The sequence below is a fragment of the Nonlabens sp. genome (assembly GCF_965657255.1).
Classification (GTDB): Bacteria; Bacteroidota; Bacteroidia; order Flavobacteriales; family Flavobacteriaceae; genus Nonlabens.
This window is the reverse complement of the sequence record NZ_CBFHNM010000007.1, coordinates 97,046-154,716: the sequence shown is the minus strand read 5'-3', so window position 1 is coordinate 154,716 and position 57,671 is coordinate 97,046. Positions and strand designations below refer to the sequence as shown.

The window sequence follows — 57,671 nt, the reverse complement described above, 5'->3', positions numbered from 1 at the left end:
ATGGTGATACTCAAGAAGATATCGATTGGTTAGTAAATAAAATAATAGGAATAAGAATCTTCTCTGATCAGGATGGTAAGATGAGTCTTAGTATTCAAGATATTAAAGGTGAACTTTTAGTTATTTCACAATTTACGTTGTTTGCTAGCACAAAAAAAGGTAATCGTCCTAGTTATATCGATGCTGCTAGACCAGAGGTAGCTGTTCCTTTATATGAAGCTTTTTTGGATGCGCTTTCGCGAAAGCGGAATAAAGAAATTAAATCTGGAGTATTTGGAGCAGATATGAAAGTTCAATTAATAAATGATGGTCCTGTGACTATTGTTATGGATAGTAAAAATAGAAACTAAATGAGCCTAAAAAAATCACAAGAGCAAGTAGACGAGTGGATCAAAAACCATGGAGTTCGTTACTTTAATGAGCTCACTAATATGGCACAGCTTACAGAAGAAGTTGGTGAGGTGGCACGTATTATTGCGAGACGCTATGGAGAACAAAGTGAGAAAGAAAGTGATAAGAGCAAGGATCTAGGAGAAGAGCTTGCAGATGTTATGTTTGTAGTGCTATGTCTTGCAAATCAAACAGGAACAGACCTAGAAGCGGCGTTTAATAAAAAATTAAAAATTAAGACAGAGCGTGATCACGACAGGCATCATAATAACGAGAAACTAAAATAACTTAATATTTTAATAAAGATTTATAGCTTTAATAGAAGCAGCTGCTGTATCTTAAAGGTTATTGATGTTGAAAGAAGAACTAATTAAGTTATTCATTAAAAAATCTCGAATCATAGCTCCATGAAAAATATCCTTCTTATACTTTTATTTACCGTGACAAGCGGCCTTTGCCAAGAAATAGATCTAGAGTATGGAAAAGTCAGTCTCACTGACTTTAAAGTAAAGTCAAAAGATACTAGTAAAGTTCATGATGCTCTCTTAATATTAAATAATGTATCGGTCAGCTTTGTTTCTGGTTTTCAATATGTTTCAATTCATCAAAGAATTAGAATTGAGTCGATTGACGGATTAGAATATGCAAACCAACAAATTGATCTTTTAAAATATGCAGAAGATGGCGAAGAGATAGTAGCTTTGAAAGGAGCTACGTACAATCTAGACGATGAAAAAATTACAACTTCAGTTTTAAATGATAAAGAGTTACTGTTACAAAATTTAGGCAGTAATACAAGTTTTTTTAGCTTACCAGATGTAAACGTAGACTCTGTAATAGAGATTTTTTACGTAATTAAATCTCCATTTATTAAAATTGAAGATATCGCTTTGCAATATGAGATACCGATTATCCATCTAGACATATTGTTGCAACTCCCAACTTATCAATCTTATTATATAGAAACAAATCCTTTAGCTCATTTCCAAATTGACTTTAATAAAAAAAGTGTTGATAAGGGACTAGACGTTTTGAATATTAACAAAGAGAGTAGTAAGTATCTAGTTCGAGATACACAGTTTCAAAGAATAAAATCAAGTGGTAAACCTATAATTTTTTCTATGAAAGATATTCCTGCTTTCTCACTAGAACCATTCTCTGGAGAGTTAAATAAGTATCAGGCAAAATTAATATTCAGTCTTGCAGATGGATTTGATACGAACTATCAAACACGGATTGAATCTTTTAAATCTTCATGGAAAGAAGTTGCTGGATATTTAAGCGGTACGGATGATTTTGGAGATGAATTGCGGTCTTCAAGATTTTTTAGAAAAGAATTAGAAAATGCATTAGAAGGCGCTACAGATGATGAAAACAAAATCTCTAAGACCTTACATTTTTTAAAGTCAAAAGTCAAGTGGAATGACGAGTATGGCATTTTTACGGATCAAGGAGTTAAAAATGCTTACAGAAATGGAAACGGTAATGCAGCAGAAATTAATTTGTTGCTAACCAGTATGCTTAATCAATCTGGTATTGAAGCATTTCCAGTAATTGTCAGTGCCACAGATAACGATACTCCTTTATTTCCAACAATTGATGGGTTTGATTTTGTTATAGTTCAAGCTAGGATTAATAAGGCTACTTTTCTTTTAGATGCTACAGAAGATTATTTTAATTTGAATAGGATACCTCAAAGAGCTGCTAATAGAAAGGGAATGCTCATTAAAAAACGTGGTGACTTTCAATGGATAGATCTCACTTCAAATAAAATACAAAAGGAGACTACTTTACTAAAAATGACATTGGAAGATAGTTTTGTAGTGAAAGGTCAGGGAAATAAAAAGCTAGAAGATTATTTATTATTAGATCCTAAAATGGTTCAAGTAAATTCTAGTGAAAATGCTATTAAAGATTTCCTTACAAATAACACGTTTGGTCTGGAAGTAAGTAATGTGGAAGTAGATGGATTAGAGAATTTATCTCAAAATATCACATTCAAGTATGAGCTAGATTATATAAACGCCTTTGATAAGATAGATGATAAAATATCTTTCCAACCTTTAATGAATGAAGTGCACTTCAAGGATATAGTAGACCTAGAGATTAGGACAACTCCTTTAGAATTGTCACAACCTGTTGAAAAAACTGTCATTGTAAATATTGAAGTTCCTGATGGTTATGTACCGGTACATCTACCAGAGAGTATGAAAGTTGTTTATGGAGAAGGAATAGGTTCTTATTTCTATAGAATAGGTTTTAATAATAATATTGTTTCAACTGTAGCAACATATACCATGAATACCTCGATCATATTGCCAGAAAATTATGAAACCTTTCGTCAATTTTTTAAAGCTGTTTTAGAGAAAGATGCAGAGAAGGTAATTTTAGAAAAAGAATAGATGTTTCATTAAGTAAATGGGACACAAAGATTTATTAAGTAAATCGATATTTAATTTAGGCAGTCTATTAAAAAATATCAGATGACATTATGCTCTGAAAATTAACAAACATGGATTTAAGATTAACACAAGTTATACACCCTAAAAGTGATATTTCATTGACCATAACAGGTTCTAAAAGTGAGAGCAATCGTTGGCTTATTCTTCAGGCACTATATGGTCAATTAAGTATTGAAAACTTATCAGATAGTGATGATAGTGATCACCTTAAGGAGGTTCTTCAGAGCACAGCTTCTACTCTGGACATAGGTCATGCAGGAACTGCCATGCGTTTTGGAACCGCATTTTTTGCGATTCAAGAAGGAAAAGAGATTATACTTACTGGTAGTGATAGAATGAAGCAACGTCCTATAGGTATTCTAGTAGAAGGGCTCAACAAGTTAGGTGCAGATATCAGTTATCTAGAAAAAGAAGGGTTTCCACCATTAAAAATTAAAGGGAAGAAGTTAAAAGGTGGTAAGCTTTCTATTAACGGAAGCGTTTCTAGTCAGTTTCTTACGGCATTATTGCTTATTGCCCCTAGTTTTGAAAATGGCCTTGAGCTTTACATCACGGATCAACTCACTTCTAGACCTTACCTCGAAATGACTTTAGGTATTTTACAAGAAATGGGTGTTCAGGTCACTTTTGAATCTGTAACAGCTACTTTACAAAACACATATGCTATTAATGAACTAGTTAAGATTGAATCATTACCAGAAACCATTATTAATACTGCAACAGTGGAAAGTGACTGGAGTAGCGCGGGATATTGGTACAGTTGGGTGGCTCTTCAGGAATCTGGTTATAAGATGTCTTTGTCGCTATTTAAGGAAAAGTCTCTTCAAGGTGATAGCGAGTTAGTTCAAATCTACAAACCCTTAGGAGTAAAAACGACATTTCATGAGCAAGGAATTACCATATCTAAAATAGATCAACAGCTACCAGATATAGTAATGCTAGATGTAACAAATGAGCCAGATCAGGCACAAACCATTTTTGCCACATGCCTTGGGTTAGGTATCAATGCCCATTTAACAGGTTTACATACACTTAAAATTAAAGAGACAGATCGTATTGAAGCTATGAAAATAGTGGGTTCTCGCTTTCGCGAAAGCGAGATCACAACAACAGACCATTCTATACACCTTCATTTTGCATCTCAAAGTGATTTTAATAAAGAAGTCATGGTAGATACGTACCAAGATCATAGAATGGCGATGGCTTTTGCGCCGCTAGCGATGAAAACAAATGTGATTATCAAAGACGCGATGGTTGTTACAAAAAGCTATAAAAACTTTTACAAAGACATGAATAAGGTAAATGTAACGATTACAGAAATTTAACTGTAAAATTACTTGACAAGGCCTATACTCAAATTGTATATTTGCAACTTATAATAAAAATTAATTAATGAAGTTATCACAATTCGGTTACGACCTACCAGAAGATCGCATCGCAAAACATCCTGCAGAAAATAGAGATGAGTCTAAATTGATGGTTTTACATAGGAAGACCGGTGAGATTGAACATAAGATGTTCAAAGATGTGATTGATTACTTTAGCGAAGATGATATTTTCGTTTTTAACGATACTAAGGTTTTTCCTGCCAGGTTATATGGTAATAAAGAAAAAACTGGTGCGAGAATCGAGGTTTTTCTTCTTAGAGAATTAAATCCAGATACTAAATTGTGGGATGTTCTTGTTGATCCTGCAAGAAAAATTAGAATTGGTAATAAATTATACTTTGGTGATGATGAAAGTCTAGTTGCTGAGGTAATAGATAATACTACATCTAGAGGACGTACATTACGTTTTCTTTATGACGGTAGTTATGAAGAGTTCAGACAGGCGTTAAAAGATTTAGGAGAAACACCTTTACCTAAAGAATTAAATAGAGAAGTAGAGCCAGAAGATGAAGAACGATACCAGACTATATTTGCTTCTAAAGAAGGCGCTGTAGCAGCTCCAGTTGCGGGACTTCACTTTTCTAGACATCTCTTGAAGAGGTTAGAAATTAAAGGTGTAAAGATGACTTCTGTTACTATGCACATAGGTTTGGGTACTTTTTCGCCAGTTGAAGTAGAAGATCTATCAAAGCACAAAATGGACAGTGAGCAGGCATTTATAACTAAGGAAACTTGTGATGTTGTAAATGAGGCTATAGATAATAAAAGAAAAGTTTGCGCAGTAGGAACTACTACTATGCGTACTTTAGAAAGTGCTGTTAGCAGTAATGGGCGTTTAAATACATTTGACGAGTGGACTAACAAATTTATTTTTCCACCATATGATTTTACGATAGCTAATTGTATGATTACTAATTTTCACCATCCTAAATCAACACTAATGATGCAGGCTGCTGCTTTTGCTGGATATGATTTTCTAAAAAAAGCTTATGAAATCGCTCTCAAGGAAGATTATAAATTTAGCACCTATGGAGATGCCATGTTGATCATTGATTAAAAAAAAACTCTTAAAAAGCCTCAAGATTTACTTGAGGCTTTTTTTTTGACTATTTTAATCATAGTAGATGGCAGTTTAAAAATAATCAATTATAAATATTAAGAATTTTAATATTAACTTTTTATTATGAGTTGCTTATATTGCTAAAAAATTTTATTAGAATGAAAAAAACAGCCTTTTTATTAGTCATTTTCATTGTGCAAACCGTAAGTGCTCAAACACAGGTTACTGGCCCAAATCCATTATCTTGGAAGCTTTCTAACTCTTACGATGCTAAGATTGAAAAATTTTCAAATGTCCCTTTTGATCAATTAGCAAAGGAGGACGCTATCAACGACCTGGATAAAAGTATTCCATGGAGATTTGGTTATGACTTCCCTGTGAATATAGATCCAGATACTCATGGACAAAAAATCGTTTTAGATAATGGAGATCAATTATGGAGAGTTAGAATACAATCGCCAGGCGCTCGAACTATAAATATTTTCTTTGATTGGTTTGATTTACGACCAGGAGCTTGGATGCGAGTTTCAGCTTATGATCAAAGTGATTTATCCAAAGTTTTTACCTACGAACAAAACAACATAAACAAGGCTATTGGTATCTGGCCCATAGAAGCTGATGATGTTTGGGTCGAGTTTTTTGAGCCTAAGGAAATAATAGGTCAGAGTAGATTAGAAATAGGGAATGTAGTTCATGGATATCGAACTACAGAAGATTATAAAGAAGCAAAAGCTCTTAATGATTCTGGAGACTGCAATCAAGATGTAAATTGTGATATAACTCCTCCAGGAGCAGACCCATTTAGCATAAACGACGTTAAAGAAGATGTGAAGAAAAGTGCCGCAATGTTGGTAACAGGTAATACAGGATTTTGTTCTGGTGCATTAGTTAACAATACAGCAAACGATGGTGCGCCTTTATTTATGACAGCAAATCATTGTATGGGTGGAAGTGTTGCTGGTTGGGCGTTTAGATTCAATTGGAGAAGTACTGTAGCTCAATGCTCCACTACACAAGGAAGTATTTCAGGTTCATTTGATCAAACAGCAAGTGGTGCGCAATTATTAATGAATAGTAGTGAAAGCGATATGGGACTTGTAAGGATTACCGATACAGGATTCTTTAACTCTAATCCTGATGTGGTTTGGGCTGGTTGGAATAGATCTAAAGTAACTACTCCAGCTATAACTTTCGGTGTTCATCATCCTAGTGGTGATATACAAAAGGTTTGCAGAGATGATCAAGGTGGTGTTCGTAACACAAGATCATTTAATGGAAACCCTAGTACAGAAATGTGGTTGATCTCTGATTGGGACTTAGGGGTTACAGAGCCTGGTTCTTCTGGTTCTCCATTGTTCAATGAAAATGGTGAGATAATAGGAGTTCTTTCTGGTGGTGCAGCGGCCTGTGTTGGAACCAATGATAACAATCGTATTGATTATTATGGAAGAGTAGGAGTAGGATGGGATTTTGGAACTACAGACAGCACTAGATTAAGTAATTGGTTAGATCCTTCTAATACTGGACAGGAGACTTTAGGACAATTTCCTCCATTACAGGTTTTTGCAAACGACGCAAGTGTAGTAATAGAAAATGTGCCTGAAGAAGTATGTGAAGATAGCTTTGTTCCTACAGTGATCATAACAAATAGAGGTTCTTCTCCTATAACTAGTATAGACATAGTTTACTCTTATTCGAGAACAGGTCCATTTACGGTAATTGATTATGTTGGTAATATCCCTCAAGGATTAAGTGATACGGTAAATTTGCCTTCTAATCCGGTGACAGGAAGTGGTACCTTAACGGTACGATTAGAAAATCCAAATGGTGTTCCAGATCAAAATGGAATTGATAATTTAATTTCAGTTAATTTTCAACCTAATAATTCTCCGTCATTTGTTGCAAATAGTACCGTTTCATTCAATATATTAACTGATAATTTTCCAAATGAAACATCTTGGTCGGTAACAGATAGTTCAGGAGCGATTGTAGCTTCTGGAGCAAGAGGTTCACTACCTGCAACTGCAACTTCCTATAGTAGACCGTTTAATATCATACAAGGAGAATGTTATGAGTTTACTATAAATGATTCTGAAAATGATGGGATATGTTGTGGATTTGGTCAAGGTAATTATAATCTAACCACAGATACAGGATCGCAAATTATATCTTCTACTGGTAATTTTGGTGCCTCTCAAACCACAGCATTTAGAATCACAAGTACTGCGGGAATAGATGAAGAAATTAAGGATTTTATAAATATTTATCCTAACCCATCATCTGGAATTTTTAATGTACAATCAGAGATAAATGATGTTACTTATTCTATTTACGATCTAGCAGGGAAATTAATCGAATCTGGCAAATTTGATTCTAGAACCACTCAAATAGATATAAGTTCTGTTTCTAAAGGGCTTTACTTTTTGAATTTATCAAATGGTGATTTTGAAGTGGTTAAAAAGCTATTGAAAAAATAATAATTAAGAATAATACCTAACGCGTTGCAAGATCTTGTAATTTTGCAACGCGTTTTTATATACTATTTTGAAAGAAAAGAAGAAAGATATTAGAGCCCTAACAAAAGAACAATTAAGGGATTTTTTTGTGGAAAGTGGAGAAAAGGCCTTCAGAGGGAACCAGATATATGAATGGTTATGGAAGAAAGGTGCGCATTCATTTGATGCAATGACTAACCTGTCAAAGGAAACTCGTTCCTTTCTTGAAAATCATTTTACCATAAATCACATTTCGGTAGATGATATGCAAAGAAGTCAAGATGGAACTATTAAAAACGCTGTGAAATTACATGATGGGTTAACGGTAGAATCAGTTTTAATACCTACCAACACTAGAACAACTGCATGTGTGTCTTCTCAAGTAGGTTGTAGCTTAAATTGTGAGTTTTGTGCAACTGCTAGACTAAAGCGTATGAGGAACCTTCAGCCTGATGAAATTTATGATCAAGTTGTTGCTATAGATCAACAAAGTAAGTTGTATCACAATATACCTTTATCAAATATTGTTTTCATGGGAATGGGAGAGCCACTAATGAATTATAATAATGTTCTCAAATCTATTGAAAAAATTACAAGTGAAGATGGTTTAGGAATGTCACCTAAACGTATCACACTTTCTACAAGTGGAGTTCCTAAGATGATGAAGAAACTTGCTGATGATGGTCCTAAATTTAACCTCGCTTTATCATTACATAGCGCGATAGATGAAAAGCGTACTAAAATAATGCCTTTTAACGAGCAATTTCCATTGTCAGATATAAAGGAAGCTTTGAAATATTGGTACAAAAAGACTGGTACTAGAGTAACCTATGAATATGTAGTCTGGAAAGGAATTAATGATACACAGGAAGACGTACATGAGTTAATTAAGTTTTGTAAAGTAATTCCTTGTAAGGTTAATATAATTGAATATAATTCCATTGATGACAATCGTTTTGAACAGGCCAGTCCTGAAGCTATTGAGATGTATCAATACCAATTGGAGCGCAATCACATTGTTGTCAACGTAAGAAGAAGTAGAGGTAAAGATATAGATGCTGCTTGTGGACAGCTGGCAAACAAGCATTAAAAACAGTCTTATATGAATAGCTAAAGAAACACTGCAAATAGTTCCTTATTTTCTGTTTTACAATCATATTTTATATTAACTAATTGATAATCAGTTTTTTGATAAAAAAAATTGTAAACTCTGTTTTTAAACTTTAATAGTCCTCATAAGTTAAACATTTAACGTTTTAACAAATTTTTTTAGATACCTGTACTAATTTTGTTATTTTTACTATTAAATTTTTTTACAATGAAAAAAACTATACTTTTTTTAAGTGCTTTTGCACTTACCATTTCTGTTTCTGGTCAAGTACTAGAATCAGAAAATTTTAACGCACTTACTGTTGGAGATGTCGGTACCGTATTTGATGCATCTGCTCCAGGACAAGGTAATTTTCTGACTTTTGCTAACAACGGAACAGCTACAGCAAACGCGAGCACAAATGCTGGTAATTCTAATTTTCAAATAGCTTCTGCAGGACCAGGTAACAATGTGTTTAATCTTACTTCACCTAATGCTGTTGGTGGCGTTAGATTTATGTGGAAAGATGGTGGTCTAGGTACTCAATGGTCTTCTAGAACAGCTGGAAATGATGTCATAGAGATAGAGTATACATTTGACACAGGCGCAGCAACAACTAGTAGAGGTAACCTAGGTGTGCGTCTATATAGTGCAGCTGGAAATGCGATTATTGGATTTGGGTATAATACAGATACTAGAGTTTTAAGCGGTCTTGCATATTTAAATAACGGAGGAACACCAGGTACCTTCAATATAAACCTTGCCACTGGTGGATTGGTCTTAAACCAAAATACTTCGTACAGAATAGGTTGCTCTTATAACACAACAACTGGAGAGGTTTTGTGGAAAACAGATCCTGCAGTTGGAAGTAGTGGTCTAGGAGCGGCTTTTTGGATTCCAAATCAAACGCCAGATGAGTTAGATTTCGTAGCTTTTGCTAATGCAGCTAACCCTAGCGCAACTCCTCCAACGGTTGATAATACAAGTGCAGCTACAATCAGTTTTGAAGGCTATTCAGTAGAAGCAGTAGTTACTAGTGACCTACTTACCACTGGAGAGGAATCCTTAAATGACGTAACTGTAAACGTTTATCCTAATCCAGCAACAGATGTTTTAAATATCACAAGTAGTGCACAACAATTTACTTCTGTGAATATTGTAGATCTTAACGGTAGATTAGTAAAATCTTTTGAGGTTGAGTCTAATGTTGTAAACGCAAATATTCAAGACCTAAAATCTGGATTATATATAGTTAATATTTCAAATAACGAAACAACTATTTCTAGAAAGTTTATTAAAGAGTAATTTTAAGGACTTGATAAGATATTGAAAAGGCCATCTCAAACGAGATGGCCTTTTTTTTAACTCTAAATCTTAAGTTATAGCTTATAGTTTAAAATACTACTATGAGTATATTTGCATTAGATGAAAATAGCTGAGCAAATAAAGGAGCCTATCGCTCATGAAATGGAACTTTTTGAAAAGAAGTTTCATCTTTCTATGGCCTCTCGTATCGCATTACTTAATCGTATTACTCATTTTATTGTAAACCGTAAGGGTAAACAGATGCGTCCTATGTTTGTGTTTCTAGTAGCAAAAATGGTAGGCAATGGACTGGTGAATGAACGTACTTACCGTGGTGCATCTGTCATAGAACTTATTCATACCGCTACTCTTGTACATGATGATGTGGTAGATGATAGTTTAAAAAGAAGAGGTTTCTTTTCTGTAAATGCCTTATGGAAAAATAAAATAGCTGTTCTAGTAGGTGATTATTTACTGTCTAAAGGTTTACTTCTTAGTATAGATAATAAGGACTTTGATTTGTTACAAATCATTAGTGTTGCAGTACGTGAAATGAGTGAAGGAGAGTTGCTTCAAATTGAAAAAGCAAGACGTCTCGATATTACAGAAGATGTTTATTACGACATCATACGCAAGAAAACAGCTACTTTAATCGCTGCCTGCTGTAGTTTAGGGGCATGCTCTGTAGATCCAGAAGGTAAAGATGTAGAGAAAATGCGCAAATTTGGTGAACTTATAGGCGTTGCTTTTCAAATTAAGGATGACCTTTTTGATTATGGTAACCAGCGCATAGGTAAGCCTACCGGTATAGACATTAAGGAACAAAAAATGACTTTACCACTTATTCATAGCTTGAATACGGCGACTCCTAAGGATAAAAAGTGGTTGATTAATTCGGTCAAAAAACACAACCGCGATAAAAAACGAGTTAGAGAGGTTATTGATTATGTAAAAAATAATGGTGGTTTGGATTATGCGATAAAAGCTATGTACCAATACAAACATGAAGCCTTAGAAATCTTGAATACCTATCCAGAATCTGAGTATAAAGATTCTTTATTAATGATGGTTGATTATGTGATTGATCGTAAAAAGTAAAGCTCTTCTAATTTACTTCAAATGATCGACTCATTTTGTGATAGTTACGCTTTCGCGAAAGCGGATTTATTATCAAACATCTTATCATAACCTACTGCTCTAATAATCAATAAAAAACTACCTTTGCAAACGCAAAAAATGCCATCATGAGTATAGTAGCAATTGTAGGAAGACCTAATGTAGGGAAGTCCACTCTTTTTAATCGTATGATTCAAAGAAGAGAGGCGATCACTGATTCTGTAAGTGGAGTAACTAGAGACAGACATTATGGAAAAAGTGACTGGAATGGAAGAGATTTCTCTCTTATCGATACCGGTGGTTATGTAATAGGAAGTGATGATGTTTTTGAAACAGAAATAGATCATCAAGTAGAACTGGCTATTGATGAGGCAGACGCTATTCTATTTATGGTAAATGCAGAAGAAGGAATTACTCCTATGGATGAGGATGTTGCAAAATTATTGCGCAAGGTTACCAAGCCTGTTTTTCTAGTGGTAAATAAGGTTGATAATAACCAGCGCGAGCAGGATGCCTATGAATTTTATAATCTAGGTTTAGGTGAGTATTATTCTATTTCTAGTATGAATGGTAGCGGTACGGGAGATTTATTAGATGATGTAGTAAAGGTATTGCCAGAAACGGTAGAAGAAGAAAAGGATGATTTACCTCGATTTGCAGTAGTAGGAAGACCTAATGCAGGTAAGAGTTCTTTCATTAATGCTTTAATAGGAGAAGAAAGATATATTGTTACCGATATTGCAGGAACCACTCGCGATTCTATTGATACTAAGTACAATCGTTTTGGATTTGAATTTAACCTGGTAGATACAGCTGGGATTAGAAGAAAGAAAAAAGTACGTGAAGATTTAGAGTTTTATAGTGTCATGCGCAGCGTAAGAGCTATCGAACATGCAGATGTTTGTATCTTGATGTTAGACGCGACTAGAGGTTTTGACGGTCAGGTTCAAAATATATTTTGGCTTGCAGAACGTAATCGCAAAGGAATAGTGGTTTTAGTTAATAAATGGGACCTTGTGGATAAGGAAACCAATACTGCTAAAGAATTTGAGGCACAGATTAGAAAAGAAATGGAGCCATTTACTGATGTGCCTATTGTATTTATTTCTGTATTAAATAAACAACGTATTCACAAAGCCATTGAAACGGCGGTAGAGGTTTATAATAATCGTTCTAAAAAGATAAAAACCAGTCAATTGAATGAAGTATTACTTCCATTAATTGAAAAATATCCACCACCATCTTTGAAAGGTAAGTTTGTTAAGATTAAATTTATTACTCAGTTACCTACACCTCAACCACAGTTTGCTTTTTTCTGCAATTTACCGCAATACGTGAGAGATGCTTACAAAAGATATTTAGAGAACCAGTTGAGAAAGCACTTTGATTTTCATGGTGTCCCGATTAGTGTTTACATGAGAAAAAAATAATATTTAATCTAATTTTTTTTAAAGCATCCTTTTTAGGATGCTTTTTGTTTAGAAGCATTTTATATAGGCAACCGTTAACTTAAATTATCTTAATATAATTGTGGTAATAAAATTTTCCCGATAACATTGCGTTTATCTTAGGTTAATTAAAGCCAACTGATTAAAACCAGCCTCTATGCGTTTATTTCTCGCTACTATTTTTATAATGGCATTTTCCTGTACGTTACAAGCCCAGCAGTTTAGTATCAAAGGAATCGTACAAGACTCCATCACAAATGAGAAACTCTTAAGTGCTACTATTTATATGGAAAGCGTTAAAGATTCTACTCTTATAGCATATTCTATCACTGATGCAGAAGGTATTTTTAATCTAACAGGAAATACAGGCTATGAAAAAGTCTCCTTCATCGCTTCTTTTCAGGGGTATAAAAACTATACTAAAACTTTTAACCTGAATAATGGAAGAGATATTGATTTAGGTGTCATAAGCCTAAGTAGTGATATAGAATCTCTTAATAGTATAGTGGTTAAAGCTCGTAAAGCACCTATAACTGTTAAAAAAGACACCCTTGAATTTAATGCAAAATCGTTTAATACTAAAGCAGATGCAACTTTAGAAGATGTCATGAAAGAATTGCCTGGTGTTAAGGTGGATAAAGATGGGAAGATTACAGTAAATGGAAAGGAAGTTTCAAAAATTTTAGTGAATGGCAAAGAGTTCTTTGGCGATGATCCACAAATAGCGTTGAAAAACTTACCCAAGGAAATTATTGATAAAATTCAAGTTACAGAATCAAAGACTGATGCCCAAAAAGCTACTGGAGAGGCTGGTGATGCAAACGCGAGTGAAATAAATATTACCATAGATGAAGATAAAAATAAGGGATGGTTCTCTAGACTAACTGCTGGTGCAGGTACTGATGATCGTTATTCTACTAGTGGAATTGTAAATTACTTTAATAACGATTTTAAATTAAGTGTTTTAGGCAGCAGCAACAACATTAATAGTCCAGGATTTTCTTTTGACGAAATTTATGACGCGATGGGAAGTAGCGCTTATTCTATTTCTAGAAGTAGTAATGGAAGTTTTGGAATCAATGGACAAAATTTTGGAGGTAGCGGCGGTATTACTTCTAGCGATAGTGCTGGATTAAATATGTCTAATGATTGGGGTAATACTGTAAGTGCATCATTAAATTATTTTTATGGTGGTAACGATACAGAGTCTGCTTCTGATAGTCGCAGAGAAACCTTCCTTCCCGATAGAACATTTGTCACTGAAAGCTCTAATCGAGGCAATAGAAATGGTGACAGCCACAGAATAAGTGGACGCATAGAAGTAAAGCCAGATACACTAACATCCTTTAATGTTAGACCTAATATAAATCTGTCTAGTAACTTCAGTAACAACACCAGTGCTTCCACTTCAAGCAATGATAGTGGAGATATTATCAATGACGTGAGTACTTCTTCCGTTTCAGATTCAGATAATCAATCCCTAGCTGCAAATTTTTATTTTTCTAGAAGAACTCAAGAAAAAGGAACTTATTTTGGATTCTATGGAAATGTAAATAGAAATAAAAATGATTCTCAAAGTGACTTTAATAGTACACGTATCACTTTTGATGATATAGGAAACCCAGAAACTCCGGTAATTCAGGATCAACTGATTAATAACAACACAGAAAGAAACAGCCTTTCTTTTACTCCTTATCTTAATAAAAAGTTGACAGACGCATTAGGCTTATCAGTTAATTATAATGTAGAGTCTGGTAATGAAGAAAATACGAGAAGTATATTTGATCGTGATGGGTCTGGAAACTTAGTATTTAATAATACGCTTAGTAATGATTATGAAGTAAAAAACACACAACAAAGACCTAGCCTAGGTTTGCGATATAATAAAGGTGATTTAAGGCTTGATGTGAGTGCAGGGATTATACATCAAACCTTAGAAAGTGAAGATGTGTTGCTTAATACAAGTTTTGATAAAGAATTTACGGATCCTTATTTAAGAGCTTATATCAACTATAAGTTCGGAAAATTTGGTAGAATGTATATCAACTATAGCAATAGTATTAATATACCTAGTGTACGACAATTGCAGCCTGTGGAAGATAGAACAAATCCTCAAAACATAATTATAGGAAATCCTGATCTGGATGCTAGTCAAAGGCACAATGTTTACTTTAATCTTAGTAAGTACGATTGGGAACAAGGATCTGGATTTTATTCTGGTGGTGGTTTTACATATACAGATAATAGTGTTGCGGCAATCACGACTACAGACGATGATTTGATAAGAACAACTACATACACAAATATCGATGGAGAGTACAATGGTTATCTATACACCAGTTATTCAAAAACATGGAAGAAGGATGATCGATCTATAGGATTTGATTTTGGGATAGATGGAAATATTTCTTTGAACAAAGGTTTTACAAATGAAGTAGCTTTTCAGTCAGAAAGCTACAGTTTTACACCAGAGCTTACTTTTGAATATTCTTTACAAGATTACATTGATGTAGAATTAGAATATGCGATTAGTGCAAATAGAACACAATTTGATATTGAAAGTATAACAGATCAAGAATTTGTTAATCATAGAGCAGCGATTGATATAACAACATCATGGCCAGAGCATGTTATTTTAGGAATAAGAGGTGAGTACAACAAATTCGGTAATATAACTGGTGATTTTGATGACGATTCTTTTGTGTTAATAGGTAGTTTAGGATATAAATTCCTTAAAGATAAAGCTACAGTAAAACTTAAGGCTTATGATATTTTAAATCAAATTATTGATACCAGACGTTCTATTACACAAGATTTTGTCGCAGACACGAGTAGCCTGGTATTACAACAATACTTTATGCTTAGTTTTACCTACAAATTATCAAAATTTGGCGGAAAAGATCCTAATGATAATGATAACGGTTTTTAATTTATTTAATTAGAAAGTCATCTTTATTAAGTCCGCTTTCGCGAAAGCGGAACTATAAAACATCTCATCTATACTTCAACTAGAACTGCCTTATATTAAACTTTTTCAACGATAAGGTTATACTTCCCTTTCTATAGTAAATAGTTCCTAGATATATCACCCTAAGAGCTGATGTGATTAAAATGTGATTAATTTCAATGTTCTTTGAAAAAAGTCAAAAAGCTGATCATGAAATATATAGGGTTTTTCAATGCTGGTGATAGTACATCTATCTATTTTTAATGAGGATAAAGAATACGTTAAAGATTTTGATAATAGTATTTTAATTAGTGAAGGATGGATGGTCGATGGACAGAAAAATGTTTACTGGAAGTTTTACATCGATGGCAGTGTTTATTCACAAGGTCATTTTAAAAATGATAAAAAAGACGGATACTGGTATTTCTATGATGCAGATCAATTAAAAAGTGAGGGCTATTTCAAGAATAATCTGAAACAAAGTTGGTGTACTTTTCATAACTACAACTCTTATAGAATGGTGAAAAGACAATATGAAAATGATAAAATTTCTGGATATGTTTTGTATTATAAGCGTTCCAGTCTTTCTAAAGTGACAGAGTATAAGGCAAATAGTAAAGTGGGTGAATGGACTAGTTATGGGAGATTTAAAACGGCACATCCAGGTTTTTCATTAAATAATATAAGGTAATAATGTACTCGATTCATGTAAACATGCCAGCGATAATTCTTAAATTGCTCCACTTTTCAAAATCTCTATTCTGATTCATATTCCCACCATAAGAGTTATCATTCCTGCCTATAATGAGGCAGATTCAATACCGCTAGTCATAAGAGATATTCCTTCTTTAGTAAAAGAAATAATTGTGTGTAGTAATAACTCTACAGATGCAACTGTAAGAAATGCTAGAAACGCAGGTGCAACCGTTGTAGAAGAATCTATTCCAGGATATGGAAATGCCTGTCTTAAAGCAATGCGGTACGTGGCAAGTTTAAATGATTCTACAGATATTATCGTATTCCTAGATGGTGATTATAGCGATTATCCAGAACAACTTACAGAATTAGTGTCACCTATAATTAAAGATGATTTTGATTTTGTTGTAGGAGCAAGAGTAAAAAAGCTTAGAGAGTCAGGCTCTATGACTGTACCACAGGTTTTCGGCAACTGGTTAGCTACGTCTTTAATGAGACTTTTTTTTAATTCTCGATTCACAGATTTAGGTCCTTTTAGAGCAATTAAATACGACAAACTTTTAGAGTTAGAAATGATGGATCGTACATATGGCTGGACAGTAGAAATGCAACTTAAAGTCCTTAAAAAAGGATATAAATACAAGGAAATTCCTATGAAATATAGGAATAGAATTGGTGTTTCAAAAGTCTCAGGTACAATTAAAGGTGCTATCTTTGCAGGTGTTAAAATTTTAACATGGATATTCAAATACGGTTTTAAGAAATGACTTTAGTGTGGATTTGCATAGTGGTTTACTCCATATCGCTTATATTAATATTGTTCTATGCATTTGCGCAGCTCAATCTATTATTCAATTACATTAAGGCCCAAAAAGCTGTAGATGACTCTCCATTATTAGATCTTGACAATTTAAATGAAGTTCCTTATGTGACTATTCAACTGCCTGTTTTTAATGAGGCTTATGTGATGGATAGATTACTAGATAATATTATCCTGTTAGATTATCCTAGAGAAAAATTAGAAATTCAAGTGCTAGACGATTCTACAGACGAAACTGTAGAAACTACCGCTGCTCATGTAAAAAGACTTGCAGCAAAAGGACTAGATATTTTACATATCACAAGAACTGATCGCAGTGGATACAAGGCTGGTGCTTTAAAAGAAGGTCTGAAAATTGCCAAAGGCGATTTGATAGCCATCTTTGATGCTGATTTTTTACCACATGCTGACTGGTTGTATAAAACCATACCTTACTTCAAAGATCCTGAAATAGGAGTAGTGCAAACCAGATGGGCACATCTTAATCGTGATCATTCTATTCTGACTCAAATACAAGCGTTTGCTTTAGATGCACATTTTACGTTAGAACAAGTAGGTCGCAATTCTAAAGGACATTTTATTAATTTTAATGGTACTGCAGGAGTATGGCGTAAAGAAACTATATACGACGCAGGAAACTGGGAAGGTGATACCTTAACAGAAGATCTAGATTTAAGTTACAGAGCTCAATTAAAAAACTGGAAGTTTAAATACTTAGAGCACGTTACCACACCGGCAGAGCTTCCTATAATTATTAGTGCGGCACGTTCACAACAATTTAGATGGAATAAAGGTGGAGCAGAGAATTTTAGAAAAATGTTCAAAAGAGTTATATCGTCTGATATGTCTTTTAAGTCAAAACTTCATGGAGTTTTACATTTATTAAATAGTACCATGTTCCTTAATGTTTTAGTAGTAGGTGTTCTTAGTATTCCTATGTTATATATTAAAAACACGTACGCTCATTTGCATGATTATTTTTATGTCATGAGCTTCTTTGTGGTTAGTTCTATTATATTTTTTCTCTGTTATTGGTACATGTATAAAAAAACTTATGGCAGTGGTTTTAAGAACTTTATATCTTACATAGGCATGTTTTTCACATTTTTTTCTATAGCCATGGGATTTTCTTTTCATAACTCGATTGCAGTCTTAGAAGGTCATGCAGGAAAACGAAGTGAATTTGTTAGAACTCCTAAGTTTAATCTGAAGGCAGTAGGTGGCAACTGGAAAGCAAATAAATATTTACTCAAGAAAATAAGTCCGCATGTAATTATTGAAGGAATCTTGATGCTTTACTTTGCATTTGGTATGTACAGTGCTTTTATTGTAGGTGATCAAGGTGGTGATTTTGGACTTTTCCCTTTTCACTTAATGTTATTTATAGGTTTTGGATTTGTCTTTTTGCGTAGTATTACAGAAAAGCAATAATGAAAAATAAGCTAGGTAATATTTTAGGTATTATCAGTTTAATAAGCATTGTATTATATGCTGTTTTTTTCTCGCTTCCGCGGAAGCAATTTTCAGAAACACTTCTCGTTTACAGTTTACTTTTCTTAGGCCTTTACTTTTTTTATAAATTTACCGTAAGTGCTTTTCAACAGAATTTTAGATTCTTTCCTTACAAATGGAGCACGCGATTTTTTGAATCGGATTCCTTGCTTTTTATTTTTATTGCAGGTCTATCTTTTAGATTGACACTCTTAACTTACACTCCTAATCTTTCCCAGGATTTTTTCCGGTTTATCTGGGATGGCCATCAACTATTAAATGGATTTAATCCTTACTTATATTTACCTGATAATGTGATTAAAAATGATTTTTCACATATACCTAATGCAACTTTGTTACATGCAAATATGGGTGCGCTTTCCAGTAGTAACTATACTAATTATCCACCTTTTAATCAATTACTCTTTGCTATAGCAGCCTTTTTAGGTGGTAAAAGTATCACAGCGACTATCATATGGATGCGTATTCTTGTAATTGCGGCAGAGATAGGAATTTTTATCTACGGAATTAAATTACTCCAACTTTTAGGCAAACCACCATATTTGATATTACTTTATTTTTTAAATCCGTTTGTGATTATAGAGCTTACTGGTAATTTACATTTTGAAGGTGTTATGGCCTTTTTAATGTTATTGTCTGTTTACTTCTTACTAAAATCAAATTACATCAAAGGAGCTTTGTTTTTAGGATATGGTATTTTACTAAAGTTATTGCCAGTTATTGCGTTACCTCTTTTGATAAGAAGGCTGTGGTGTAGAAAAGCAATAGTATTTTATCTAGTAGTAAGTGTGGTTGTAATTTCAGGATTCTTACCTTTTTTTAGTGTAGAATTGATGGATAAGTATTCAAATTCTGTCGGACTTTGGTTTGGTAATTTTGAATTTAATGCGAGTGTTTATTATATCGTAAGAGCCATAGGTTACGAAATTACTGGATATAACATTATAGAAACCGCTGGTAAAGTATTACCTATAATTACATTTTTAATCATTATCAGTATTTCTCTTTTCCGCAAGAATGAATTGCCAGAGGTGCTGTTAACTAGTATTTTATTTTCATATTTTGTGTACTTAATACTTTCCACAACTGTACATCCTTGGTATCTTACTATTCCATTATTATTTTCTGTATTTACTAAATACCGTTTCATGTTGGTATGGAGTTGTACCGTTTTCTTAAGTTATTATACGTACTCAAATTCAGCATTTCAAGAGAATCCATGGTTAATAGGCGTTGAGTATTTAATAGTTTTAGGATACTTGCTTTTTGAAGTTTTCAAAAAGAACAATTCGAGAGTATTATACGAGTGAAAACGTCAAAAGAATCAAAATACTATCATTAAGACTTTCGTTTTGGTAATAATTATTAGATTCTATTCTTTATAAAGGTTGATTATCTTTGAAAAATTAAACAACAATGAAACAAATCATCATATTTATATTGGTATAGATTTCTAGACTTTGTAGCTTGCGATTTTTACAAATATGGGCGATGATTTCAAGCGCCTAATTATGAATATGAAACGACTCATGAAGTTGATCTCAACTATCATGATCAGTCTATAGTCTGGGATTATGAAGAAGCCATTCAAGATGTAAACAGCTTTGTGAAACAACAATGGACTACAAATGATATCGATGTGCGTATGCCAGAGGAGAATGATTTAGAAACCAATCAAGCGGTAAATATTTATTCAAAAAAGCTAGCTAAAATCAATTATTTAGAAAAGAAGTTGATTCAGTCTGCTCAAATGAAAAAGGAAGGAGCTACTAATGATCAAATAAAAGCCAAGGAAAACAATACTACGATTCCTGACCAAAAGGATTCATTACAAACCGTGCCGGCACTGCTAGAATTGTATAAAAATCAAATTAGCATAAGTAAAAATATAGGTTCAAAAAGTGCATTGATATATGAAATTCGCAAGGTTATGCTATTCCTTTAGATGGTGTTTTTGCTCAAATTACAAGCACAGCACTTGCTGACTTTGAATCAAAAAACAATCTTTATCCTGATGGTAAAATAGATATTCTCTCTTTTAATGCTTTGATGAGGCGATAAAAATATCGTTGTAAAATTAGTAGCATCCTTGATTATATCTTAAGATATAATTTTTCACATCATCTTTTTTAAACCTACGTTGATCTCTTATTTCTTTTACTAATTCTAGGCAGTCTGGCATTAATTTATGTGCTTCTTTTTGTAAAAATCGAGCTTGAGACTTAGTGGATTTTAGAAGGGTGCCCTCTAAGGTTACATACAAATATCTAGAACTGGAAAAAGTATACTTATCTGACGCTGTTCCTGATCCGCCTATAAAGGGATTAGGATTTGGTGTAAACTCTTTTTTAGTAGCTTTAAATTGGTATCCATAGTACGATAAATCACCTTTGATAATTTCGTGTGCAAAGTACCATTTATCCTTACCCTTACTTTTTAAATTGATAGGTACAATTATAAAACGCTCCTCTTGATGAACATATTCCCCATCTTCCTTGAACTCTTCACTAATAAGTAAATCAACAATTATATAGTCGATTTCTTCTGGCATAATGATTTTTTTTGGTAAATCGCTTGCAACTTCAAGCGCTATGGGTCGATTTGCTCCGTTGGGAATTTTTGCTAGTCCATAGACTTCTTCTCCAGTTATTAACCCTATTGCAATTTGAGTCTCATAGATCTGAGAATAGCTATTCATAGCGATAATCATAAACAAGAATAGACAAATATTTTTCATGTAGATATGGTCAATTTATAAATGCTAAATTACAAATTTCACTTTCTTTTTACCTCATATAAATCAGTTCTACGATCTTTTAAATTTTTTACAGCTCCATGATTATGAAGTTCCTTTAAAAGGTCCAAATTCACATCTGCAACAAGGATCATTTCTGTATTTGCTGTGGCTTCTGCTTTGATACCATTAGATGGAAAAGCAAAATCACATGGTGTAAAAACCGCACTTTGTGCATAAGAAATATCCATGTTTTCTACTGCGGGCAAATTACCAACACTACCAGCTATTGCCACGTAACATTCGTTTTCTACGGCACGTGCTTGACAGCATAGTTTTACTCGTGCAAATGCATTTTGAGTATCTGTTAAAAATGGAACAAAAAGCATTTGCATACCATCTTTTGCCATAATGCGACTCAATTCTGGGAACTCGCTGTCGTAACAAATTAAGATTCCTATTTTGCCACAATCGGTATCAAAAGTTTGTATGTTTTTACCACCTTGCAATCCCCATACTTTTTGCTCGTCTGGTGTTACGTGAATTTTTTCGTATCGCTCTATAGTTCCATCACGGCGACATAAATTCCCTATGTTATACAATTGTCCATCAATTATTTCAGGCATAGAACCTGTGATAATGTTAATGTTGTATTTGATGGAAAGTTCAGAAAATCGCTCTCTGATCATTACTGTGTATTTTGCTAATTCACGTATAGCCTGACTCACGCTAGAATCGTTATAAGCTGCCATAAGTGGAGCGTTAAAATACTCAGGGAATAAAGCAAAATCTGCTCTATAAGCCGCGAGACTATCAACAAAGTATTCTACTTGTTGCATCAGTTCTTCAAAACCAGCATATGGACGCATTTGCCATTGTACTATGCCTAATCGTACCGTACTTTTAAGCGCAACGGTCTCAGTAATTGGTTTTGTATAATAAATATTATCCCATTCTAATAAAACAGCAAACTCCATGGATGCAGCATCACCATCTAGATAATTTTTAAGAACTCTAGAAACGTGAAAATCATTTGACAACTGAAAATTGAGAACAGAATCTGTAATTTCTTTATTACGCACTTTTTCAATATACTCCTTAGGCGTCATTTCACTCGCGTGATTATGGTAATTAGGAATTCTACCACCAAATGCGATTCCTCTCAAATTCAAATTCTCACACAATTCCTTACGATAATCATATAAACGGCGGCCCAATCGCATACCGCGGTATTGAGGTTTAATAAAGACTTCAATCCCATAAAGTACGTCGCCATCATCATCATGAGTAGTGAATTTATAGTTACCAGTTACTTGCTCATAAGTATATTGACCGCTGAAATCTTCATACTTCACAACAATTGTTAAAGCACAAGCAACTATTTCCTCATTTACTTTAAGCACAACTTGTCCTTCTGGAAATTTGTCTATTAACGTTTTTATCTGATCCTTTTTCCAGTAAGAATCTGGTAAATTAGAATAAGAGTCGATCATGGCATGTTTCAATTCTTCATAATCTTTAAGTTGTAAAAACTCAAGATTCAAATTGTCAATTTTATTCATATTCATATCGCTCATAATACGGTTACTTTTTTATTAATATAAACAGATACATTCTTGAACCTGTTTTAATATTGTTAATTTACAAAATAGAAAAACCTGTAAACCGCTATTTGTCCAGCAACTTACAGGTTTGTTTTGTGTTCCGCTTTCGCGAAAGCGGAATCATTCCCTCTTTCTTCCTATCTAACCACAGTTTTCATTATAAAGCTCCACAATTTCTTTTAGATCAGATTTTTTTAATTCTTTTGCTTCTACTTTAGTCACTACACTTGGACAACTTTTGAAATATTCAGCAGCTCTTTTTTTGAATGCTTTAGAAAGGCTTACCTGATTAATTAAGGTTGCTTGTTCATTATTTTTCTGAACGTAAAATTCATTATGACTCATCCAGAAGTTATGATACATAGGTATGTTAGTACCTGCTTGTGACATAGGGCCTATGGATCCTTGTGCATTCACACTTCTTCCATACAAGGAAACAGTCCCGATTACTATTTCTTCCATAAAGCATGCTACGTCTTTTTTTCTTTTCTTTTTATATACCACGGGAACATATTTAGCAATTCTAGTTTTTTCTACTCTCTTGCCGTCTATTTTCTCTTTATAAGTTATATTAAATGAAATCTCTTTAACATTTTTTATATCATGCTTGGTCTTTTTTCCACCTTTCTCTTTTCTAAACTTTACGCGTTCTTTGAATTTGACTAAAGATCCAATGCCCTTATTTTGCATAGGAATTTGCGCTTCTCCTGTTAAAACGGTTCCGTTTTTTAAAGTAACTACTGCATCGGTCCAAGTATATTGACTGTAACCCATTGTAGCGATGAATAAAACGATAAAGAATAATTTAATGTTCATAAGTATATTTATTAATTCGCTTTCGCGAAAGCGAATTTTCAATGATTTTTAATCGCAACCATTGTTATATCTCACAAAATACTCTAGTACATCATCATCGCTAAATCTCTTTTGTTTTGATAACTCGTTAAGTAATTTTGGACAGTCACTCATAAGATTGGGTGCTTGCTTTTTTAAATGGTAAGCATGTTTTACCAAAAACTTGAGAGGTTCTACTCCTTCTTTAAAAATGTATAGGACGATAAACTCGCCATCTGCAATCCCATAATTCTCATATTCATGACTGCGGTAGACCGTAATTTTACCTTTGGTAATCTCTTCTACTAAACGCTTGTCTTCTGACTCTGGATCGTCCTGATAAAAGACAAATTTTCTTTTTAGGTTTCTTTTTTCTTTTCTGCCTTTAATTTTCAGACTTTCGCTCGTATAAAAAATTACAGAATCTACTTCTTCGTTGGTGATTTTAATTACTTCTTTAGTTTCCCTATTCTTAAGCCTCATGTACACAGACCAGATTCCTGCTCTTACAGGGATTTTAGACTTGGTTGTCATTACCATCTTTTCTCCAGACTTTTGATAAATGATCGCCTTAGAGTTTTTAGGTATTTGGCCGTTTAGTGAAAAGCTAAAGAGTATTAGAAAACAAAGTAGAATTCTCATCAAGTTTACATTTCTAATAAATAGGCAAAAACCAATGGAGCAACAATCGTCGCATCGCTTTCTATAATGAATTTAGGAGTGTCTTTGTCTAATTTTCCCCAAGTGATTTTTTCATTAGGAACAGCTCCAGAATAACTTCCATAACTAGTAGTCGAATCAGATATCTGGCAGAAATAACTCCAGAATGGCGTGTCTGTACGTTCCATATCTTGATATAACATAGGCACTACACAAATAGGGAAATCACCAGCAATTCCACCACCTATCTGGAAAAAGCCTACGCCATTTTTACTGTTTTCTGTGTACCAATCGGCTAGAAAGCCCATATACTCGATACCACTTTTAACGGTACTTGCTTTAAGCTCACCTTTCATTACATAACTAGCAAAAATATTTCCCATCGTACTGTCTTCCCATCCAGGACATACAATAGGTAAATTTGCTTTTGCAGCTGCATACATCCATGAATTTTCAATTGGGATTTCATAATGCTGTTCTAAAACACCGCTCAATAATAACTTGTACATGTATTCGTGAGGAAAATAACGTTCACCTTTAGCCTCTGCATCTTTCCATATTTTTACAATATGCTCTTGTATACGTCTAAAAGCTTCTTCTTCTGGAATACAGGTGTCTGTAACTCTATTTAACCCTTGCTCTAATAAATCCCATTCGTCTTGAGCCGTAAGATCACGATATTCAGGAATTCTTTTATAATGGCTGTGAGCAACAAGATTCATCACATCTTCTTCAAGATTTGCTCCTGTACAGGAAATGAATTGCACTTTGTCCTTGCGTATCATCTCGCCAAAGATCTTTCCGATCTCTGCAGTACTCATTGCACCAGCAAGTGAAACAAGCATTTTAGATCCTTGGTTGAGTTGTGCTTCATAACCCTTTGCAGCGTCTACAAGTGCAGCACTGTTAAAGTGTAAAAAGTAATTTTCTATGAAATCTGTTATTGGTTTTCCCATGGTGTTTTTTATGTGAAGATTACTCTTCTTTATTTTTCATTTTTTTTAATCCCGCTTTTGCATAAGCGCTATTTGCTTCATATCCCTCTTCACCTTCTAAAGCGATATCTTTAAATTTATAGCTAAGCATTTTGTAATATAGTTTTGCAGCAAGAAAGTCAGAAGATTTTTCTGATGGATTAGGACAAAGTTCTACAATATCAAAACCTACCACGTTCTTCTCTGCAAATATCATTTTAAGAAAATCTAGCGTTTCATACCATAGCAAACCACCAGGTTCTGGTGTTCCAGTAGATGGACAGATCGATGGATCAAAGGCATCTAAATCTATAGTAATAAAGACATTTTCTGTAAGAATTTCTGTAGCTTTTTCTTGCCAGTAATCGTCCTCAATCATTTCATGTGCAAAGAAAATCTTTTCGTCATCGTTTATGCCTACTTCTATACTGTCCATGGAACGTATTCCTACTTGTACGAGGTTGGATTTTTGACTTGCTTCATAAACGGCACAAGCGTGATTGCAAGAACTGCCTTCATATTCCTTGCGCAAGTCTGCATGAGCATCGATTTGTAGCACGCTTAAATTTTCATACATTTCATTAAACGCTCTTATCGAACCTATAGAAATAGAGTGTTCACCTCCAAAAAGTGTCACAAATTTGTTCTTTTTGATGTACTTTTTTGTTATGGCATGCACGGCATCTACCATAGCTTCTGGAGAGCTATTTTCTGTTACAGCATCTGCTAGAAAAACACCATGGTGATACACCTCAGTATCTGTTTCAATGTCATATAACTCCATATTTGCACTAGCATCTAGAAAAGCCTGCGGACCTTTGTCTGCTCCTTTTTGCCACGTGCTAGTTCCATCATAAGGAACTGGAATTAATACAATAGAAGCACTGTCTAGTGCTGCATATTGATCTTCAATACCTGCGTAGTTTGAATTACTCATTATTTACTAATTAAGTTTTAGTTTAAGTTTAAATAGCGTGGCCTCATCTTCCGTCTTCTCCAGCGGAGAAGAAACCTCTGCGAGGCTTTTTATAATTTATTTCCAATTTAAGTTACTACATTTATCTAGCATAGCAACACCCATTCCATGAGCTCCGCTCGGTATCTTCAATTAAATTATCATTTAATTTCGATAGTCCTCGAGGGAAGGAGCTTTTCATCTTTCTAGTTCTAGTTCAAATTCGAGTTCATTAGTACCCTAAAATTGCTAGCATTTGTTCACTAGTTTGCTGCTCTTTAAAGATTTTGGTGGTTATTTTACCATCTTTATCTTTATCAATCAAGATGTGTTTTGGTGCAGGAATTAGGCAATGCTGTATACCGCCAAAACCACCGATGCTTTCTTGATAAGCGCCTGTATTAAAGAAACCTATATAAAGAGGTTTATCTTTATGGTATTTAGGTAAATAGATGGCGTTTACGTTTTGTTCACTATTATAGTAATCATCACTATCACAAGTTAAACCACCTAACAATACACGTTCATACTCTTCATTCCAGCGATTTAATGCTAGCATGATAAAACGTTTATTAATCGCCCACGAATCTGGTAGTGTCGTTATAAAAGAACTGTTGATCATGTTCCATTTTTCACGATCATTTTGTTGCTTTTGATACAAAACTTTGTAAATGGCGCCACCACTTTCTCCTACGGTAAAAGAACCAAACTCTGTAAAAAGATGAGGCACATCAACACCAGCTTCTTCACAAACTTGTTTGATTTGTGCTACGATTTCAGTGACCATATACTCATAATCAAAATCAAAAACTAATGAGTTTTTAATAGGAAATCCTCCACCTATATTTAAACTGTCTAGAGTTGGGCAAATCTTTTTGAGACTAACATAAACTTTAAGACATTTATGTAATTCGTTCCAGTAATAAGCATTATCACGTATACCAGTATTTATGAAAAAATGCAACATTTTAAGTTGAACTTGATCATTAGATTCAATTTGACTTTTATAAAAATTAAGAATATTCTTATAACCTATACCTAAACGACTGGTGTAGAATTCAAACTTAGGTTCTTCTTCACTCGCAATACGTATTCCTGCATTGAATTTCCTACTGGTTGCATCTGTAAGAAGCGTTAATTCTTCATAGTTATCTATTATAGGAATACAATTTTGCCCAGAGTCTATTAAATCTGCTATATTTTGAATGTATTGATCTCTTTTAAAACCATTACATATTACAAAGGTTTCGTTTTTAATCTTACCTTCTTTCTTTAGCTTATTAACGATATTGATATCAAAAGCACTAGACGTCTCGATATGAATATCACTTGATAAAGCCTCATCAAGAACATGCTTGAAATGAGAACTCTTTGTACAATAACAGTAATGGTATTTTGCTTTGTAGTTCGCTTTCGCGAAAGCTATTTCAAACCAACCTTTTGCACGATTGATATTATCTGATATTTTAGGCAGATAAGTGAATTTCAAAGGTGCGCCATACTCTTCTACAAGGGCCATCAGGTCAATATCGTGAAACTGAAGTTGCTGATCTTTTAACTCAAATTCTTCTGTTGGGAAGTAATAAGTCTGATCTATGAGATCAATGTATTTTGTATTCAATATGTAAACTAATAAAAAGTGTCAAAGCAATCTTTTGATTATTAAAGATATTAAAAGTAAACAAGTAAAGGTTAACTGCATGTTAAAATTAATTATTGCATCATCTTAAGGTTGATCACTTCTTGTTCTGTAAGTTTACGATAGTGTCCTCTAGGTAAATCTTTCTTGGTTAGACCTCCTAAAACAACTCTGTCTAAGACTTTAATCTCATATCCTACTACTTCAAACAGACGTTGAACAATATTGTCTTTACCACTATGTATTTCTATACCTATCTCGTTATTCTTACCATTCTCCACATAATTGATATCCTTAACTTCAATTACTTCGCCATCCACTAAAACGCCTTTACGTATTCTCATCAAATCCTCATGCTTGAAACTACGATCTAATGCTACTTGATAGATCTTGCGTAATTTTTGTTTAGGATTGTTTAGTTTATTCGTTAGTTCTAAATCGTTAGTGAATAGCATAATACCTAGCGATGCTCTCCCTAAACGCCCCACAAAATGTAGGCTGTTAGGACTTGCGTTGTGCATAAGATCTAGGACCGTTCTTGTAGAGCCTTCTCCTGTACGTGGCGAGTTGAATCCTTTAGGTTTATTAAGAATAAAGTATTCTTTCTTTGTAGGCTGGATAGGCCTGTCGTCAAAGCGTACTTCATCACCAGGCATCACTTGATAGCCCATCTCTATAACAGGCTTGCCATTTACGGTTACACTACCAGCTTTAATATAGATGTCTGCATCACGACGGCTGCAAAGTCCAGAGTTTGCAATATATTTATTTAATCTAGTACCAGATTTATCCGTTTTTCTTTTAGAAAAGCTTTCAGCTTTTTTGCGATCGATGTATTCTTTTTTAGTCACAGGTTTTCCAGAACGAGAGGTTCCTACTACCTGGTTCTTTCCACCACGAGTAGTTGGGCGCTCATTAGAATCGCTCTTGTGAGAAGAAGGTTTTCCTTTAGGATCAAAAGATCCAGCTTTACGTTTACCTTTATTTTTTGAAGCACCAGCGCTCTTACCATCACGGCGACCGCTTCCTTTATTTTTTGATCCTTCGTTACCTTTACTCATCGTGTTCAAATTTTTTGCAAAGATAGCTATTTAGTACTTTGAAATAGAAGTTTTTAAATAGAGTAATTGATTGCTTTTTTTATTTCTATTTTAGAATAAAATGACACTTTACTTTTTCTTCAAGGACCTGAAAATAGTGTAGTAAAAAATTACTTCAATGTTACATTCCTGTTCTTATAGCTTCTACAGGATCCAGTCTTGCAGCAATTATAGCAGGTGCAATTCCAGCAATAAGTCCTATGATAGCACTAACACTAGTTCCTAATATCACATTTGATGTAGAAAGAATAAACAGGAAATCGTCTGTAAGAGCATTTGCTACCATAGCTCCTATCCAGACAAAAAACAGACCGAAAAGCCCTCCAAACAGTGCTAAAATTATAGATTCAAATAAGAATTGTGAAAGAATAAAACGTCTTTTTGCACCTAGTGATTTTTGAATCCCTATCAAATTAGTACGTTCTTTCACACTCACAAACATAATATTTGCTATCCCAAAACCACCTACTAGCATTGAAAACCCAGAAATTACAACTCCTATTAAGGTTAATGTACCAAAAATCTGATCTAACAAATCGGTAAAACCTTTTAAAGGGTTGATAAAAAAGTTGGTAATTTCATCAGGTTTTAAACCTCTATAAGTTCTTAATTTTTGTTCAAATGTGGCAATAAATTCATCTTGATCAACTCCTTTTTTAGGCTTAAGGATAAGTGCAGCAACTTTACTTCGATTATTATCACCATAAATTTTACGCACAAAATTAACAGGAACGTACACACTGCCATCTTTTGATGGACCTATGGTTCCCTGACCTTGTTTTTCCATTACACCTATCACCGTAAATTTATTACCGTACAATCGTACTCGTTTACCTATCGGATTATTTTCGCCAAAAAGACTTGTTGCTATTTCACTACCTATAACCGCTACTGGACTACCGCTATTAGATTCTGATCCATTGAAAAAACGACCTTCCTCTAGTTTGATATTCTCAAGGTCATAAAAAGATTCAGTTCCAGGAATGATATTCACTCCAGTGGCTGTTTTGTCTTCAAATTTGATGTTTTCTGGCGAGCTAAAAATAGTATAAGTTATCGCATCTATATCGTCCATGCTACGCTCTAGCATTTGAAACTCGTCATAAGAAACGTTAGGAAACTTATCGTACTGATAAGGTTCTAATTCTGTCGGTCCAAATGATTTGTTCAATACATAAATAGTAGAAACGTCTAGAGAGCTAAGGCCATCTTGTACTTCATTTTCTAAAGAATCTATGGCAGCAAGAACACCTATAATCGCAAAAATACCTATGGTAATCCCTAGTAAAGAAAGAAAGGTGCGCAACAAATTAGTGCGCAATGCATTCACGGCAAAAAAGAAACTTTCTTTTAAAACTCTTAAATAAATGAGCATGAATTGACTTTGGATTTAATACAGGTTAAAAGTACGCTTTCTCATTGGACCATAAAGTGATACAAATGTTACAAAAATATTGATTTTTATTCCGCTTTCGCGAAAGCGGAATAACATCTATCCCTCTTAAACAATATTCCTATCTTATCTTTGCTATCTAAATACGGTATACCATTGGAAGATAATTTTAAACTTGGAACAGAAGTAGATTTGAAAGAATCACTCACTACAAAGTGGCAAGCGCCTTCAAATATTGCACTAGTAAAATACTGGGGAAAGCATGGTGTGCAATTACCAGCAAATCCATCCATAAGTTTTACATTGGATGCATGTCGCACGATTACCAGTGTTCATGCTAGAAAAGGGTCTCATGGTTTTAGCATCAGATATGAAGGTGTGGAAAAGCCAGAGTTTGCACCTAAGATCAAAGCGTATTTTGAACGTATTTCTAGTTACTGTCCATGGATCAATAACTATTATTTTGAAATAGATACGCAAAATACATTCCCACATAGTTCTGGTATTGCAAGTAGTGCGAGTAGCATGGCAGCTTTGAGTGCTTGTGTAATGGATTTTGAAAGTACACTTACTGGTAACGCTTTAGATTATCATAAAATGTCATTTCTTGCACGTTTAGGATCTGGAAGTGCCTGTCGCAGTCTTCAAGGTGAAGCTGTTTTATGGGGTGAACATAATGATACAGATGGAAGTTCTAACCTATACGGTATCGATCAAAGTGAGTTACTGCATCCTGTATTTCAACATTTTCAGGATACTATTTTATTAGTTGATAAAGGCGAGAAAGTAGTAAGTTCTACCGTAGGTCATGATTTAATGAATAATCATGCTTATGCAAGGGCTAGGTTTGAACAAGCGCATGAGAATCTAACAACATTAAAAAAAGCTCTAAAAGCTGGTGATCTTAAAACTTTTATTAAAATAACAGAGAGCGAGGCGCTTACACTTCATGCTATGATGATGACCTCGCATCCTTATTTTATTTTAATGAAACCTAACACGTTATCCATTATAGAAGAGATTTGGGCATTTAGAAAAAATACCGACGTGCCTGTTTGTTTTACTTTAGACGCTGGAGCAAACGTGCATATGTTATATCCTAGTGAACATAAAATGTCTGTCGATCAATTGATTCACAACAAATTGGCAAAATATTGTCAAAACTCTCATTATATTTGTGACCAAATAGGCACTGGAGCAAAAAAGTGCTAACTTAGTCATATGAAAGGACCATTATTTTATTCTAAGATTTTACTTTTTGGAGAATACGGTATCATAAAAGATTCCAAGGGTCTTTCTATACCCTATAATTTCTACAAAGGAGCTTTAAAAATAAGCGATAAGTTAACGGATACAGCCGCGCAGTCTAATAAAAATTTAGAACGTCTAGCTTCTCATATAGAGTCATTACAAACAAGTGATAAAGGTTTTCCTAAATTTGATATAGCAAGTTTAAGAAATGATGTAGATTCAGGAATGTATTTTGATTCTAGTATCCCACAAGGTTATGGAGTAGGAAGTAGTGGTGCACTGGTTGCTGCTATTTATGATAAGTATGCGATAGAAAAAATTACAGTTCTAGAAAATCTTACAAGAGAAAAATTATTGATCTTGAAAGACGTTTTTGGAAAAATAGAGAGCTTCTTCCATGGAAAAAGCTCTGGATTAGATCCTTTGAACTCCTATTTAAGTTTACCTATTTTAATCAATTCTCAAGAAGATATTGAACCGGCAGGAATACCATCGCAACTAGCGACAGGAAAAGGTGCTGTGTTTCTATTAGATTCTGGTATTGTGGGTGAAACAGCGCCTATGGTAAATATTTTCATGGAGAATATGAAGCAAGAAGGCTTTCGTTCTATGTTAAAAGACAAGTTTGTAAAATATACAGACATGTGTGTAGAGGATTTCTTGAGCGGCGATGTAAAAGGACTTTTTGGAAACGTAAAGAAACTTTCTCGTATCGTTTTAGATAACTTTAAACCTATGATTCCTGCTCAATTTCATGAATTGTGGAAGCAAGGACTTGATTCTGGTGATTACTACTTGAAACTTTGCGGTTCTGGCGGTGGTGGCTACATCTTAGGATTTACAGAAGACCTAGAAAAAGCAAAAAAGACACTTGAAGATTATAAACTAGAAGTTGTTTATTCTTTTTAAAGAAAATCATACATAAAATAAAAACGCTCAACTTTATGGTTGGGCGTTTTTTGTATGATACTATTGGCAAAAGAATCTTTAAGGTTTTAGAATAGGGTTTATTCCTTTTATATGTTCTTCTACATATCGCTGTATGCGTTTTTCACTTATTTTATCCATTCCCATGATGTTTTCAGATCTAAGAAAAGAGACCAAATCAATGGTTGTTAGATAATCGTTATACCGCTTTCGCGAAAGCGGAACATAACTATAATGCCATGGTTCATATTTAAATCCTGTGCGATTATCATTCATGGTGTAAACTAGTTCAAAGTCGTACGTTGTGCTGTGTTTCTCCATCCAGTCCTTAAGCTTGCAGAAGGGACCTGATCCATGAAATTTTGAAGGAACTAAAACGTCGCCGCTGTATGTTGCGTTTATATCAATAATGTCAATATCAGTACCCCAATGGTGTCTCGATGTTCCGGGAACAGTGCTGTATTCGACAATTTTATCAAAAATAGCATCTGGTTCTAATCCTTGAGCTGCGTATTTTTTATACTTGCGATTCCAGATTTGAGTCTGTCTAGTAAAACTGCGGTAACCAGAGACTACACTTATATGGATTCCTTCTTTTGCAGCAGCAATTTTCATTAATTCAAAAGCTGCTTGAGTTTCTTTTTCTAAAATGTTTTTTGGGTTAGGGCTTTGTCCAGTAAGTTCTTTTTGATCTATCTGACTGTTGCCATACAGTAGTACTATAAATAGGTATAGGAGTATTCTTATCATAATAATTTTATCATTTTATAGTGATCTCCTACAGAAGGAATTTCAAATATGTCACTTGCAATTTGATAACCCATTTTTTCATAAAAAGGTACCGCAAGTATACGCGCATTGAACCATAATGCTTTTATGAAACGTTCCTTAAGTAGTTTTTCTGCCCGTGTTATAAGCTTTTTCCCTACACCTTTTCCTTGGGCTGTTTCTAATACAGCCATACCTCTTAATTGATAACAATAATGAAGCTTAATATCTTCTATAGATTCTAGCTGGGTATCCTTATTCATTAAAAAGGTAGCCACTCCTACAACTTTCTCTTTTTCAAATGCGCCGAGATGAAAAGTAGTTCCTAATTCATCTCCTGCAAAATGACAATCTTTTAATGATCTTCCTTTTCTAAGAATTTTATGTCTTACCGGTAGCGTTTCTCTAGCAGTTATTGATTGGATTTCTATCATTTCTTCTTATTCAATAGGTTAAAATAAGTCCCTTTTTTTATACAATAATAACGTCCAGGCTCTCTACCTTCCCAAAGAAAGCGATGATCGAGGTGCATTCCTAATTTTTGAGCGACAACTTGAGATCCGTAATTAAGTTCATGTACTTGCGCTACTAATGCATCGATTTTATGGTATTCAAACGCATGTTTTACCACTGCTATTCCAGACTCGGTTGCATAACCTTTATTCCAATGTTTTTTCATGAATCTGTATCCTATGTCTACAAATCCATATTTCTGATGTTTTTTTAAACCGGACCAGCCTAAGAAAGCTTCGTCCTCTTTCCTTATAACTGCAAGTCTACCCATATTATATAATCTGAGCTGGGAATCTGGAAGTGTTATGTAATCAACAGCAAATTTTTTAGCGGCCTCTATATCTTTAAAAGGGACGTCGCCTGTATAACGCATGACTTCTTCATCGTTATTTAATTCAAATAAGTAAGGTGCGTCTTTTTCTTCAAACGGTCTTAAATACAATCGGTCTGTTTCTACATATAAACTCATATCCTTACATCGCTCCAGCTTTCATTTTTGTCAAATAAAACTTCTGCAAAAGGACATAATGGATCAATTTTACGATCATTTTCCTTTGCAAATTCATAACTTTTTGTGACTAACTGAGTTCCTAATCCTTTTCCTTCTTGATCTCTATTTACTTCTGTATGATCGATAGTCATTACATTTTCTTTTATCGAGTAGGTAAGTTCTGCAATCTTTTTGTCGGCTTCTTTCATGTAAAAAATACCTCTAGAGTCGTTTTCGTTGTGTTGGATGATCGTCATAATTTTTTATTACTTGTTAGTGGGATAGTTCTGCAAAATTGTAATCTGTTGGAACTTCAAATGGGTCGTTATCTTTTGTAAATACTCTTGCTGTATGTTTTCCTTTTAGCAATTCTTCTTTTCCTTTTACTCTTATAAAACTGCCTTCTCTCAATCCTACAACTGGCAAATTATTATAACAATGAAATTCTTTGATGCGTTCTTCTCGAGTTTCTCCCATATGGGTAGATGAAGGATCTGGATCTAAGTAATGTGCGTTAATATTGTAACCTATTGCTCCTGTTGTTTTAAAACTTGATGGCATTACTATAGGCATGTCATTTGTGTTTCTCATATTCAAACCACAGATATTACTTCCAGCACTGGTTCCTACATAAAAGATTCCTGTATAAATTTGTTTGCGCAACACATTCATTAAATCTAGATCATGAAGCATTTTAACAAGGACAAATGTGTTGCCGCCACCAGTAAAAATGGCTTCAGCATTTTGTATAGCTTCGGCAGGATTCTCATATTCATGGATTCCTTCTACCTCGATAATTGTATTTTTAAATGCAGTCTTTACTTTGTTTGTATAGGTATCATGAGAAATGCCTCCTGGTCTTGCATATGGAATGAAAAGTAAATTTTTTATTTGTTTTTCTTGAAATACTTCTAAAACTTCTGGAAGCAAATAAGATAGATAATCTGTTCCATGAATGGTAGACGTGCTTGCAATAATCATGTTTCTCATGCTCTATTCTTAGTAGGTTAAACATCGTTAAACTCTAACAATGATAGAATTAATTGTCCGTTATTTGTTAATAATAATCGGTTTTGACATTATTTTAAGTCAATTGATAATTTCCTCATTATGAAAAATATTTTAATAGTTCTGTTTTTAGTTGCCGGATGGGCTAATGCTCAAAAAGAACGTGTACAAATACAAGGAACACTTAATAGTGAAACAAATGAGCCACTACAAGGTGTTACTGTTTTTAATAATGCAGCTCTTGAGGGAACAGTAACAAATAAAGAAGGTAATTTCTTTATTTATGCTAGAGTAGGAGATAAACTAACTTTTCAAGCCGTGCAATTCGAGCCATTTTCTTTATCCGTTAATGAAAAGGTAATGAAGGATAAAAAGGTGTCTATCTCTCTTAGTGAAGCTGTCAATCAATTAGACGAGGTTGTAATTGATGATGATATGATGAAGATTAAGGTCAAAAAAATCACCTATGTCGATACTAAGGTTGATGAAGTAAGTGAGTTTAATAAAAATACGATTGCTGTTGATCGTATGGAGAACACGTTTTCTGACCGTGTACGGCAGCCAGAAGAATACCAGATAAGAAATGAAGCTTTTAATCAAAACATGCCACGATTTAATATGGCCAATATATTAGGAGGCCTTGCTATGATGGCATTAGGTGCTACTATTTCAGAGTTGACTTCTGGAGTTAATAACGTAATCGATGATGGACCTGATTCCCTAAAATCAGAATTTGACGTTTATATGCTTAAAAATAAATATAGTACTAATTATTTATTGGATTATTTAAAGATTCCTCAAGAGGATTTATTTGAGTTTCTATATTTTGCAAAAGATAAAGGTTTGAATGAATCTATGTTCGAACCAGAAAATGAATTGGACCTACTTCAATTTCTTTCAAATCAAGTAAATTTGTACAAAACAAAGAAGAATTATTCTAAAAAAACAGAAGATTTCTCTCCTTCTACTAAAGTAAAAAGCAATGAAAAATAATATCCTAAAAAACATCATTTTCAGTATAGTGACACTATTCGTTTTTAGCTCAATTTCTTGTGATAGCGATGACGACCCGCCTGTAGGACCTACCATAATACTGAATTCTTTTTGTTATGGACTAGATTCAGCTAACTCATTTGAAACTACCTCTGGATTTTATACTGACTTACAGGAGATTAGATCAGGTGTTTTCAAATCAAATATCTTTTTAACTGATGAGAATATTACAAACGGTACTAATGGTGAACTAGATGGAGTAGGCTCTTTAATAGAGCTTAATTTATATGGTAATCAAAATAACCTTTTACAAAGAGGAACTTATAGAATCGATAACTTAGAAGAAGTTGGGAATGCTGGAGTTTCGTATTTAATTGATTTTGACTCCACAAGCACTTCTAATCGTGGTATTATTTTAGTGTCTGGTTATGTTAGTGTAAGTAGCTATCAAGGCGGTGTTTTTGTAGAAATTGATGGAGAAGATTCAAATGGAGATCGATTTCATGGCATATTCTACGGTAGTTTTACGGCACTATAGTAGTTACATGTATTTTTACTCGTTTGGATTCAGTTTATTGTATTTTTATGGCATGAATATGGTTCTTAACTAATTATTCTAAAAATCATAAAAATGCTTAGACTTATAATAACTATTCTATTTCTAGCGGCTTGCGGCCTACTTTTAAATTCTTTTACAAGCATTAAAGAGGACGCACCTTATGCGTTTGATAGAGATGCTATAGAACTGTTACGCTTTCGCGAAAGCGAGAAAAATAATCTGCATAAATATTATATATCAGTATCTAATGCAACTTACAGCAAAAGAGCTAAAAGTATACAAATGGTTACTCGTTTTTTTATAGATGACCTAGAAGATGTTCTTAACGCAAGAATTCAAAATCCTATAGAATTAGGAGATGTGGCTACTATTCAAGATATTTATCCTCATTTGAAAAGTTACTTGGCTAAGAAATTAGAGGTTAAAATAAATGGTGTAGAGTCGGTCCCTGATTTTTTAGGGGCAGAATATGAAGGTGATCAAATAGTTCTTTACATAGAATTACCTTCAGAGAAAGTTCCTAATTCTGTTTCTATGAAGTTTACGGCTTTCTTAGAGCTTTTTGAAGAACAAAAAAATATGGTCCACATGAAGATAAATGGAAAACGTAGAACACTTTTGATGGACAAAAATAAAAGTAACGACAGTGTAAAGTTTTAGTTAAAAGCTTTAATACTTATCCATTATTGTTAATTTAGCAAAACTTAATATAAACTACACCCATGAAAGCTATTAAACTATTGTTTATCAGTATGATGCTTGTTTCTTATGGTTCTTTTGCACAGGAGAAAGAAGAGACTAAAGAAGAGCCTAAGGCTGAAGAACATTACAACATCAACAAATTCCGTCAATTATATCAGGAATTCTCTACACCTAACCAGTACCGCAGCGCTAGCGGTGCACCAGGTCCACAGTATTACCAGCAACGTGCTGATTATGAAATGGACATAAGGTTAGATGATGAAAACCATCACTTATATGGTTATGAAACAATAACCTATACCAACAATTCTCCAGATGTACTAGATTACCTATGGGTACAGTTGGATCAAAACATGCGAGCTAAGGATTCTAAAACACCGCTTATTGAAGGAGGCGGCGTACAGCCTTACATGCAACCAGCAGGTTTTGCAGGTGAATACTTAAGTGAGCCTTTTGATGGTGGTTTTAACATTAAAAAGGTATTAGATAAAAACGGTAACCCATTAAAATACATGATCAATCAAACGATGATGCGTGTTGAAATGCCTGAGAAATTAAAGCCAGGAAAAAGTTTTGAATTTGATATCGAGTGGGATTACAATATTAATGACCACGTAAACGGTCGCGGTCGTAGTGGATACGAGCAGTTTCCTGATGGTCACAGAGCTTATGTAATTGCTCAATTTTATCCTAGAATGGCAGTTTATAACGATGTAGAAGGATGGCAAAACAGCCAGTTCTGGGGTCGTGATGAATTTGCTTTACCATTCGGTACTTTTGAAGTGAACATAACTGTGCCAGAAGATCACTGGTTAGATGGAACAGGAAAATTAACAAACCGAAAGGATGTTTATTCAAAAACAGAATTAGCTCGTTATGAACAAGCACAAAAATCCTACGAGACGCCAGTTGTTATTAGAACACAGGCTGAAGCTGAAAAGCTTGCAATGATGCCAGGCGCAAAAGGAATGAAGACATGGAAATTGAAAGCAGATTATGTTCGTGATTTTGGATGGACATCTTCTCGTCGTTATATTTCTGATGCTATGGCTGTAAAAGTAGGTGGTAAAGATGTAATGGCAGTTTCTATTTATGCACCAGAAGGTAACCCATTATGGGAACAATGGTCTACTAAAGCTGTAGCGCAAACTTTAAAGTCTTACTCTAGAATGACTTTTGATTATCCTTATCACAAGGCTATTTCTGTACATGCAAAAAATCAAGGGATGGAATATCCTATGATATGTTGGAATTATGGACGTCCTGATGCAGATGGTAATTATTCTGACCGAGTTAAGTTTGGAATGATATCTGTAATTATTCATGAAGTAGGTCATAACTACTTTCCAATGATCGTAAACTCTGACGAGCGTCAGTGGACGTGGATGGACGAAGGTTTAACTACTTTTACTCAATACATTGCTGAACAAGATTTTGGAGAAACACATCCTGAAGCTATTGAAGGATTAGATGCTTATCCATCACGTCGTGGACCAGCTGCAAATATAGTTCCTTACATGGCTGGTGATCAAAAGTACATTGCGCCTATTATGAGTAAAGGTTTGAATACGTACCAGTTCGGTTCTAATGCATATGGTAAGCCAGCGACTGCATTAAATATTTTGAGAGAAACAGTAATGGGTCGTGATTTATTTGACTATGCTTTCCGCACTTATGCACAGAGATGGATGTTTAAGCACCCAACTCCAGAAGACTTTTTCCGTACTATGGAAGATGCAAGTGCGATGGATCTAGACTGGTTCTGGAGAGGCTGGTTCTACACAACTCAATTTAATGATATGGGAATAGAATCTGTAGATAAATATTTTGTTTCTAGTGAGAAAAACCAAGCCATGAAAGATTTAATGGCTGAAAGAAATATTCCAGAAGATAGAATTCCACCATTAGTTTACATGGTGAAAGAAGGTAGTGAAGATTTTAATGAAGACATGAAAGGTAAAGAACCAGCAGAGGTTGTTGGTGAGTTAAAAACTTTTATGATGGATAACTTTACTGCCGAAGAAAGAGCTAACATGAAGTCTCCTAAATATTTCTATGAAATTAAAGTAGTAAAGCCAGGTGGATTAGTAATGCCTATCATTATAGAGTATACCTATGCAGATGGAACTACAGAAACAGTTACACATCCAGCAGAAATCTGGAGATATAACGACAAGGAAATAGGTCTAAGTAAAGCATCTACAAAAGAGATTACTAAAATTGTAATTGATCCAAAGTTAGAAACAGCTGATATAGATACTTCAAATAATACATGGCCAGCTGCAGCTGAGGTAAGCAAGTTTGACCAAATGAAGAAGTAAACCACTTTTTCTTTAAGTAACTTAAAACCAGATTCACAATGAATCTGGTTTTTTTGTGTTTAATAACAAATATATTTGTTACATGAGACGATTTCAATTTTTATGGGTGATTACCTTCTTTTTTATTTCTTGTGATGATCCATCTTTAAATCAACAAGATATAGACGGTGATGGGTTTGTTGAACCTATTCTAGAATTGAAACAGTTGAGTACTATAGATATAGCTCAAAATGTTATGACTAACATTACAGAAGATATAAATATTCAATACAATCAACAAGAGCTAGTAAGGCAGATTTCCTTTAATGGAGTTTCTAATACGGTTTATACGTTCCAATATGCCGAAAACAATAGGTTAGAAGCCGCAGTTAAAACAGATGATTCAATCATCACTACCTATAACTTTACCTATATCAATGATACGGTATTTATTGAGTATGTTGATACTAATGGTGATGTCGTTGAAAAACAACTTTTTACTGACAATCAAAACAGAATCAATAGGGTAGTTACAACAATAACTGGATCTACAGGAAACACAGTTCAAACAGAAGATTTACGTTATAGATATACTGCAAACTTTAATGTGGATCGTATCGATAGTATCGACTCAAATGGTTTTAGTATTATCTCTTATTCTGAATTTACGTATGAGTTCAATAACAATCCATTTAGGGACATGAATGATGTATTAAGGCTGCTTGTCTTTCCAGAGTTTGTTCCATACACTAGATACTTACCTAAAAGTAGAAATGATTTTGCTGCAACTGCGAGTGGTTTTGATCTAGAACGTTCGTTTAATTATACGTATACATTGCGAGATGATGAGTTTCCTAGTCTACGAGATGTAACAAAAACAGAAGGCGGAACAACTACAACCTCTTTTGAGTTTTTTAATTATCTGTAGGTTACAAATTGTAATTAAATTTAGTCCTATCGTATATTTGCATCATGAAAATGATACCATTATTTATCAGTACACCAGAGCTTATGATAGTAGGCCTTGTAGTGATATTGGTCTTTGGCTCTGATAAATTACCAGAGATTGCTCGTGGTCTTGGTAAGGCTATGAAAACAGTTCGTAATGCTACTGATGATATCAAGAATGAAATAACTAAAAGTGCAGACGAACACGGTTTTACTAAAGATGTAAAAGAAATCACCAGTAAAATTGAAGAAGTAAAAGATCAGATAGAAGAGTCTGGATCTGTTAAACGCAAATTCTAAATGTGGGAATCTATTGTCCAGGCAGATCAAGATATTTTTATATGGGTCAATGGTCTTTGGATAGGTAAGTTTCACAGTTTTTGGGTATTTGTTACTCAAATAGAAAACTGGTTTTTACTCTACCTATTTTTCTTTTTTCTTTTATTCAAAAAACTTAATAGCCCAGTAAACTATATAGCCATGACGGCAATTCCATTGGTGGTTTTTATTACGCTGGCGCTTACTAATTTAGTTAAAAATGAAGTAGAGCGTTTAAGACCTAATAATGAACCGGTGCTCATGGATAGTATTCAGATATTATTGAAACCAGAGAATTTCAGCTTTTGGTCTGGACACAGTGCTGTAAGTTTTGCGGTTACGACCTTTGTGGTATTAGCCTTACGTTCTAAAGATATGAGCAAATGGATGTTGCTTTTTTATATTTGGCCAATAATTTTTGCCTTTTCTAGAATTTTTATAGGTGTTCATTACCCAGCAGATATAACTGTGGGAATGCTGGTAGGCATAACTTCAGGATGGTTGTTTTTTATTTTATTTACTAAAATCAGTCGTCTACTACAACACACGACTTAAAGTAAGACCATCACGTACAGATAATAGAACGGTTTGTAGTCGTTGATCTTCTTTTAAAAGGCGGTTGTATTCTAACAACACAGGTGTAGATTTATCCTTATGATTTACTTCTTCTATCACTTTTCCATGCCATAAGACATTATCAGAAATAATTAGACTTCCTGAATGTACCTTTTCCATAATAAGGTGAAAATAGTTTACATAATTAGGCTTATCTGCATCGATAAATATCAGATCAAAGGTTCCTTCTAATTTTGGTATTATGGTGGTTGCATCACCTATTTTTTGATTAATGGTGATGTTATTAGTTCCGCTTTCGCGAAAGCGAGAAAAGTATCCAGCTGCAAGATCTTCTAGTTCTTCATTAATATCGATGGTAATTAACTCGCTATTATCTGGCATTCCTTCTGCAATGCAAAGTGCAGAATAACCTGTGAAGGTTCCTATTTCTAGAACTCGTTGTGGTGTTTTTAAATGAGAGATCATACTTAAAACACGACCTTGATAAGGTCCAGAAAGCATAATGGGTTGCAATACTTTTTGATAGGTCTCTCTCGCTAGGTCTTGAAGTATTTGTGGTTCATCCTCAGAATGAGTGACGATGTAGTTATCAAGATCTTTGGGTAAGAAAAACATGAAGTAGGTTTAGAAATGTAAAATTACGAAGTTAGAAGTTAATGTGTACTTCTATTCTCAAATTTGAAGATGAATGTGATCGTCATGCCTCACAGCATGACAACCGTGATAACGTATCTTATTGTTGTAGTCAGACTTTACTTTGATCCTTTGGGCTAGATGCGGTTCAATAAATACTTTGCTTGCCTGAGTTTTCAAAATTAAGTGTTCAATCAAATGTCTCGTGTGATCTGGATTTATTTCTAGGCTCTTATCTGTATTAACACCTAGATGTTTGGCATAATCATATTGCCAGTAATCAGCGTCTTTGCATTTTTGTGGCTGATTCACCTCTCCGTTTTTAGGCACTTCATACACTCCATAACCCAAAAGCGATGGATTTTCACTTGTTGTTTTACCACTTGCATCTTGATAGATAAAAGCCAAATCAATTTTACGACCATCGTTATGGCTTAAATGAGGTAACAAGGGAAATCCATCTATAAATGGAAATCCTGCGTCGAGATAGGTTACTGGAATGTTGTAATTAGTTTCAAAAACTTGGGCAGCATCTAATAAGTTGTAATACAAATTATCATGTACGTAATTTCTACACAACAGTACATAGCCTAAATTATGAGGTTGGATATAATCTTCAAATACTGGTAACGCTTTTCTATGATTTAAAGGAGCGAGAATTGGTACTATAAATGTGATACAAAGAATATAAACTATTGAAAAACTTAAAAGCCTTTTTCTCTTATTCCAAGCAGATTTTCTACACTTAAAAAAACTAAAAACTACAACCCAAATCAATCCGCCTACTTGCGTAGTTAATGTCAGTAAAATGACAATTAAAATGTGTGTGAAGATTTTGAAATATTTCAAAATTGATATTTTTCTTAGTTCTTAATGCTCATAACTCATTCTATGGGCATCGAGCTTTATAAAAATGAACAGTAAAATGGTAAAACCCATTAATCCACTACCTCCATAACTCATAAAAGGTAAAGGTATTCCAACAGTTGGTAGTAAACCGATTACCATCCCTACATTTACAAAGAAATGAAGAAAAAATATTCCTGCAACACCATAGCCGTAAATACGTGCAAACTGGTTGCGCTGCCTTTCTGCCATGATGATTATGCGATAGATTAAGAACATGAATAGTAGAATGGTAGCCAGCGTGCCTACTAGCCCAGAAACTTCACCAATGGCACTAAATATGAAGTCGGTGTGCTGTTCTGGAACGTATCCACCTCTAGTTTGTGTAGCTTCATCAAGAGATTTACCTGTCCAACCACCATTTCCTATAGCAATCATGCTTTGATTGATGTTATAACCTATTCCTCTATCATCCTGTACTCTTCCTAGTACAATATCAATGCGATTTCTATGCCTATCTTCTAATAGGTTATTAAAAATGTAGCTTGATGAGAATGTATATGCAATACAAATAATCGCAGCAATTACATAAAGATAAACTCTAGGTTTAGGAAGTCTTTTATTGTGTTTCCGCTTTCGCGAAAGCAAATACATAATTGATATCACAACTATAATTATAAGTATAATCCAACCTATATTTATAATTAACGTACCTAAAAACAAGCCTAAAGCTATGACTCCTAAACTAAGGTACCAAAGAGATAAACCTTCCCTATGAAGAGCAAAGAAAAATGCAGAATAAACCAGTGCACTTCCAGGATCTGGTTGCGGTACAATGAGCAGTGCTGGTAAGGCAATTATACCTGCCACGATCATAAAATCTCTTACATTTTTTAAAGAGACATTAAGTTGACTTAAAAATTTTGCAACTGCTAATGCTGTGGCAAATTTTGCAAATTCACTGGGCTGGAAGGTAAAAGACCCTATAGGATACCATGAAATGGCTCCATTAACTTCTTTACCAAACAGGAATAAACCAACAAGTGATAGAAGAGAGACAATATAGATAAGACCTGCAAACCGTTCATAAAACTTCACTTCTACTGCTAGAATGACTATAATAAGAACTGCACAAACGCCGATAAATAAAAATTGTTTACCATATACTTGATTAATATCGGTTATTGTAGTGTACTTTTCCACTGGAGCGGCACTATAAATACTTAGTAATCCTATAATTACTAGACTTAAGTAAATACCAATAGACGCAATGTCGTATTTGGGTTTATCTCCTATAGCCATCTTAATTTAATATTTGAAGACTCAAGCTGTCATAGAGCTTATTTAAGTCTGCTTCTTTATCTTTAGAAATACGACCTTTGTCAACTGCTTCATTGATTTTAAAAGGTTTGTCGCTCAGTCTTTTTGCGTATTCGTATTCTAGACTGTGAGTCATTAGGTAATTTTCAAGATCTGTTCTGGTAATTTTTCCTTTGATATGTTTTTCTATTAGTAAGCTGGCAATTTTAGCGGCATATCTAGAACCCCAGTATCCATTTTCTATAAATACAGCAATGGCAATTTTAGGATCGTCTTTGGGTGCAAAAGCTATAAAAACAGAATGATCGGTAAGTTGTTTTTTTTCGCCATTTATTCGCGCAAAATTCTCAACTGTTCCTGTTTTACCACAAATTTCTATGTCAGGAATTTGAACATATTTTGCTGTTCCAGACTTATAAACGTCGTTCATGCCTTCTATTACCGGTTCAAAATGTTTTGCGTCTATAGTGGTATAGTTCTTTTTTGTATATTTTGGATTATCTATTGCTTCACCATTCATTTTCTTTATGATGTGCGGCGTATAAAAATAACCTCGGTTTGCAATTGCGGCAGTCATATTTGCCAATTGTATGGGTGTTACGGCTACTTCTCCTTGACCTATAGCATTAGAAATAGTAGTAGGAGCATACCATTTATACTTATATCTGGATGTATAATAATCACCGTCAGGAATTCTTCCAGGTTGACCTACCGGAAGATCGTATCCTAAATAATCGCCTAGTCCAAAACTAGTCACGTGATCATGCCATACATCCATTCCTTTTGAGGAAGTGCTTCCTTTTTCAATGATTCTTCTATAGATTTGTGCAAAATAGGCGTTGCAACTCTCAGCGATACCTCTATTCATGGCTAGTGGGCTAGAATGAGCGTGGCAACCTAGTTTTTTCTTCCCACCATAATTATAACCGTGATTACAACTAAAACGCTCTTGCGGTTTTACCACTCCTTCTTGAAGAGCAACAAGCGCATTAATGACCTTAAACGGTGAGCCAGGTGCGTACTGACCTTGAAGCACACGGTTTAAATCAGGTGTTCTAACGGTATCTCTTAAAATAATGTTGATATTTTTAGAGCGGTCGCGACCCATGAGTAGGCTAGGATCGTAATTAGGAGCAGTTACTAACGTTAAAATTTCTCCAGTTTTAGGTTCAATAGCTACAATGCCACCACGCTTGTTGATCATTAATTGCTCTGCGTATTCCTGTAGTTCTTTGTCGAGTGTAACGGTAAGATCAGTTCCAGCTACTGGAGCGACATCATTGATCCCATTTTTATATGATTCTATAGCGCGACCATAATGATCTCTTGTATATTTCTTAAAACCTTTTTGACCTCTTAATTCTTTTTCATATTGACTTTCAATACCACTTTTACCGGCAAGGTCGCCTTGAACGTAGTAATCGTCTTTTTTAATAGTACTTTGATTGACCTCTCTAATGTATCCTAATACACTAGCGCTATGATCTACTAAATACTTACGTAATGATCGTCTTTGAATATAAAAACCAGGAAATTTTCTTAATTGCTCTTGTAAAGGTGCGTATTCTTCCTGAGTCAATTGTGGAACGATGACACTAGCTTGTTTTGTAGACCATTTTCTAGCTGTTTCTAGCTTCTTTTTTAGTCTTGATTCTTCTATTTTTAATAATTGAGATAGTTTACTTAGATCAGTATCTCCTGTTTCTTTAGGAATTACCATAACATCATAAGCTACCTGATTAGCAACCATAAGTTCACCATTACGGTCGTAGATAAAACCACGCTCCGGATAATCATAGATTGTTTTTACAGAGTTGTTTTCTGCTTCTAGTTGTAATTGGTCAGAAAGAATTACCTGTAAATAGATCATTCTACCTATGAAGATGAGACCTACTAAAGTGACAACTGATAATAGTAGTAATTTTTTCATACTTTAACTTTAGGCTTGAAGAGTGCCAGCAATATGCTGTTAACGACTAGTGAAGCTAGCCCTACCATTAACGTTAGTTTTAATATGTAGAGTATTTGCGAACTGTTAAAAATGACAAGGCTGAAGAAAATCAGGTGATGTAAAATAATACTTAAGGTTAATAGAAGCATTACTCTATCAACTGAGGATTGTAATATTTTGATGTTTTTCATTTTATAACTTTCTCCATAAACCAGTCTAAGCCATAAAGGTCTTGTAAATGCTAAAGTTAGAGACGCAGCAGCATGAGCGCCACCGGTATTTTGAAAAGTATCAAGAATAATGCCCAGACCAAACGCAAAGAAAATAAAATTCCATCGTTTATTCTCTACTGGAAATAAAATAATAAAAAGCACATAAACCATTGGGTCTATGAATCCTAGAAAGTCGATTTCATCAAATAAAAATACCTGAAGAATAAGTAAGCCCAAAAATCGCAGAATATTATTTAAAAGAGTACTATTCATTCGTGCCTAATGTGTCAATTACTTTAAGAGCCATTCTATCTCTATTTTTGATCACATTAATGTAATCTAAATCAGTCATATCATTAAATAGCTTTACCTCTATTTTATATCTAGATCCGTTTTCTATAAGTTGAGCGTCTCTAATTACACCTATTAAAATATCTGGTGGAAACATAGTAGACTGTCTTCCCGTTATAATGGTGTCTCCTTTAGTTACTTTTGCTAGTCTAGGGACATCTTCTAAACTCATTACATAAGGATCAGAACCATCCCATTTTAATGAACCTATAGTTGCTGTTCCTTTTATTTGAGCATTAAGTGATATTTGCGAGTTAAGTATAGAAATTACTCTTGAAAAATTATCACTACTGCGATCGATGACACCAACAATACCGTTATGTGAAATTACTCCCATATCAGGTTCAATACCTTGATTGGTACCTATGTCTATAGTAATATAATTATCAGTTTTGTAAAAGTCATTTTTGATTACCCTTGCAGGAAAAACCTTATAGGGAATACTATCAGAAAAAATAAATGTAGACTCTTCTCCTAAAAGAGTATCACTTATTTCCAGTAATCGCATTCTAAGTCGTGCATTTTCCTTGCTTAACTTGTTATTTTGATCTTTTAACTCAAAATATTCGTAAATCCCACTTTTTGTATTCAGTAAGCTGCTGGTAAGATATCCTGTGGAATGAATCGTTGTATTACGATGGTAATCGTGTGACTGTATCGTAAAGCCTAAAGCAATAAACAGCAAAAATAGATACAACAACAAGTTTCTGTACTTAATCAGAAAATTGATAATTTGTTGCATGTCTTTACGTCAATAAGTTAAGGGTAATATTTAGTATTTATTAGCAAGTACGCTTTTGTACTTATCTAAGTTTTTAAGTGTAAGTCCTGTACCACGCACAACAGCTCTTAATGGATCTTCGGCAATGTAAACAGGTAAATCTGTTTTTTGAGAAAGACGTTTATCGAGTCCACGTAACATAGAACCACCACCTGCAAGATAAATTCCTGTATTGTAAATATCTGCCGCTAGTTCTGGCGGTGTTTGAGATAAAGTTTCCATCACCGCGTCTTCCACACGTAAAATTGATTTATCCAAAGCCTTAGCAATCTCACGATAACCTATTTTTACTTCTTTAGGTTTTCCTGTTAAAAGGTCACGACCTTGAACGCTCATTTCTTCTGGCGGCACTTCCAGATCTTCTGTCGCTGCACCAATTTGTATTTTTATTTTCTCAGCAGTACGCTCACCAATATATAAATTGTGTTGTGTGCGCATGTAGTAAATAATATCGTTTGTAAAAACATCACCAGCAATTTTAACCGATTTATCACAAACAATTCCACCCAAAGCGATAACTGCAATCTCAGTGGTTCCACCACCTATATCAACAATCATGTTTCCTTTAGGTTGCATAATATCTACACCTATACCTATCGCAGCAGCCATAGGCTCATGAATAAGGTAGACTTCTTTGCCATTTACCCTTTCCGCGCTATCTCTTACAGCACGCATTTCTACCTCAGTAATTCCAGACGGAATACAAATAACCATACGTAAAGAAGGGGCAAACCACTTTTTCTTTAAGGCAGGAATTTCTTTGATAAACATGGAAATCATTTTCTCACTTGCGTCAAAATCTGCAATTACACCATCTTTCAAAGGTCTAATAGTCTTGATGTTTTCATGAGTTTTTCCTTGCATCATTGCAGCTTCTTTACCTACGGCAATAATTTTACCAGTAGTTCTGTCTCGTGCAACAATAGATGGACTGTCTACAACGACTTTGCCATTGTGAACAATAAGAGTGTTTGCCGTACCTAGGTCAATGGCAATATCTTCTGTAAGGAAATCAAAAAATCCCATAAATAAGGAGTAGAAAAGTGTTAATAATTAGGGTATTGCAAAGTTACCACAATTCTAGTGTTTAAAGTGTCTAGTTCCAGTGAAAACCATAGTAATATTATTTTTATTACAATAATCAATAGAAAGTTCATCCTTTATAGAGCCACCAGGCTGTATCACAGCCTTAACTCCTGCATTATCAGCAATTTCAACACAGTCTGGAAAAGGGAAAAAGGCATCACTAGCCATTACTGCTCCATTCAAATCAAATTTAAATGATTGAGCCTTATGGATTGCTTGATTAAGAGCGTCTACTCTAGAAGTTTGACCAGTACCACTTGCGCATAGTTGTTTGTTTTTTGCTAGAACAATAGTGTTTGATTTAGTGTGCTTACAAAGTTTAGAAGCAAATAGTAGGTCTTCTATTTGTTTATCTGTAGGAGTTAATTCAGTAGCTGTTTTAAGATCTTCTTTTTGATCTGTTTTTAAATTTGGATCTTGAACTAAATAACCATTAAGAGAGGCACGTACTTCTAATTGATTATGGTCTCGCTTTCGCGAAAGCGCACCGTTAACAAGCTCTAAAAGAATTCTGTTTTTCTTTCCTTTTAAAATTTCTAAGGCATCGCTAGCAAAGGAAGGAGCAATAACTACCTCGCAAAATAATTTATGAATTTCGGTTGCAGTCGCCGCATCAATCTCTGTATTAGAAATTAATACACCACCAAATGCTGAAACAGGATCTCCAGCAAGAGCGTCTATGTAAGCTTGCTGGATAGTGTCTCTTTGAGCAACACCGCAAGCATTATTATGTTTAAAAACTCCAAATGTAGGAGCCTCATTTTCAAACTCACTCATCAAATTTACAGCTGCGTCCACGTCTAACAAATTATTGTAAGAAAGGGCTTTTCCATGATGTTTTAAAAACATATCATCAAAGTTACCATAAAACCAACCGCGTTGATGAGGATTCTCTCCATAACGCAATGGCATAACGTGTGGTTCACTTAACTTCAATGCTTTCGTTTCAGAGTCACCAGCAAAATAATTATAAATCGCGCTATCATAATGTGACGAAATATTAAAACAGGTAGCGGCAAATTCTTTACGTTGTTCTAAAGTTGTTGTCCCATGGCCTGCTTCTAGAACTTGTAATAATTTAGTGTAATCATTTACAGTTCCTACACATAGAGTGTCCTTGTAGTTTTTTGCTCCAGCGCGTATCAAAGAAATTCCGCCGATGTCTATTTTTTCAATAATATCCTGTTCTGCAGCATCGCTAGCAACCGTTTTTTCAAAAGGATATAAATCAACAATTACAATATCTATTTGTGGTATGTCAAATTCTTCAAGTTGAGAAACATCACCATCATGATCACGTCTATTTAAAATACCTCCAAAAACTTTGGGGTGTAAGGTCTTTACTCGACCGCCCAATATAGATGGGTAGGATGTTACCTCTTCAACTGGAACTACATCAATTCCTAAATCTTTTATGAATTTTTCAGTTCCTCCAGTAGAATAAATCGTGATACCTAGCTCACTCATTTTTTGAACGATAGGATCTAGTCCTTCTTTACTAAAAACAGAAATTAAGGCGCTTTTTGCTTTGATGTTGCTCATGTTTGTATGGTTATGTTCGGAAAAGTGCAAAAGTAATTAATAGAATTGGTTAAACTTTTTTAGATGATGTAATTAATTACAATTTTTATGTACTAAGTATCCGTATTAGATTAAATCATTTGTTGGATTTATAAATAGAAATGAATTTAAAAGCTTAAACGATATAGGTTTCAACGATTTTTTTTACCATTTATCATATAATTGTCAACAATAACTTAATGTTTATATCATAAGACACGCAATGATTCCATATTTTAGCCAAGATTAATAAATACTTTATCTATGAAAACGAAAATAACTTTGTTAACTATATTATTATGTAGTTTTTTTGCTAGTAGCCAGAATGCAAAAGAGAGAGCTGATATTATAAAATTCAATAACCAAGCTGAGCTTCAAAAGCTTATTGTTGAGTTCAATTCTAAGTACGCTAAGGATCAAGACAATGTTTTAAAGTATTCTAGAATTAATAATGTTCCGATTTTTTTAAAGAATGAAAACGGCTCTTTTGATCAATTGATGAGAATTACTGATGATGGTATGCCTGTTTACTTTAGCGTTGATAACGTAGATTCTGCAAACAGTACAAGGGCAAACCGATTACATAACGGTGGTTCTTTAGGGCTAAATATAGAAGGTCAAGGAATGACGGCGTATGTTTGGGATGGAGGCCCTACTAGAGTAAATCACAATGAATTTGTTCAAGCAGGTGTAGGAAGAGCAATAGTTGGTGACGGTGCTAGTGCCTTGAATGGTAATAGTTTTCATGCGACGCATGTAAGCGGTACAATAGCAGCCTCTGGTTTTAATCCTGATGCAAAAGGGATGGCACCAAAAGCAGAAGTTTTAACTAATACTTGGGATAACGATTCAGCAGAAATGGCCTCGGCTGCTGCAAATGGTGCTCTTATCTCTAATCATTCTTATGGAATTCGATTGTCCAGTGTAGCTGGCTTTCCTGGATTTGCTGGAAAATATACTGATGGAGCTCGTGAAGTAGATCAAATTGCCTTTAATGCACCATATTTTTTGCCAGTATATTCTGCTGGTAACGATGGTCAGGACAACACATCAAATGGTTCTCCAGTAGGCGGTAGTCCAGGTTTTGATAAATTAACTGGAGATAAAGTAGCTAAAAATACAATGGTTGTTGCAAATGCACAAGATGCATCAATTAATACGGATGGCTCATTAAATTCTGTTGCTATAAATTCGGGTTCCAGTCAAGGGCCTACAGATGATTTAAGAATTAAGCCAGATATTACTGGTAACGGTACCCAGGTGTTTTCTACGTTTGATAGTTCTGAAAGTGCTTACGGCACAATATCTGGAACATCTATGTCTTCTCCTAATGTTGCTGGCTCTCTTCTTTTATTGCAACAATATTACAATCAGAAAAACGGAGTTTTCATGAGGTCTGCTACTTTAAAGGGATTAGCGCTTCATACAGCAGATGATGTTGGCAGTAATGGTCCAGATCCAGTTTGGGGTTGGGGATTAATGAATACAATGAAAGCCGCTCAAACAATTACTGATAATAGGCTGAAGACAAGAATTGTTGAACTAGATCTTAATGATGGAGGCTCTTACACAATTGATGTAGAGGCTAATGCTTTAGAAGATTTAGTTGCCTCAATCAGTTGGACGGACGTTCCTGGTCAGGTTAATAATAATGCAGCAAATGATCCAACACCAGCTTTAGTGAACGATTTAGATATACGTATTACCCAAAACGGCACTACTTTTGAACCTTGGAGATTAGGGTCTAATTTTACGGCTGCTACTGGTGATAATACTGTGGATAATTATGAAAGAATTGATATACCTGCTGCATCAGGAACCTATACTATAACCGTAACTCATAAAGGTTCCTTATTTGGAGGAAGTCAAAAATTTAGTTTAATTGTTACTGGAGAAGATAACAACTTTGCTATCAACTCTACTATAAATACATTAGAGGTTTGTAATGATCAAACTGGCGTGATGCCAATTGATTTTGTCTCTAAGTCTAACTTTAATGATCCTGTAACTTTATCCATAGCAAATTTACCAGCTGCGATCACTGCTGTATTTGGTAGTTCTACATTTACAGCTTCTGGAAATACAACTTTAAATTTTAGTAATTTGAATGCAGTTAATGATGGTGTTTACCCTATCTCCATTATCGCATCTTCTTCTTCAGAAACTAAAACGATAGAATTGTTCTTAAGAGTTATGAGTGATAATTTCTCTACAATTAATACCATATTTCCTACAGACCAATTATCTGGTGTAAATACATCTGCAGTGCTAAGATGGCAACCTGATCTAAATGCACAAACTTACAAAGTAGAAATAGCTACAAACCCTATGTTTGGAAGACCTTTTGTGTCAGAATTTATAAATACATCAGTTTATGCTGTTGATCCATCTATACTTATGGCAAATACAACTTATTACTGGAGAGTACAGCCTGTTAATGATTGTGGTATTGGTGTTTTTAAAGAAAACTCTTTTACTACTTTTCAATGTAATGAGATAAATGCTAGTTTACCTTCACCTATAAGTTTACCTGATAATAATACTACTGGAATTCAGAGCTCAATCGCCGTAAATGAGGCAAATAATATAGTAATTGGTAAAGTAACTGTTCAAGTTAGCAGTATACATGAATATTCAGGTGATCTAAATATTACCTTGACATCACCTTCAGGAACAGTGGTAGCTTTAACTAGCCCTAATGGTTGTGCAACTGCTAACCTTGATGTGGTATTTAATGATGATGGTGGTGATTTTGTATGTAATACAACAGTCGGTCAGCCTGGATATACCGGTGTTATTGCTCCTGTTGGTGATCTTTCTAACTTTAATGGAGAAACTATTAATGGAACATGGACCCTTAATGTTAGTGATAGAGGTCCAGCAGATCTAGGAACCCTAAACAACTGGAAAATTAATTTTTGTGAAGTTCCAGCGGTGTTGAGTAATGAAATCATTGAAGATTTAGATTTTGCTATCTATCCTAATCCATCAAATGGACTCTTTACAGTTAGTAGTTCTAATGATTTAGATGGTGATGCTACAATAAATGTAGTAGACCTTAACGGTAGAGTAGTATTTACTAAAGACATTCAAAATGCTTCTAGATTAAATGAAACTATAGATGTTCAGAACTTAACTAGCGGTTTGTACTTATTACAAATCCAAAGCGGTACCTCTAGAACAGTTAAAAAGATCATAATTCAATAATCCTATAATTGATTCATAACAAAAAATGCGATCCAAAAGATCGCATTTTTTTGCTTTATAGACAACCAGAAAGGCCGTCGTATTTTAATTAATCTTAAACCAAACTTTTCAACTCTTCAAAATCAAGACCGCCATAATTACCGCTGCTCATCAATAGTAGTGAACTGTTATTTAATGATTGTTTGAATAGCCATTCTTTGAATTCCTTTGGATCTGTCATTACAATTAAATCATCGCGATCAAAAGCTTCTAGAATCTGCTCTTTTGAAACAGGAGCAAGTTTTTTAATCTCTACTGCATTCGGACTATAAAAAACCACTGCTGTAGTTGCAGTGTCTAGTGCGTTCTTATATTGAACTAAAAACTCTGGATTAAGACTGGAATAGGTATGTAATTCTAGGCACGCGATAATATGGCGCTTTTCATATTGCATGGTAACAGCTGCAGTAGTCGCCGCCACTTTACTAGGTGAATGCGCAAAATCTTTATAGATAACAGCAGTTTTACTTTCTGCTATTTTTTCAAGACGTTTAGACGCTCCTTTAAAAGTTGCAATTGCTTCATAGAAATCATCTTCATCGATTCCCATGTGTTGACACATCCATTTTGCACCGGCTAGATTACTTAAATTGTGCTCGCCAAAAATCTCTATAGGCATATCTCCTTCTGGAGTATCTAAATACGTAGTTCCATCTATAATTTGATGCTGTGGAACGGTATAACCGTGTTTTCTAGTTGGCTTTGTAGCTGCTTCAGCAATTTGCTTTACTACTGCGTCATCTTCATTGTACACAAGGATGCTACCATTTTTCATCAACTCTACAAACTGCTCAAACTGACTTAAGTAATTTTCCCAAGTAGGAAAAACGTTGATGTGATCCCAGGCAACCCCAGAGATTAAAGCAATATTAGGTTGATATAAATGAAATTTAGGACGTCTGTCGATAGGACTAGAAAGATACTCATCGCCTTCTAAAACCATAAATTCATTCTCATTAGTAAGATGTACCATGGTATCAAAACCTTCTAATTGCGCACCTACCATATAATCGACCTCTTTTTCATGATAATGCATCACGTGTAATATCATAGAAGTAATAGTTGTTTTTCCATGAGAACCGCCTATAACGACACGTGTTTTATTTTTGGATTGCTCGTATAAATATTCAGGATAAGAAAAAATAGTTAATCCTAACTCTTGCGCTTTTAATAATTCAGGATTATCTTTTTTGGCATGCATACCTAATATAACCGCATCCAGATCTGAGGTTATTTTTTCTGGATACCAACCAAATGTTTCTGGAAGTAATCCGTATTTGTGTAATCTAGACTTACTAGGTTCAAAAATAGTGTCATCACTACCAGTGACCTGATCACCTTTATGATGTAAAGCAAGAGCAAGATTGTGCATGGCGCTGCCGCCTATCGCGATAAAGTGTACGCGCATAAGATGTGTTTTTTGATCGATTGTAAAATTATGGAATAAAAATCGCTTACATCGCTATTTAACTCGTGTTTCTAAAATAGCTATGTCTTTGGAAAGCTGTAAGTCGCTATATTTAGCTCTAGCACGTTTAAGAACTTCTAGCGCTTTTTTATTATTCTTCAATTTTTCTTGATACACTCCAGCAAGCTTGCGATAGGTAAGGAGTGATCCTCCAGTTTTGATCGCTTTTTCATAAGAAATGACCGCATCATCATATTCTTTTTGATATTCGTCTATAAAACCATGAGCCAGATGTCCATCAACTGGAGATATTTTTAATAATTCGTCTGCATAGGATCTACTTGTCTTTATAGAGCCGCCTACTATACCTGGTAATTCGCAATAAATTTGAGATAAAGCATGTCTGGTTTCTATATGATTCGGATCTAATTCTGCAGCTTTTTTTAGATGCCTTTTGATATCATCTAGCATTCCTAAAGCTTTTAATTTAGAGACTGTTTTTGCATAAAGTCCCATAGCACCGCCATATTTAAAATTGTAATTAGCGTTATAAGGTTGGGTATTCAGTAATTTTTTGTAAAAACCCATTGCTTCTTCATAGTTCTTTTTGTGCCCTGCGATGTCTCCCATACGTTCGACAACTTTAAGGTTCTCATTGTCTTGTTCGTATAACTTTATAAAAGCATCAAGAGCCTTATCGTATTTTTCTTCTTGGTATAATTGTTCCGCTTTCGCGAAAGCGGACTGACCATAAACCATCGTGCCACTTAAAAACAATAATGCGATACATATATTTCTCATAACGTAAAAATATCAAAAAGCAAACCAAAAGTGAGTTGACTCAGTGAAAAGATGCATTTACTCATTACTGTTTTATAAAACATTGTTTTACACGTACCTTTAAGTCAAATACCAGTTCAAATGAAAAATTGCATACTACTTATATCTATATTACTAGCTAGCTGCTTTTATACAAATGCCCAAGATTTTTATGTCAAAAAATGGCAACAAGTGGAAAAGCTAGAAGTAGAGAATAAAGTAGAAGATGCTCAAACAATCATCAAACAGATTTATAAACATGCCAAACGTAAAAAGGATCACGACCAGCTGGTAAAATCTTTTCTCTTCAGAGCAAAATTTAATTTAATCAAAGAAGAAAACGGACAAGAAAAAGTCCTAGCCGAATTAGACGAGTTAATCGATAAAGCAAAATTCCCAAAGAAAAACGTCTATCATTCTATCTATGCAAAATTATTAGGCGATTATGTCCATCAAAATAGATGGAATTTACAACGTCGCACTGCTGGTGGCGAGATGTATCAAAATGATTTTAAATCTTGGGACATAAAAAAGTTCTACAGCGTTGTTTCTGGCCATCATCAAGCCGCTTTGAAAAACAGTAAAAAATAGGGAACTATTCCAGTTGGCGATTATGCGGCTATTTTAGGAGCGCGACCTCTAGGGAGAGAACTGCGACCTACTTTGCTGGATTTATTATCTCCCGAGGCTCTGGACTTTTATAAAAAAGGCTACTACAATAGTACAAAGCCCATAGAAACGTATACCATAACAGAAAAAAATGCTTTTCTATCGACTCAAGAATTACAGAATTTAAAACGGCCTGCTGGCGATACTATTTTTTCTAAATATGATGTGCTCCAATTATATGCCGCCTTAGAGCAATTACATCAGTCTAAAAAAGATGCTGGCGCTTATGTAAGTATATTGTTAGAACGCCTGGATTATGAAAAAAACTTTTTAGGTCAATCAAAAGATTTATCAAGATACGTTGCTTATCACAACCTGCTTTTAGAAACATATAAGGATCAAGCAGTAAGTACATTAGTCAGTTATAGTCTGGCAGATTATCATTATCAATTGAGTTTACAACGAGATGAAAAAACCAGACAAAAAGATAGAGATAAAGCGATTGAAATTGCTAAAAAAGCTGTTAATCAATTTCCAGAATCGTATGGAACAGTGAAATGTCTGTCACTTCTTTCTACTATTTATCGTCCTTCATTAAGTATTCAACATCAAAACAATATTATTCCTAAAGAGTTACACCGTGGTGTTATAACCTATCGTAATGTAGATAATGCAAGCATTTATTTTATTAAAGTACCTTATGACTTTGATAGAATCACATCTAACAGTGATTCTATATTCAAAGCAAATTTAAAAGCTGCACAAACTGAAAATAGAATTGCTTTTTCTAAAGAGATAAATCTTAAATCTTCAGAAGATACATTTGAACATACCTATGAGTTTGAACCAGGTGGATTAGGCTACTATCAAAGTA

The 57,671-nt window shown here is 34.3% G+C and carries 52 protein-coding genes and 1 pseudogene (2 of these 53 running past the window's edge); 29 read left to right on the top strand and 24 right to left on the bottom strand.

Annotated features, from left to right (window positions below; all coding sequences use genetic code 11):
* The 17 genes from dtd to ACTF54_RS09695 form a co-directional block, all read left to right on the top strand.
* Nucleotides 1-350, top strand: the 3' portion of a protein-coding gene (gene dtd / locus ACTF54_RS09775) for a D-aminoacyl-tRNA deacylase (RefSeq protein ID WP_347197472.1). 103 nt of this gene lie to the left of the window's left edge; 350 of the gene's 453 nt are visible here — the last part of the coding sequence; the start codon falls outside the window, past its left edge; it ends in the stop codon at nucleotides 348-350.
* Nucleotides 351-677: a nucleotide pyrophosphohydrolase gene (locus ACTF54_RS09770; RefSeq protein ID WP_347197471.1), complete on the top strand. Its 327-nt coding sequence runs from the start codon at nucleotides 351-353 to the stop codon at nucleotides 675-677.
* Nucleotides 678-797: 120 nt separating this feature from the next.
* A complete protein-coding gene (locus ACTF54_RS09765) occupies nucleotides 798-2,792 on the top strand; it encodes a hypothetical protein (RefSeq protein ID WP_347197470.1) in 1,995 nt (664 codons plus the stop codon).
* Between the two features lie 110 nt (nucleotides 2,793-2,902).
* Nucleotides 2,903-4,177: a 3-phosphoshikimate 1-carboxyvinyltransferase gene (locus ACTF54_RS09760; protein ID WP_347197469.1), complete on the top strand. Its 1,275-nt coding sequence runs from the start codon at nucleotides 2,903-2,905 to the stop codon at nucleotides 4,175-4,177.
* A gap of 67 nt (nucleotides 4,178-4,244) precedes the next feature.
* Nucleotides 4,245-5,297, top strand: a complete 1,053-nt coding sequence (gene queA, locus ACTF54_RS09755; protein WP_347197468.1) for a tRNA preQ1(34) S-adenosylmethionine ribosyltransferase-isomerase QueA — start codon at nucleotides 4,245-4,247, stop codon at nucleotides 5,295-5,297.
* A 161-nt stretch (nucleotides 5,298-5,458) separates the two neighbouring features.
* On the top strand, nucleotides 5,459-7,777 hold the full coding sequence (locus tag ACTF54_RS09750) for a T9SS type A sorting domain-containing protein (RefSeq protein ID WP_438969244.1): 2,319 nt from the start codon (nucleotides 5,459-5,461) through the stop codon (nucleotides 7,775-7,777).
* A 67-nt stretch (nucleotides 7,778-7,844) separates the two neighbouring features.
* Nucleotides 7,845-8,885 (top strand): 23S rRNA (adenine(2503)-C(2))-methyltransferase RlmN, encoded by a 1,041-nt coding sequence (gene rlmN, locus ACTF54_RS09745; RefSeq protein WP_347197466.1) that lies wholly within the window; start codon nucleotides 7,845-7,847, stop codon nucleotides 8,883-8,885.
* Nucleotides 8,886-9,113: 228 nt separating this feature from the next.
* Nucleotides 9,114-10,190: a T9SS type A sorting domain-containing protein gene (locus ACTF54_RS09740; RefSeq protein WP_347197465.1), complete on the top strand. Its 1,077-nt coding sequence runs from the start codon at nucleotides 9,114-9,116 to the stop codon at nucleotides 10,188-10,190.
* A 120-nt stretch (nucleotides 10,191-10,310) separates the two neighbouring features.
* Entirely contained in the window at nucleotides 10,311-11,288 is a 978-nt protein-coding gene (locus tag ACTF54_RS09735; RefSeq protein ID WP_347197464.1) for a polyprenyl synthetase family protein, read from the top strand.
* Nucleotides 11,289-11,431: 143 nt separating this feature from the next.
* A complete protein-coding gene (gene der, locus ACTF54_RS09730; RefSeq protein WP_347197496.1) occupies nucleotides 11,432-12,736 on the top strand; it encodes a ribosome biogenesis GTPase Der in 1,305 nt (434 codons plus the stop codon).
* A 175-nt stretch (nucleotides 12,737-12,911) separates the two neighbouring features.
* Nucleotides 12,912-15,683, top strand: a complete 2,772-nt coding sequence (locus ACTF54_RS09725) for an outer membrane beta-barrel protein (protein ID WP_347197463.1) — start codon at nucleotides 12,912-12,914, stop codon at nucleotides 15,681-15,683.
* Between the two features lie 250 nt (nucleotides 15,684-15,933).
* Nucleotides 15,934-16,392, top strand: a complete 459-nt coding sequence (locus ACTF54_RS09720; RefSeq protein WP_347197462.1) for a toxin-antitoxin system YwqK family antitoxin — start codon at nucleotides 15,934-15,936, stop codon at nucleotides 16,390-16,392.
* A 79-nt stretch (nucleotides 16,393-16,471) separates the two neighbouring features.
* Entirely contained in the window at nucleotides 16,472-17,164 is a 693-nt protein-coding gene (locus ACTF54_RS09715) for a glycosyltransferase family 2 protein (RefSeq protein WP_347197495.1), read from the top strand.
* Entirely contained in the window at nucleotides 17,161-18,648 is a 1,488-nt protein-coding gene (locus ACTF54_RS09710; RefSeq protein WP_438969243.1) for a cellulose synthase family protein, read from the top strand. The genes ACTF54_RS09715 and ACTF54_RS09710 overlap by 4 nt, the downstream gene beginning before the upstream one ends.
* Complete coding sequence (locus tag ACTF54_RS09705) at nucleotides 18,648-20,039, top strand: glycosyltransferase 87 family protein (RefSeq protein WP_438969242.1); 1,392 nt, start codon at nucleotides 18,648-18,650, stop codon at nucleotides 20,037-20,039. Before ACTF54_RS09710 ends, ACTF54_RS09705 begins: the two co-directional genes overlap by 1 nt.
* A gap of 296 nt (nucleotides 20,040-20,335) precedes the next feature.
* Nucleotides 20,336-20,674 carry a hypothetical protein gene (locus ACTF54_RS09700; RefSeq protein WP_438969241.1) on the top strand — a complete coding sequence of 113 codons (339 nt, stop codon included), beginning with the start codon at nucleotides 20,336-20,338 and terminating at the stop codon, nucleotides 20,672-20,674.
* On the top strand, nucleotides 20,665-20,790 hold the full coding sequence (locus ACTF54_RS09695; protein WP_438969264.1) for a peptidoglycan-binding domain-containing protein: 126 nt from the start codon (nucleotides 20,665-20,667) through the stop codon (nucleotides 20,788-20,790). The genes ACTF54_RS09700 and ACTF54_RS09695 overlap by 10 nt, the downstream gene beginning before the upstream one ends.
* Nucleotides 20,791-20,806: 16 nt before the next feature.
* Here ACTF54_RS09695 and ACTF54_RS09690 read toward each other — a convergent pair whose 3' ends face one another.
* The 9 genes from ACTF54_RS09690 to ACTF54_RS09650 all read right to left on the bottom strand — a co-directional run bounded on the left by ACTF54_RS09690 (nucleotide 20,807) and on the right by ACTF54_RS09650 (nucleotide 30,604).
* Nucleotides 20,807-21,466, bottom strand: a complete 660-nt coding sequence (locus ACTF54_RS09690) for a hypothetical protein (protein ID WP_347197458.1) — start codon at nucleotides 21,464-21,466, stop codon at nucleotides 20,807-20,809.
* Nucleotides 21,467-21,504: 38 nt separating this feature from the next.
* Nucleotides 21,505-23,031, bottom strand: coding sequence for a bifunctional GNAT family N-acetyltransferase/carbon-nitrogen hydrolase family protein (locus ACTF54_RS09685; protein WP_347197494.1), 1,527 nt, complete (start codon nucleotides 23,029-23,031; stop codon nucleotides 21,505-21,507).
* Nucleotides 23,032-23,208: 177 nt separating this feature from the next.
* On the bottom strand, nucleotides 23,209-23,883 hold the full coding sequence (locus tag ACTF54_RS09680) for a hypothetical protein (protein WP_347197457.1): 675 nt from the start codon (nucleotides 23,881-23,883) through the stop codon (nucleotides 23,209-23,211).
* A 48-nt stretch (nucleotides 23,884-23,931) separates the two neighbouring features.
* Nucleotides 23,932-24,543 carry a hypothetical protein gene (locus ACTF54_RS09675; protein ID WP_438969240.1) on the bottom strand — a complete coding sequence of 204 codons (612 nt, stop codon included), beginning with the start codon at nucleotides 24,541-24,543 and terminating at the stop codon, nucleotides 23,932-23,934.
* Nucleotides 24,544-24,548: 5 nt separating this feature from the next.
* The gene (locus ACTF54_RS09670; RefSeq protein ID WP_438969239.1) at nucleotides 24,549-25,517 is read right to left on the bottom strand and encodes a deoxyhypusine synthase family protein; all 969 of its coding nucleotides are present in this window, start codon (nucleotides 25,515-25,517) and stop codon (nucleotides 24,549-24,551) included.
* Nucleotides 25,518-25,536: 19 nt separating this feature from the next.
* Nucleotides 25,537-26,472 (bottom strand): agmatinase, encoded by a 936-nt coding sequence (gene speB, locus ACTF54_RS09665; RefSeq protein WP_438969238.1) that lies wholly within the window; start codon nucleotides 26,470-26,472, stop codon nucleotides 25,537-25,539.
* Between the two features lie 250 nt (nucleotides 26,473-26,722).
* Nucleotides 26,723-28,111: an arginine decarboxylase gene (locus ACTF54_RS09660; RefSeq protein WP_438969237.1), complete on the bottom strand. Its 1,389-nt coding sequence runs from the start codon at nucleotides 28,109-28,111 to the stop codon at nucleotides 26,723-26,725.
* 92 nt (nucleotides 28,112-28,203) lie between these two features.
* Nucleotides 28,204-29,190, bottom strand: coding sequence for a pseudouridine synthase (locus ACTF54_RS09655; protein WP_438969236.1), 987 nt, complete (start codon nucleotides 29,188-29,190; stop codon nucleotides 28,204-28,206).
* A 160-nt stretch (nucleotides 29,191-29,350) separates the two neighbouring features.
* Entirely contained in the window at nucleotides 29,351-30,604 is a 1,254-nt protein-coding gene (locus ACTF54_RS09650; protein WP_347196928.1) for an ABC transporter permease, read from the bottom strand.
* 174 nt (nucleotides 30,605-30,778) lie between these two features.
* Between ACTF54_RS09650 and ACTF54_RS09645 the strand changes: the two genes are divergently transcribed.
* Together ACTF54_RS09645 and ACTF54_RS09640 are read left to right on the top strand one after the other, a co-directional pair.
* Entirely contained in the window at nucleotides 30,779-31,834 is a 1,056-nt protein-coding gene (locus tag ACTF54_RS09645) for a diphosphomevalonate/mevalonate 3,5-bisphosphate decarboxylase family protein (RefSeq protein WP_438969235.1), read from the top strand.
* A gap of 9 nt (nucleotides 31,835-31,843) precedes the next feature.
* A complete protein-coding gene (locus ACTF54_RS09640; RefSeq protein WP_347196926.1) occupies nucleotides 31,844-32,782 on the top strand; it encodes a mevalonate kinase family protein in 939 nt (312 codons plus the stop codon).
* Nucleotides 32,783-32,860: 78 nt separating this feature from the next.
* On the opposite strand, the gene ACTF54_RS09635 is transcribed toward ACTF54_RS09640, so the two are convergent.
* The 5 genes from ACTF54_RS09635 to pepE are packed head-to-tail and all read right to left on the bottom strand — an operon-like array spanning nucleotide 32,861 to nucleotide 35,561.
* Nucleotides 32,861-33,550, bottom strand: coding sequence for a M15 family metallopeptidase (locus ACTF54_RS09635; RefSeq protein WP_347196925.1), 690 nt, complete (start codon nucleotides 33,548-33,550; stop codon nucleotides 32,861-32,863).
* Nucleotides 33,547-34,002: a GNAT family N-acetyltransferase gene (locus ACTF54_RS09630; protein ID WP_438969234.1), complete on the bottom strand. Its 456-nt coding sequence runs from the start codon at nucleotides 34,000-34,002 to the stop codon at nucleotides 33,547-33,549. The genes ACTF54_RS09635 and ACTF54_RS09630 overlap by 4 nt, the downstream gene beginning before the upstream one ends.
* On the bottom strand, nucleotides 33,999-34,550 hold the full coding sequence (locus ACTF54_RS09625) for a GNAT family N-acetyltransferase (protein ID WP_347196923.1): 552 nt from the start codon (nucleotides 34,548-34,550) through the stop codon (nucleotides 33,999-34,001). The genes ACTF54_RS09630 and ACTF54_RS09625 overlap by 4 nt, the downstream gene beginning before the upstream one ends.
* Entirely contained in the window at nucleotides 34,547-34,828 is a 282-nt protein-coding gene (locus ACTF54_RS09620) for a GNAT family N-acetyltransferase (protein WP_438969233.1), read from the bottom strand. Before ACTF54_RS09620 ends, ACTF54_RS09625 begins: the two co-directional genes overlap by 4 nt.
* A 16-nt stretch (nucleotides 34,829-34,844) precedes the next feature.
* Nucleotides 34,845-35,561: a dipeptidase PepE gene (gene pepE, locus ACTF54_RS09615; protein WP_438969232.1), complete on the bottom strand. Its 717-nt coding sequence runs from the start codon at nucleotides 35,559-35,561 to the stop codon at nucleotides 34,845-34,847.
* 120 nt (nucleotides 35,562-35,681) lie between these two features.
* Here pepE and ACTF54_RS09610 point away from each other — a divergent pair, with 120 nt between their 5' ends.
* From ACTF54_RS09610 to ACTF54_RS09580, 7 genes are all read left to right on the top strand, one after another.
* Nucleotides 35,682-36,572, top strand: a complete 891-nt coding sequence (locus tag ACTF54_RS09610; protein ID WP_347196920.1) for a carboxypeptidase-like regulatory domain-containing protein — start codon at nucleotides 35,682-35,684, stop codon at nucleotides 36,570-36,572.
* Nucleotides 36,562-37,110, top strand: a complete 549-nt coding sequence (locus tag ACTF54_RS09605) for a hypothetical protein (RefSeq protein ID WP_438969231.1) — start codon at nucleotides 36,562-36,564, stop codon at nucleotides 37,108-37,110. The genes ACTF54_RS09610 and ACTF54_RS09605 overlap by 11 nt, the downstream gene beginning before the upstream one ends.
* Nucleotides 37,111-37,203: 93 nt before the next feature.
* Nucleotides 37,204-37,791 (top strand): DUF6702 family protein, encoded by a 588-nt coding sequence (locus ACTF54_RS09600; protein WP_347196918.1) that lies wholly within the window; start codon nucleotides 37,204-37,206, stop codon nucleotides 37,789-37,791.
* A gap of 62 nt (nucleotides 37,792-37,853) precedes the next feature.
* Nucleotides 37,854-40,154 carry a M1 family metallopeptidase gene (locus ACTF54_RS09595; protein WP_347196917.1) on the top strand — a complete coding sequence of 767 codons (2,301 nt, stop codon included), beginning with the start codon at nucleotides 37,854-37,856 and terminating at the stop codon, nucleotides 40,152-40,154.
* 82 nt (nucleotides 40,155-40,236) lie between these two features.
* Nucleotides 40,237-41,061, top strand: coding sequence for a hypothetical protein (locus tag ACTF54_RS09590; protein WP_347196916.1), 825 nt, complete (start codon nucleotides 40,237-40,239; stop codon nucleotides 41,059-41,061).
* Between the two features lie 44 nt (nucleotides 41,062-41,105).
* Nucleotides 41,106-41,381, top strand: a complete 276-nt coding sequence (locus ACTF54_RS09585; RefSeq protein ID WP_347196915.1) for a Sec-independent protein translocase subunit TatA/TatB — start codon at nucleotides 41,106-41,108, stop codon at nucleotides 41,379-41,381.
* Entirely contained in the window at nucleotides 41,382-41,954 is a 573-nt protein-coding gene (locus ACTF54_RS09580) for a phosphatase PAP2 family protein (protein ID WP_438969230.1), read from the top strand.
* Here ACTF54_RS09580 and ACTF54_RS09575 read toward each other — a convergent pair.
* The 8 genes from ACTF54_RS09575 to purH are packed head-to-tail and all read right to left on the bottom strand — an operon-like array spanning nucleotide 41,937 to nucleotide 50,697.
* The gene (locus ACTF54_RS09575) at nucleotides 41,937-42,590 is read right to left on the bottom strand and encodes an O-methyltransferase (RefSeq protein WP_347196913.1); all 654 of its coding nucleotides are present in this window, start codon (nucleotides 42,588-42,590) and stop codon (nucleotides 41,937-41,939) included. The two genes, ACTF54_RS09580 and ACTF54_RS09575, sit on opposite strands and share 18 nt — an antisense overlap.
* A gap of 57 nt (nucleotides 42,591-42,647) precedes the next feature.
* Complete coding sequence (locus tag ACTF54_RS09570; RefSeq protein ID WP_347196912.1) at nucleotides 42,648-43,457, bottom strand: hypothetical protein; 810 nt, start codon at nucleotides 43,455-43,457, stop codon at nucleotides 42,648-42,650.
* A 21-nt stretch (nucleotides 43,458-43,478) separates the two neighbouring features.
* Nucleotides 43,479-44,756: a rod shape-determining protein RodA gene (rodA, locus tag ACTF54_RS09565; RefSeq protein WP_347196911.1), complete on the bottom strand. Its 1,278-nt coding sequence runs from the start codon at nucleotides 44,754-44,756 to the stop codon at nucleotides 43,479-43,481.
* Nucleotide 44,757: 1 nt separating this feature from the next.
* A complete protein-coding gene (mrdA, locus tag ACTF54_RS09560) occupies nucleotides 44,758-46,704 on the bottom strand; it encodes a penicillin-binding protein 2 (RefSeq protein ID WP_438969229.1) in 1,947 nt (648 codons plus the stop codon).
* Entirely contained in the window at nucleotides 46,701-47,210 is a 510-nt protein-coding gene (locus ACTF54_RS09555; protein WP_347196909.1) for a hypothetical protein, read from the bottom strand. The genes mrdA and ACTF54_RS09555 overlap by 4 nt, the downstream gene beginning before the upstream one ends.
* The gene (gene mreC / locus ACTF54_RS09550; protein WP_347196908.1) at nucleotides 47,203-48,030 is read right to left on the bottom strand and encodes a rod shape-determining protein MreC; all 828 of its coding nucleotides are present in this window, start codon (nucleotides 48,028-48,030) and stop codon (nucleotides 47,203-47,205) included. Before mreC ends, ACTF54_RS09555 begins: the two co-directional genes overlap by 8 nt.
* A gap of 30 nt (nucleotides 48,031-48,060) precedes the next feature.
* Nucleotides 48,061-49,095, bottom strand: a complete 1,035-nt coding sequence (locus tag ACTF54_RS09545) for a rod shape-determining protein (protein WP_438969228.1) — start codon at nucleotides 49,093-49,095, stop codon at nucleotides 48,061-48,063.
* A 54-nt stretch (nucleotides 49,096-49,149) separates the two neighbouring features.
* A complete protein-coding gene (gene purH / locus ACTF54_RS09540) occupies nucleotides 49,150-50,697 on the bottom strand; it encodes a bifunctional phosphoribosylaminoimidazolecarboxamide formyltransferase/IMP cyclohydrolase (RefSeq protein WP_438969227.1) in 1,548 nt (515 codons plus the stop codon).
* Between the two features lie 282 nt (nucleotides 50,698-50,979).
* Here purH and ACTF54_RS09535 point away from each other — a divergent pair, with 282 nt between their 5' ends.
* Nucleotides 50,980-53,922: a S8 family serine peptidase gene (locus ACTF54_RS09535; RefSeq protein WP_438969226.1), complete on the top strand. Its 2,943-nt coding sequence runs from the start codon at nucleotides 50,980-50,982 to the stop codon at nucleotides 53,920-53,922.
* Between the two features lie 94 nt (nucleotides 53,923-54,016).
* Here the strand turns inward: ACTF54_RS09535 and ACTF54_RS09530 are convergent, their stop codons facing one another.
* Both ACTF54_RS09530 and ACTF54_RS09525 read right to left on the bottom strand, forming a co-directional pair.
* Complete coding sequence (locus ACTF54_RS09530; RefSeq protein ID WP_438969225.1) at nucleotides 54,017-55,369, bottom strand: UDP-N-acetylmuramate--L-alanine ligase; 1,353 nt, start codon at nucleotides 55,367-55,369, stop codon at nucleotides 54,017-54,019.
* Between the two features lie 54 nt (nucleotides 55,370-55,423).
* Nucleotides 55,424-56,170, bottom strand: coding sequence for a tetratricopeptide repeat protein (locus ACTF54_RS09525; RefSeq protein ID WP_347196903.1), 747 nt, complete (start codon nucleotides 56,168-56,170; stop codon nucleotides 55,424-55,426).
* 120 nt (nucleotides 56,171-56,290) lie between these two features.
* Between ACTF54_RS09525 and ACTF54_RS09520 the strand changes: the two genes are divergently transcribed.
* On the top strand, nucleotides 56,291-56,779 hold the full coding sequence (locus tag ACTF54_RS09520) for a hypothetical protein (protein ID WP_438969224.1): 489 nt from the start codon (nucleotides 56,291-56,293) through the stop codon (nucleotides 56,777-56,779).
* A gap of 870 nt (nucleotides 56,780-57,649) precedes the next feature.
* Nucleotides 57,650-57,671: pseudogene (locus tag ACTF54_RS09515) on the top strand (hypothetical protein); its annotated part runs 182 nt beyond the window's last position; the annotation flags it as partial.

Bases quoted from the DNA above. Each gene is read 5' to 3' on its own strand.
- ACTF54_RS09710 (WP_438969243.1), top strand. From the start codon at position 17,161: ATGACTTTAGTGTGGATTTGCATAGTGGTTTACTCCATATCGCTTATA.
- queA (WP_347197468.1), top strand. From the start codon at position 4,245: ATGAAGTTATCACAATTCGGTTACGACCTACCAGAAGATCGCATCGCA.
- mreC (WP_347196908.1), bottom strand. From the start codon at position 48,030: ATGCAACAAATTATCAATTTTCTGATTAAGTACAGAAACTTGTTGTTG.
- ACTF54_RS09590 (WP_347196916.1), top strand. From the start codon at position 40,237: ATGAGACGATTTCAATTTTTATGGGTGATTACCTTCTTTTTTATTTCT.
- ACTF54_RS09705 (WP_438969242.1), top strand. From the start codon at position 18,648: ATGAAAAATAAGCTAGGTAATATTTTAGGTATTATCAGTTTAATAAGC.
- ACTF54_RS09765 (WP_347197470.1), top strand. From the start codon at position 798: ATGAAAAATATCCTTCTTATACTTTTATTTACCGTGACAAGCGGCCTT.
- ACTF54_RS09600 (WP_347196918.1), top strand. From the start codon at position 37,204: ATGCTTAGACTTATAATAACTATTCTATTTCTAGCGGCTTGCGGCCTA.
- ACTF54_RS09595 (WP_347196917.1), top strand. From the start codon at position 37,854: ATGAAAGCTATTAAACTATTGTTTATCAGTATGATGCTTGTTTCTTAT.
- pepE (WP_438969232.1), bottom strand. From the start codon at position 35,561: ATGAGAAACATGATTATTGCAAGCACGTCTACCATTCATGGAACAGAT.
- ACTF54_RS09650 (WP_347196928.1), bottom strand. From the start codon at position 30,604: ATGCTCATTTATTTAAGAGTTTTAAAAGAAAGTTTCTTTTTTGCCGTG.
- ACTF54_RS09545 (WP_438969228.1), bottom strand. From the start codon at position 49,095: ATGGGATTTTTTGATTTCCTTACAGAAGATATTGCCATTGACCTAGGT.
- ACTF54_RS09625 (WP_347196923.1), bottom strand. From the start codon at position 34,550: ATGAGTTTATATGTAGAAACAGACCGATTGTATTTAAGACCGTTTGAA.
- ACTF54_RS09630 (WP_438969234.1), bottom strand. From the start codon at position 34,002: ATGATAGAAATCCAATCAATAACTGCTAGAGAAACGCTACCGGTAAGA.
- ACTF54_RS09555 (WP_347196909.1), bottom strand. From the start codon at position 47,210: ATGAATAGTACTCTTTTAAATAATATTCTGCGATTTTTGGGCTTACTT.
- ACTF54_RS09690 (WP_347197458.1), bottom strand. From the start codon at position 21,466: ATGAAAAATATTTGTCTATTCTTGTTTATGATTATCGCTATGAATAGC.
- ACTF54_RS09535 (WP_438969226.1), top strand. From the start codon at position 50,980: ATGAAAACGAAAATAACTTTGTTAACTATATTATTATGTAGTTTTTTT.
- ACTF54_RS09675 (WP_438969240.1), bottom strand. From the start codon at position 24,543: ATGAGAATTCTACTTTGTTTTCTAATACTCTTTAGCTTTTCACTAAAC.
- ACTF54_RS09620 (WP_438969233.1), bottom strand. From the start codon at position 34,828: ATGACGATCATCCAACACAACGAAAACGACTCTAGAGGTATTTTTTAC.
- ACTF54_RS09725 (WP_347197463.1), top strand. From the start codon at position 12,912: ATGCGTTTATTTCTCGCTACTATTTTTATAATGGCATTTTCCTGTACG.
- ACTF54_RS09520 (WP_438969224.1), top strand. From the start codon at position 56,291: ATGAAAAATTGCATACTACTTATATCTATATTACTAGCTAGCTGCTTT.
- ACTF54_RS09735 (WP_347197464.1), top strand. From the start codon at position 10,311: ATGAAAATAGCTGAGCAAATAAAGGAGCCTATCGCTCATGAAATGGAA.
- ACTF54_RS09680 (WP_347197457.1), bottom strand. From the start codon at position 23,883: ATGAACATTAAATTATTCTTTATCGTTTTATTCATCGCTACAATGGGT.
- purH (WP_438969227.1), bottom strand. From the start codon at position 50,697: ATGAGCAACATCAAAGCAAAAAGCGCCTTAATTTCTGTTTTTAGTAAA.
- ACTF54_RS09670 (WP_438969239.1), bottom strand. From the start codon at position 25,517: ATGGGAAAACCAATAACAGATTTCATAGAAAATTACTTTTTACACTTT.
- ACTF54_RS09685 (WP_347197494.1), bottom strand. From the start codon at position 23,031: ATGAATATGAATAAAATTGACAATTTGAATCTTGAGTTTTTACAACTT.
- speB (WP_438969238.1), bottom strand. From the start codon at position 26,472: ATGAGTAATTCAAACTACGCAGGTATTGAAGATCAATATGCAGCACTA.
- ACTF54_RS09610 (WP_347196920.1), top strand. From the start codon at position 35,682: ATGAAAAATATTTTAATAGTTCTGTTTTTAGTTGCCGGATGGGCTAAT.
- ACTF54_RS09605 (WP_438969231.1), top strand. From the start codon at position 36,562: ATGAAAAATAATATCCTAAAAAACATCATTTTCAGTATAGTGACACTA.
- ACTF54_RS09640 (WP_347196926.1), top strand. From the start codon at position 31,844: ATGAAAGGACCATTATTTTATTCTAAGATTTTACTTTTTGGAGAATAC.
- ACTF54_RS09760 (WP_347197469.1), top strand. From the start codon at position 2,903: ATGGATTTAAGATTAACACAAGTTATACACCCTAAAAGTGATATTTCA.
- mrdA (WP_438969229.1), bottom strand. From the start codon at position 46,704: ATGAAAAAATTACTACTATTATCAGTTGTCACTTTAGTAGGTCTCATC.
- ACTF54_RS09720 (WP_347197462.1), top strand. From the start codon at position 15,934: ATGCTGGTGATAGTACATCTATCTATTTTTAATGAGGATAAAGAATAC.
- ACTF54_RS09750 (WP_438969244.1), top strand. From the start codon at position 5,459: ATGAAAAAAACAGCCTTTTTATTAGTCATTTTCATTGTGCAAACCGTA.
- ACTF54_RS09740 (WP_347197465.1), top strand. From the start codon at position 9,114: ATGAAAAAAACTATACTTTTTTTAAGTGCTTTTGCACTTACCATTTCT.
- rodA (WP_347196911.1), bottom strand. From the start codon at position 44,756: ATGGCTATAGGAGATAAACCCAAATACGACATTGCGTCTATTGGTATT.
- ACTF54_RS09530 (WP_438969225.1), bottom strand. From the start codon at position 55,369: ATGCGCGTACACTTTATCGCGATAGGCGGCAGCGCCATGCACAATCTT.
- ACTF54_RS09655 (WP_438969236.1), bottom strand. From the start codon at position 29,190: ATGAGTAAAGGTAACGAAGGATCAAAAAATAAAGGAAGCGGTCGCCGT.
- ACTF54_RS09575 (WP_347196913.1), bottom strand. From the start codon at position 42,590: ATGTTTTTCTTACCCAAAGATCTTGATAACTACATCGTCACTCATTCT.
- ACTF54_RS09525 (WP_347196903.1), bottom strand. From the start codon at position 56,170: ATGAGAAATATATGTATCGCATTATTGTTTTTAAGTGGCACGATGGTT.
- ACTF54_RS09770 (WP_347197471.1), top strand. From the start codon at position 351: ATGAGCCTAAAAAAATCACAAGAGCAAGTAGACGAGTGGATCAAAAAC.
- ACTF54_RS09635 (WP_347196925.1), bottom strand. From the start codon at position 33,550: ATGATAAGAATACTCCTATACCTATTTATAGTACTACTGTATGGCAAC.
- ACTF54_RS09580 (WP_438969230.1), top strand. From the start codon at position 41,382: ATGTGGGAATCTATTGTCCAGGCAGATCAAGATATTTTTATATGGGTC.
- ACTF54_RS09585 (WP_347196915.1), top strand. From the start codon at position 41,106: ATGAAAATGATACCATTATTTATCAGTACACCAGAGCTTATGATAGTA.